We start from the raw sequence: 56,306 nt of genomic DNA on the forward strand, positions 1-56,306 counted from the left end.
CCGGCGCTGGTGGAGGCGCAGGTGCGCGCCCTGATCGAGAACGCGGTGCGCGGCCTGCCCGGCATCCGCCTCGAGATCCGGCGCCTGCTGCTGTCGCAGGCGCTGCGGCCCTTGCCGGGCGTGGCGCCGCTGGTCGAGCGCTTGCAGCGCCATGGGCGCGCCGTCATGGGCGAGGAGATTCCCGCGCATGGCACGCCGCTGTATGCGGATGCGCGGCTGTATGGTGAACATGGCATCCCGGCGGTGCTGTATGGCGCAGGGCCGCGCACGGTGGAGGAATCGAACGCCAAGAAGGCCGACGAACGTCTGCTGCTGGAAGATTTGCGCCGCGCGACCAAGGTCGTCGCGTTGACCCTGCTCGACTTCCTCGGGCCGCACCCGTAAACGACAGAAGGCGCCCGCAGGCGCCTTCCGGATTACCGGGGATTATTTCTGCTTGAGCGAGCGCTCGAACAGCTCATAAATCCGGCGATACTGGTCATACCACGCCTCCGGCTGCACGTAGCCGTGACGCTCCAGCGGATAGCTCGCCAGTTCCCACTTGTCCTTCTTCATCTCGATCAGGCGCTGCGCCATGCGCACCGAATCCTGGTAGAACACGTTATCGTCGATCATGCCGTGCGAGATCAAGAGGTGGCCCTTCAGGTTCTGCGCGTACTCGATCGGCGACGACTTCTTGTACGCCTCGGGATCGATGTCCGGGGTGTTCAGGATGTTGGCGGTGTACTCGTGGTTGTAGGTGGTCCAGTCGGTCACCGGGCGCAGCGCGGCGCCGGCCTTGAAGGTGTCCGGCGCGCGCATCAGGGCCATGAAGGTCATGAAGCCGCCGTAGCTGCCGCCATAGATGCCGACGTTGGCGGCGTCGCCCTGGTGCTGGTTCACCATGTACTTGACGCCGTCGACGTAGTCTTCCAGTTCCGGATGGCCCATCTGGCGGTAGATCGCGGTGCGCCACTTGCTGCCGTAGCCTTTCGAGGCGCGGAAGTCCATGTCCAGCACCACGTAGCCGTTCTGCACCAGCAGGTTATGGAACATCTGCTCGCGGAAGTAGTTCGGATAGCGCTTGCTCACGTTCTGCAGGTAGCCGGCGCCGTGCACGAACATCACGACCGGATACTTCTTGCCCGGCTCGAGCTGGGCCGGACGATACAGCTTGGCCCACACCGGATCGCCGCCGGCGCTGGAAGGCACGGCCACGTACTCTGGCTGGATCCACTCGCGCGCCTTGAAGTCCGGCGTGCGGGTGTCGGTGAGCTTGCTCGCTTCGCCGCCCGAGACCGGCACGGTCGCGATCTGGATCGGCGTGTAGCTGGACGACCAGTGCACCAGCAGCTTCTTCTCGTCCGGCGACAGGGCGAACTTCTCGACGCCATCGAGCTTCGTCACTTCGCGTACCTTGGTCGCACCATTCGCGCCGTTGGCGTCGACGGCGCAGACTTCGTAGTCGCCCGGGGTCTCGCGGTTGCACAGCATGTAGGCGGTGCTGCCGTCATAGGTCCAGCGCACGTCGCTGGCTTCCCATTTGCCCGTGGTCAGGGCGCGCGGGGCGGCGGCGGTGGCGCTGTCCTTGGTGTACAGGTGCGAGTAGCCGCTTTCCTCGGACAGGTACCACAGCGTGCGGTTGTCCGGCAGCCAGCCGAATTCGGCGTTGTCGTAGTTGACCCAGGCGCCGTCGGTCAGGCGGTGCAGTGGCTTCAGTTTCGCGGCGCCCAGGTCGACGCTGGCGATCCAGCGGTCCTTGTTGTCGACCGCGCGCAGCATGACGGCGACGTTGGCGCCGTTCGCGCTCCAGTCGATCGCGTTGCGTCCGCCCGAGACGACCACCGGACGGTTGCCCTTGAGCGGGTCCTTCTTGGCGGCGGCGCGCAGCTCGGCCAGCGGGTCGACGTTGACGCCCGGGAGCGCGTCGAAGGCGATGTCCTGCACCTTGTTGGTGCGCAGGTCGACCAGCTTCAGTGCATGCGGCACCGGCATATTGCGGCCGACGCGGGTGCGCACGTCTTCGGTTTCCTCGTAGCCCGACTCGTTCACGTAGCGCGGCATCTTGCCGGCGCGGCCCTTGTCGGCGCTTTTGGCGGCGGTGACCACCAGCAGCCAGCGGCCGTCGGGCGAGAGCGAGCTGCCTTCGATGGTGACCTTGTCGCCCAGGTAGACCGGGCTTGGCGCCATCGAGGCGTCGGCGCGGCGCAGTTCGTCGGCGCGCGCGCGCAGGGCGTCGCGGTCATCCTTCTGGCGCTTGAGGTGCTCGATCAGGCGCAGTTCGGTCGAACGGTAGGGATCGTCCTCGGGCGCGTTCGGGTCCTTGGCGGCGCGCGGCAGGGCGGCGGGGCCGGTGACACGGCTACCGCGGTCCCACACATACCAGTCGTTGCCGATGCGGTACTGGACCGCGCGTTCGTCCGCCGTGTACTGGGCGGCGGTGATGCGGCTGGCGCCGCGCGTGACCTGGACCAGCTGGCCCGACTTGAGGTCTCGCTCGAACAGGTCGTTGTTGCGCAGGACCAGCATGCGGCTGTTGTTGCGGTTGTAGACCACGTCGGCGCTGTCGATCTTCGGCAGTTCGGCATCGGCTACCAGCCGGGCCTTGCCGGCCGCGACCTGGAACACGTCGCGCACGGGCGAGCCGGTGCGCTTCTGCTTGTAGTACACCTGCTTGCCGTCCCAGCTGAACCAGGCGTCTTCCACCGGGGTGCCGATCCAGTCTGGATGGCTCATGGCCTGGTCGAGGGTGATGGGGGTGGATGCCGCCGCCGGCAGCGCGATCAGTGCGGCGAAAGAGGCCGCAAACAGGGTAAGTGCAGGTGTTCGCATGTGGAGTCTGATGAGTGAGAAATGGCTTGGTTGCCAAAGATGCTTGCCAGAAATGCGCATGCATTCTAGCGCAGGCACTCACCGCGACCGCGAAATATGACAGGTTTTTTTTGCTGTAAAGACAAGCGCCGGCGGTACGTCAGTACGGCCGGCGCGAGAGGCGGAGCGGGTATTGCGACGATGGTGCGCCGCAATCGCACATGAATTACATGGCCTTGAACGGACCCTTTGGCGGACGCGGCAGGAACATGGAAACGCGGGCTGCCACGGCCACGACGGCCAGGGCGATGGTGATATATTCGAGCGGGTGCATGATCAACCCCGCACTGCCGGAGCGTAGCCGCCGTGGGCGACGTAGAGTTCTTGCGAGAAGCTGCGGATGGCCGAGATGGCTGCCGCGAAGAAGCTGGTGCGTTGGATGGCTGCAGTCATGATAGTTCCCCTAAGATAAATACTTCGATGTTGCGTTGCAGTATAGGGGCGTCTCCGTCATAAACAAACTTTAGATTTGTGATTCCAGCGATGCGTCTGATGAATGGTTGCAAAGTTGCTCTCATGCAAGATATTCGTCATGCGAATATCTCGGCCAAGGGGTTTTGCATAAGAAGGGCATGGGCAATCGTCGATGCTCGCGCCTGGTGCGAATCTTGCATATCGTAAGCACATGAAATCGCGAGACAGTGCTTCACCACACCTGCGGATCGTCGTCGTGCTTTCCGCAACAGCACCCGGCATCGACCCGGATGCCGCCCAGGCCGCGCAGGCCCGGCGCAGCACGGCGCTGCGCATCGGCCTGCTCGAATCGGGCTACGACCTGATCGCCTCGCTCCCGGCCGACGTCTTCCTGCCCGAGCGCATCGCCCAGCTGCAGCCCGACCTGATCATCGCCGACAGCGAGTCCGACGCGCGCGACGTGCTCGAGCACATCGTGATCGCCACCCGCGACGCGCGGCGGCCGATCGTCCTGTTCACCGAAGACGATGCGCCGGCCAGCATGGACGCGGCGATGGACGCCGGCGTCTCGGCCTATATCGTGGCCGGCCTGCAGGCCGAACGCGTCAAGCCGGTGCTGGACGTGGCGCTGGCGCGCTTCCGGCGCGAGCAGAAGCTGCTCGACGAGCTGAGCGACACGCGCCAGAAGCTGGCGGAGCGCAAGACCGTCGATCGCGCCAAGGGCCTGCTCATGAACCGCTACAGCCTGACCGAGGAGCAGGCCTACCAGCGCCTGCGCACCCTGGCGATGAACAAGAACCTGAAGCTGGCCGAAGTCGCGCAGCGCCTGATCGACGTGGAAGACCTGCTGGGCTAGGCCACGCTTTACTATATACAAGGACAAGGAGACGTATGACATTGGCAGGCAAAGGCGCCTGGATCGCCGGCACCGACCGGCCCGAGATCGAGACCGTCCGCATCGGTTTCATGCCGCTCGCCGATTGCGCGCCGCTGGTGATGGCGTCGGTGCTCGGCTTCGACGAGCAGTATGGCGTGCGCTTCGAGCTTACCCGCGAGCTGTCCTGGACCGCCATGCGCGACCGCCTGATCGGCCAGCAGCTCGACGCGGCCCATGCGCTGTACGGGATGGTGTATGGCATCCAGAACGGCATCGGCACCCAGCAATGCGATATGGCGGTGTTGATGAACCTGCACCAGAACGGCCAGAGCATCACGCTGTCGCGCGCGCTCGCCAACGCCGCCCGCGATCCCCGCCTGCTGCGGCGCGAGGTGGACGACAAAGGGCGCAAGCTCACCCTGGCCCATACCTTCCCGACCGGGAACCACGCGATGTTCCTGTATTACTGGCTGGCCGCGCATGGCATCGATCCGCTCACCGACTGCCAGGCGGTGACGGTGCCGCCCGGGCAGATGGCGGCCAGCCTGGCGGCCGGGCATATGGATGGCTTCTGCGCGGGCGAGCCGTGGGGCCAGCGCGCGCAGCGCGACGGCGCCGGGGTGCAGGCCGCGTCCAGCGAACAGGTGTGGCCGAACCATCCGGGCAAGGCGCTCGGCACGCGCGCCGCCTTCGCGGCCAGCCACCCGAACACCTGCCGCGCCATGATCGCCGCGCTGTTGGAAGCGGCGCGCTGGCTCGACGCCTCGCGCACCAACCGCGAAGCCGCGGCCGAGGTGCTGGCCAGTCCCGCCTATGTCAACGCCAGCCGCGAGACGCTGCAGTTCTGCCTGGCCGGCAGCCACATCGACGAGCATCGCGGAGAGGGCTGCTGGCGCGGCCATAACGGCCTGCGCTTCCATGCCGACGGCGAGGCCAACTTCCCCTGGCTGTCGGACGGCATGTGGTTCATGACCCAGCACCGGCGCTGGGGCCTGCTGCGCGAAGCGCCCGCCTACCTGGCGCTGGCGGCCCAGGTCAACCGCATCGACCTGTATCGCGAGGCGGCCGAACGCACCGGCACGATGCTGCCCGCCTCCCCGATGCGCAGCTCGACCTTGCTCGGCGGACGGGTATGGGACGGCAGCGACCCGCAGGCCTGGGCCCGCGCACCAGCGCGATCTTGAACGCGGTGCATGCGGGCGCATCATCATGGTGAGCGATGCACCGCAATGCAGCATCCGGATGCGGTCCGTTGAGGTACGCCCCCTGAAGGCGCGGTGGCACGCCTCTTGCTCATACCTCTGACAGGATCAATGGCGATTCTCTTCACGATTTTCACTTAGCGCCGGCCCAACGCGGGGACGGCAACAGGACAACGGCGTCCGCAGCTACTGCCCATGGCAGCAAGCGCGGACGCCTTTTCGTTTTTCAAAGGAAGAACAATGGCCAGCAAAGCGGACAGCATCAAGCTCTTTTCCTTCCAGGGCGCGCCCATGCGCGCCTTCCACCTGACCTGGGTCGCCTTCTTCATCTGCTTCTTCGCCTGGTTCGCCTGCGCGCCGCTGATGCCGGTCATCAAGGGCGAATTCGGGCTCTCGATGGAGCAGATCGCCAACATCAATATCGCGGCGGTCGCGATCACCATCTTCGTGCGTCTGCTGGTCGGCCCGCTGTGCGACCGCTACGGCCCGCGCAAGACGTACACGGGTTTGCTCCTCCTGGGCGCGATTCCCGTGCTGGGCGTGGCGCTGGCGCAGAGCTACGAAGCCTTCCTGCTGGCGCGCCTGGGCATCGGCGCGGTCGGCGCCAGCTTCGTCATCACCCAGTACCACACTTCCGTCATGTTCGGCCCGAAGGTGGTCGGCACCGCCAACGCGGCGGCGGCCGGCTGGGGCAATGCCGGCGGCGGCGCGGCGCAAGCGGTCATGCCGCTGATGCTCACCGCGATCGTGATGCTGGGCGTGAGCCAGTCGCTGAGCTGGCGCCTGGCGCTGGTGGTGCCCGGCGTGATGATGATCGTGATGGCCTTCTTCTACTGGCGCTATACGCAGGATTGCCCGGCCGGCAATTACGACGACTTGCGCAAGACCGGCCGCATGCCAGAGGGCGGCGGCAAGGGCGGCTGGGCGAGCTTCGTCGCCGGCTGCCGCAACTACCGCGCCTGGCTGCTGTTCGTCACCTATGGCGCCTGCTTCGGCATCGAGATCTTCATCCACAACATCGCCGCCGTGTACTACGTCGAGCACTTCGACCTGTCGCTGGCCCAGGCCGGCATGGCCGCCGGCAGCTTCGGCCTGCTGGCGCTGTTCGCCCGCGCGCTGGGCGGCTGGCTGTCGGACAAGGCGGCTCTGTCGGGTGACCTGAACCGCCGCGTGACCGTGCTGTTCGTGCTGATGATCGGCGAAGGCCTTGGCCTCCTGTGGTTCGCCCAGGCCGAGGGCGTGGTGTTCGCCGTGGTCGCGATGCTGGTGTTCGGCCTGTTCACCCACATGGCGTGCGGCGCGACCTATGCGCTGGTGCCGTTCATCGCGCCGAAGGCGCTGGGCGGCGTGGCCGGCATCGTCGGCGCCGGCGGCAACGTCGGCGCGGTGGCGGCCGGCTTCCTGATGAAGGGCACGGGCGACATCAAGCAGACGCTCACGATCCTCAGCGGCCTGGTGCTGGTTGCCAGCGTCTGCGCCATCGCAGCCCGATTCACCGCGACCAGCGCCAACACGGCGCCGGCAGCCGCAGCAGCTTAATTAGGGAGCAGCAAATGCATATCGTCGTCATCGGCCACGGCATGGTGGGCCACAAATTCCTCGAAACCCTGGCCGCCAGCGGGCGGAAAGACCTGCGCGTGACGGTGCTGGGCGAAGAGCCGCGGCCGGCCTACGACCGCGTGCACCTGTCGGAATTCTTTGCCGGTAAAAGTGCGGACGACCTGTCGCTGGTCGCGCCCGGCTTCTTCGACCGGCAAGACATGGTGTTGCGCCTGAACGCGAAAGTGGTCGGGATCGATCGCGCGGCGCAGCAGGTGACCCTGGCCGACGGCTCCTCCGTCGCCTACGATCGCCTCGTGCTGGCCACCGGCTCGTATCCCTTCGTGCCGCCGGTGCCGGGCGCCGACCGCAAGGATTGCTTCGTCTATCGCACCATCGAAGACCTGGAGGCGATGCAGGAATGCGGCGCGCGGTCGAAGTCGGGCGTCGTGGTCGGCGGCGGCCTGCTGGGCCTTGAATGCGCCAAGGCGCTGCGCGACCTGGGCCTGAACGCGCACGTGGTCGAATTCGCGCCGCGCCTGATGGCGGTGCAGGTCGACGATCCAGGCGCGCGCGTGCTGCGCACCCGCATCGAGGAGCTGGGCGTCGGCGTCCATACCGGCAAGAACACGCTGGCCATCGTCGATGGCGAAGAAACCACCCACCGCATGCAGTTCGCGGACGGCACGCACCTGGACACCGACATGATCGTGTTCTCGGCCGGCATCCGCCCGCGCGACGAGCTGGCGCGCGCTTGCGGCCTCGAGATCGGCCCGCGCGGCGGCATCGTCATCGACGACCGTTGCCAGACCTCGGACCCGCACATCTATGCCATCGGCGAATGCGCCTTGTGGAACGGCCAACTGTTCGGCCTGGTCGCGCCGGGCTACGATATGGCGCGCACCGCGGCGCGGCACCTGGCAGGCACGGAATGCGGTTTCGCTGGCGCCGACATGAGCACCAAATTGAAACTGATGGGCGTGGACGTGGCCAGCATCGGCGACGCCCACGGCGCCACGCCGGGCAGCCGCAGCTATCAGTTCCTCGATGAACGTCGCCAGACTTACCGCAAGATCGTCGTCTCCAGCTGCGGCAAATACCTGCTGGGCGGCGTGCTGGTGGGCGAGGCGTCGGCTTACGGCGCGCTGCTGCAGACGATGCTGAACAGGATCGAGCTGCCGGAGGCGCCGGAATACCTGATCCTGCCCGACACCGGCGCGGCGCGTCCGGCGATCGGCGTCGACAAGCTGCCGGCCACGGCCCAGGTCTGCTCGTGCAACGACGTCAGCAAGGGCGCGCTGTGCGAAGCGGTGGCCGGCGGCGCCACCACCATCGGCGCCCTCAAGAGCTGCACCTCGGCCGGCACCGCCTGCGGCGGATGCGTGCCACTGGTGACGCAGGTCCTCAATGCCGAGCTGAAGAAACTGGGCGTGGCGGTCAACAACCACCTGTGCGAACACTTTCCGTACTCGCGCCAGGAGCTGTACCACCTGGTGCGTGTCGAAGGTATCAAGGACTTCGGCGAGCTGCTGGCGCGCCACGGCAAGGGACTCGGTTGCGATGTCTGCAAGCCGACTGCCGCCAACATCCTGGCCTCGGTGTGGAACGATTTCGTGTTGAAACCGAAGCACGCCAGCCTGCAGGATTCGAACGACTACTTCCTCGGCAACATCCAGAAGGACGGCACGTACTCCGTGGTGCCGCGCATGCCGGGCGGCGAAGTCACGGCCGACGGCCTGATCGCGGTGGGGATGGTGGCCAAGAAGTATGGCCTGTACACCAAGATCACCGGCGGCCAGCGGGTCGACCTGTTCGGCGCCCGCGTGGACCAGCTGCCGGCGATCTGGGAAGAGCTGATCGCGGCCGGATTCGAATCGGGCCACGCCTACGGCAAGTCGCTGCGCACGGTGAAATCCTGCGTCGGCTCGACCTGGTGCCGCTATGGCGTCGGCGACAGCGTCGGCTTCGCCATCGCGCTGGAGAACCGTTATAAAGGCTTGCGCGCGCCGCACAAAATCAAGTTCGGCGTCTCGGGCTGCACCCGCGAATGCGCCGAGGCCCAGGGCAAGGACGTCGGCCTGATCGCCACCGACAAGGGCTGGAACCTGTACGTGTGCGGCAATGGCGGCATGAAGCCGCGCCACGCCGAATTGATCGCCTCGAACCTCTCCGAAGAAGAGGTGGTGCGCCTGACCGACCGCTTCCTGATGTTCTACGTGCGCACGGCCGAGCGCCTGCAGCGCACCAGCACCTGGCGCGAGAACCTGGAAGGTGGTCTCGATTACCTGAAGGCGGTGGTGGTCGACGACAGCCTCGGCATCGCGCAGGAGCTGGAAGCGCAGATGCAGCACGTGGTCGACACCTATGCTTGCGAATGGAAGGAGGCCGTCACCGATCCGACCGTGCGCCGCCGCTTCCGCCACTTCGTCAACAGCGCGCAGGTCGACGAGAACGTCGTGTTCGTGCCCGAGCGCGGGCAGGTGCGTCCCGCCACTTTCGACGAACGCCGTCGCGTCATTCCCATCGCCAGCGCAGCATAAAGGAGAGCATCATGCACCGTGATCTTCAACTCGAACACTGGACCGCCGTCTGCCTACTTTCCGACATCGTGCCCGATACCGGCGTGTGCGCCTTGCTGAACGGCCGCCAGGTGGCCGTGTTCCGCGTCGGCGCCGATGAGCCGAGGGTGTTCGCCATCGATAACTACGATCCGAATTCGCAGGCCGCCGTGCTGTCGCGCGGACTGGTGGGCAGCATCGGCGAGCGCATCGTCGTTGCGTCCCCGATCTACAAGCAGCATTTCGACCTGCAGAGCGGCGAGTGCCTGGAAGCGCCGGCGCATTCGGTCGCCAGCTATCCGGCGCGGATCGACGGCGGACAGGTATGGGTCGCCGCATGAAACCGTCATTGGTCGTGGTCGGCAACGGCATGGCCGGCATGCGCACTGTCGAGGAGCTGCTGGCGCTGGCGCCCGATCTGTACGACATCACCGTGTTCGGCGCCGAGCCGCGCGTGAACTACAACCGCATCATGCTGTCGCCGGTCCTGGCCGGCGAAAAGACGGCGGACGAGATCGTGCTGCATCCGCGCAGCTGGTACGAGGAGCACGGCATCACCCTGCATGCGGGCGACCCGGTGGTGGCGATCGACCGCAAGCGGCGCGTCGTGCGCGCACGTTCGGGCAAGGACGTGCAGTACGACCGCCTTCTGCTGGCGACCGGTTCGCAACCGTTCATCGTCCCGGTGCCGGGCGCCGAGCTGCCCGGCGTGGTGGGCTTTCGCGACCTGGACGACGTCGACACCATGCTGCAGGCGGCGCGCGAGGGCCGGCATGCGGTCGTGATCGGCGGCGGCCTGCTCGGACTGGAAGCGGCCAACGGCCTGCTGCGGCAGGGCATGGACGTGACCGTGGTCCATCTCACCCAGAGCCTGCTGAACCAGCAGCTCGACGTCGATGCTTCGCTGCTGCTCAAGGGCGCGCTGGAGCGGCGCGGTCTGCGCATCCTGCTGGGCGCCGAGACCGAGGCCATCCTCGGCAATGGCAAGGTGGAGGGCGTGCGCTTCAAGGACGGCAGCGAGGCACCGGCCGACCTGGTGGTGATGGCGGCCGGCGTGCGTCCGAATGTGGCGCTGGCGCGCGCCGCGGGCCTGCACGTCGAGCGCGCCATCGTGGTCGACGACACCTTGCAGAGTTACGATCCACGCGTGTACGCGGTGGGCGAATGCGTCCAGCATCGCAAGGCGACTTTCGGCCTGGTGGCGCCGATCTGGGACCAGGCGCGCGTGTGCGCCGCCCACTTGGCCGGCCTGGGCCATCGCCGCTACGTGCAGCAGGCCACGGCCACCAAGCTGAAAGTCACCGGCATCGATTTGTATTCGGCCGGCGACATCGTCGGCGGGCCGGGCACGCAAGACTTGGTGCTGCGCGATCGCCGCGCCGGCATCTATAAACGCCTGGTGCTCGAGGGGAATCGCATCACGGGCGCCGTGCTGTATGGCGACGTGCTCGATGGCCCCTGGTATTTCGACCTGATCCAGCGTGGGGCCGACGTGTCGGCGCTGCGCGATCGATTGTTGTTCGGGCCTGCCATGTGTGAAGCGCAGGCCGCGTAGAAGAGAGTCATTTATGTCGCACATGCCGATCCCGCTGCAAGAAATCCGCACCACCTGTCCTTATTGCGGCGTCGGCTGCGGCGTGAAAGCCACGCCGCTGGGCGATGGCGGCGCGCTGATCGAGGGCGACGCCGATCATGCGGCCAGCCGCGGCCGCCTGTGCGTCAAGGGTTCGGCCCTGGGCGAGACGCTGGGTCTCGATGGCCGCCTGCTGACGCCAGCGGTCCGGCGCGATGGCGCCATGGCGCGCGCCGGCTGGGAGGAGGCGCTGGACACCGTAGCCGACGGCTTCAAACGCATCATCGCCGAACACGGGCCGGATGCGGTGGCGCTGTACGTCTCGGGCCAGATCCTCACCGAGGATTACTACGTCGCCAACAAGTTCATGAAGGGCTACGTCGGCAGCGCCAATATCGACACCAATTCGCGCCTGTGCATGTCGTCCGCCGTGGCCGGCCACAAGCGCGCCTTCGGCGAAGACGTGGTGCCGGGCTGCTATGAGGACTTCGAACTGGCCGACGCGATCGTGCTGGTCGGCTCGAACGCCGCCTGGTGCCATCCGACGCTGTTCCAGCGCATCGCCAAGGCGAAGGAAGCGCGGCCCGAACTGCAGATCGTCGTGCTCGACCCGCGCCGCACGGCCACCTGCGAACTGGCCGACTTGCACCTGCCGCTCAAGCCGGGCAGCGACGTGCGCCTGTTCAACGGCCTGCTGGCCCATCTGGCGCGCGAAGGCGCCGTCGACCACGCTTTCGTCGCGGCGCATACCAGCGGCCTGGAAGCGGCGCTGGACGAAGCCAGGCTTGGCGGTGGCGTGGAGGAGGTGGCGCGCGCCTGCGGCGTCGATCCGGCCCAGCTGCGCGCTTTCTATGAACTGTTCGCGCGCACCGAAAAAGTGGTGACGGCGTTCTCGATGGGCGTGAACCAGTCCTCGAGCGGCACCGACAAGGTCAACGGCATCATCAACTGCCACCTGGCGACGGGCCGCATCGGCCGTCCCGGCATGGGCCCGTTCTCGCTGACCGGCCAGCCGAACGCGATGGGCGGACGCGAAGTGGGCGGCCTGGCGAACATGCTGGCGGCCCACCTCGACCTGGACAACGCCGGCCACCGCGAGGCGGTGCGCGGCTTCTGGGGCGCGCCGCGCATCGCCGACAAGCCGGGCCTGAAGGCGGTGGACCTGTTCCGCGCGGTGGAGGCGGGCAAGGTCAAGGCGGTGTGGATCATGGCCACCAATCCGGTAGTCAGCATGCCGGACGCCGACCAGGTGCGGCGCGCGCTGGCCGCCTGCGAACTGGTGGTGGTGTCGGACGTGGTGGCGAACACCGACGTCGCGCCGTATGCGCACGTGCTGCTGCCGGCGCTGGCCTGGGGCGAGAAGGATGGCACGGTGACCAATTCCGAGCGCTGCATCTCGCGCCAGCGCGCCTTCCTGCCGGCGCCGGGAGAAGCGCGCGCCGACTGGCAGGCGCTGTGCGAGGTGGCCCGGCGCATGGGCTTTGCCGGCTTCGATTACGACGGCGCGCACGCGATTTTTGATGAGCACGCGCGCCTGTCCACCTGGAAGAATGACGAAGACGGCTACCGCCGCGCTTTCCGGCTCGATCCGCTGGTCGGCATGGACCGCGCGGCCTACGATGCGCTGCAACCGGTGCAATGGCCGCTGCGCGCGCCGACCGAGGGCACCGCGCGGCTGTTCGGCGATGGTCGTTTCTCTCACCCGGACGGCAAGGCGCGCTTCGTGGCGACCACACCGCGCGCGCCTGTGCACGCGCCGGGCGGCGAGTATCCGCTGGCGCTCAACACCGGGCGCCTGCGCGACCAATGGCATACGATGACGCGCACCGGCAAGTCGCCGCGCCTGGCCGGCCACACCGCGGAACCCTTCGTGGATTTGCATCCGCACGACGCGCTGCTGGCCGGCGTGCGCGAAGGAGAACTGGCCCGTGTGAGCTCGCAGTGGGGCGCGATGGTGGCGCGCGTGGCGCATGGCGGCGGCATCGCGCGCGGCGCGGTGTTCGTGCCGATCCACTGGAATGGGCACAACGCCTCCGATGCGCGCGTCGGCGCACTGGTCAATCCGGAGGTCGATCCGGTGTCGGGCGAGCCCGAGTTCAAGCACACGCCGGTGCGGGTGGAACCGTTCGGCGTGGCCTGGCATGGCTTCATCCTGAGCCGCACCGAACTGAACCTGGAACGGGTGGCGCACTGGACGCGCGTGCGCGGCAGCGGCTTCCTGCGCTATGAGCTGGGCGGTCGCGAGCCGGTATCGCCCGCGATGGCGCGCGCGCTGCTCGGGGCGGACGAGGACGCCGACTGGATCGAGTACGAGGACAAGTCGGAAGGCATGCTGCGGGCGGCGCTCGTGGTCGATGGTCGCCTGGAAGCCTGCCTGTTCGCGTCGCGCCGGCCCGACTTGCCGGCGCGCGCCTGGCTCGGCGGATTGTTCGCGCAAGCCGAACTGAGCGCACGCGAACGCGCGACCTTGCTGGCCGGCCGCGCGCCGACGCTGGGGCCGGACCCGGGACCGACCGTCTGCTCCTGCTTCGGCGTCGGCCGCAACACGATCTGCGCGGCGATCGCGAAGCAGGGCTTGACGACGCCGGCCGAGGTGACCGCCTGCCTGCGGGCCGGCGGCAACTGCGGGTCGTGCCTGCCCGAGATCAGGTCGCTGTTGCAGGAGGTGCGCTCAGCCGTGGTGTGACCGGATCACGATGCCCCGTCACGGCACTCCGGATGCAAGCCACGCGAGCGCACCACCGGCGCCTCGTTGCCGAATAGCGGCAGCTCGATGTACGGCCGCTCGGTGCCCGACACCGCCAGCACATAGGCCTGGCGCTCGAGCCGGTGCTGCAGCACGACCTGCGCCACGTAGGCCGGGGCCAGCACGCGCTGGGCCTTGCGCTTGCCCAGGTCGAGATAGCCGAAGCGCATCACGGCCGACTGCACGACGTCGCTCGGCAGCCGGTCCTTCGACTTGCCCAGCACGCTGGCCAGGCGTTCGGCCAGCTGGCGCGCCGCCAGTTCGGCCTCGATGACGGGCGCGCTGTCGAGCACTTCGGCATCGCTGTGGCGGATGTTCAGCGCGAGCGCGTCAACCGTGCCGTCGCCGGCCAGGCGCAGCGCCACCGAGGCGGCGCCCAGCACCGGGATTTCTCCCACCGCATGGCGCCAGGCGCCGGTGGCGCGCACCAGCAGCGTGTCCGACAGCTTCTGCTCGCGGTCGCTGCCGCGCGCCTTGGTCTGCCACAGGCGCTCGAAGGCGAGGCTGCCGCGCTCACCGACCCAGGCGCCGATGTCGATGCGCTGCGCGGCTTGCTCCAGCTGGCGCACGAGCACCGGCGTTTCTTCCAGGCGCTGGTAAGGCGCCTGGAACGGCGCCAGGCCGGACACGTACTGCAGCGCGCCCGAGGCGTGGTAGACCACGGCGCGCGCGCCATCGGCCAGGTACACCACGCTGCGCTCGCCGCGGTCGGCGAGGTTGGCGCGATCGTGGCGGCAGATGTCGGCTTCGTGCAGCGCGGTCAGGAAGCGGTTCATGTTGGCGCGCGCGTCGTCGCGGGTGAGCGGGGTGAGCGCGATCACGTCGGCGCGGCCGGGCACGGCATGCGCGCCGGTCTTCATCAGGGTATCGATCAGGGTTTGCTGGTTCATGGTTCAGCCCTCCGTCCACTTCCACAAGAGACATGCCTGCTGCGCCGGCGCCAGGTCGGGACTCACGCCGCCGTGGCCCCACAGGTGGTCGCGGTTCAGGGCGGACAGATCCCAGCGGATGGCGCCGCCATTCCAGGTGGCGGCGTCGCCCACGCAGACGGTGACCGGATGGTTGTCGACCCACCAGTCGGACACGCCGTCGTGCCAGGCGCTGGAGACGGTGTCGCCGTCGACCAGGTTGTCGGCCACGTCCTCGCCGCATTCGTCGGTGGTGATGCCGTCGTACATGTCGCCCCAGGCGCCGCAATAGATGTGCAGGCGCGCGAAGATGTTCCACAGACCGGCGACGGCGTCCAGGTTGACGGTGTGGCAGGAATAGGCCATCACCCATTCGCTGTTCCAGTCCTCGCCCAGTTGCCACCCGTCGGACCAGGTGCGCCATTCGCTGTGCGCGATGTCGTACAGCATGCGCGCCCGGCCATCGGCCTCGGAATTGCCGTGCGTCTCGATCCAGAACAGGTCGACGTCGTCGACCCAGTTGCGGTCGCTCCCGCCCTGGTCGACGTCGCGGATGTCGGTCTCCCAGACGTCGGTATTGGCCCAGTAGAAGGCGCGCGTGTGCCCGGCCGAGCGCAACTTGCTGTCGAACCCATTGCTTCTATTAAAGGTGTACGTGAGGTCTCCCGCCGTGCTCACGCCGGCGGCGCGCGCATGGTTGAAGTACCGGATTGCTTCTACGCCGAACCTCGCCATGAGATTCTCCTTTCGTGTCAAGACGCCATGCCGCCGCACCCTGATGGGCGCGGCGGGGTGGTCGAGATACAGTAGTCGGAGCGAACGCGGCGGCTCTGGCGAAGATCAGGCTTCGGGAGAGTTGGCGTTCCAGCGGGATAGAAGCGCCGCGCGGGCTTGCGCGGCGTCGACTCTCAGGCGGCCGGTGGCGGGGTCTTCTGCGGCTTGGTCGGCTTGGTCGTCAGCAGGCTCGCGACGACCGAGACGACCAGGATGGCGCCGACGACCCCGAGCGCGATACCGGTCGGAATCTTGTAGATATCGAGCAGCAGCATCTTGATTCCGATAAAGATCAGGATCCCGGCCAGGCCGTACTTGAGCAGGTGGAAGCGGTCGGCCATGTCGGCCAGCAGGAAGTACATCGCGCGCAGCCCCAGGATGGCGAACACGTTCGACGTGAACACGATGAACGGGTCGCTGGTGACGGCGAAGATCGCCGGGATTGAGTCGACCGCGAAGATGACGTCGGTGATCTCGACCATGATCAGCACGATGAACATCGGGGTGGCGTAGCGCAGGCCGTTCTGGATGACGAAGAAACGTTCGCCATGGTATTCGTTGGTGATGCGCATATGGCCGCGCAGCCATTTCAGCAGCTTGTTGTCGGCCAGGTCGGGTTCGCTGTCGGCCGACATCAGCATCTGGATGCCGGTGTACAGCAAGAACAGGCCGAATACGTAGAGGATCCAGTGGAACTGGGCCAGCAGCAGGGCGCCCAGGTAGATGAGGATGGCGCGCAGCACGATGGCGCCGAGCACGCCATACATCAGCACGCGTTTCTGGTACTGGGCCGGCACGCCGAAAAAGCTGAACAGGGTGATCCACACGAACACATTGTCGACCGCCAGGGATTTTTCGATCAGGTAGCCGGTGAGGTATTCCAGGGCCTTGTCGCGCGCGACGACGGGCCCGGCGATGCCGTCCAGGTACCAGTAGAACCAGCCGCCGAAGGCGAGGGCGACCGTGATCCACACGAGCGACCACAGGGCCGCTTCCCTGGTGCTGACCTTGTGGTCGCCGGCGGTCTTGAGCCCGAAGAAGTCGATGGCCAGCATGACCACCACGAAGGCGGAGAATGAGAGATAGAGCGTGGGCGTACCGACGGATTCGAGCATGGCTTCTCCAAGGCAAGGCGTGCCGGACGGTCTGGAGTCCAGCGGCGTTGGAATTAGAGCATGAGCCTTGGAGGAACGCCGCACGCATGGCGGCGTGCGGAAAAAAGCGGATCAGTGAAGGGAAGCGAAGTGGGAACGGCGCCTGCCGGCATGGCGCCGGCAGTCGATAGGGCTTGATGCAGGGCTCTTAGCGCAGGGTGCGGGCGAAGAACTCGTCGGTGCGGCTGTTGGCCAGCGTCGCATCGTCATGGTCGTAGTGGCTGCCGCCCGGACGGGCGAAGGCGTGGTCGCGGCCCGGGTACACATGCACTTCGGCATCGGCCTTGCCTTCCAGCGCGGCCTTGATCTGCGCCTGCGCTTCCGGTCCGATGTATTCGTCGGCGCCGGCCAGGTGGTAGAGCAGGGGAGCGCCGATATGCTTGGCCTCGTGCAGGTACTGGTCGGTGCCGCCGCCATAATAGGCCGCGAAGGCGTCGCCATCGGTGCGGGCCGCGGCCAGGTAAGTCATCAGGCCGCCCAGGCAATAGCCGGTGACGCCGACCTTGCCGGTGCTGCCTTCCATCGTGCGCGCGGCGCTGATGGTGGCGGCGATGTCCTGCACGCCGTGGTCGAAGTCATAGGCCTGGTACATCGAGAAGGCCTTGGCGACGTCGGCTTCATTCGCCTCCGAGAGCTGGATGCCTGGGTCGGTGCGCCAGAACAGGTCGGGGGCGACAGCGATATAGCCCTTGGCGGCGTAGTTGTCGGCGATGCTGCGGATGCCGGCGTTCACGCCGAAGATTTCCTGGATCACAATGATCACAGGGTAGGTGCCGACGACATCGGGACGCGCGACGTAGCAGTCGAAGCTGCGGTCGGCGGTGGTGACGGTGAGGGTTTCGGACATGGGATTCCTTTTGGTTGAAGGTTGGATGCCAGCCGGTGACGGCAATGACCGGCTTGCGATGCATATCATAAAACGGATGGCGGTATTGGAACAAACACTGGTGATTACCCGAGCCGATATGCCCTGGCCTGAACATCACGGTCCGACGCCGGAAGACCTGCAAGCAGTAAAAAAGCCAGACCGGCTCACCGTATCTGGCTTTTCCAATCCTGTCGCTGGGGCGAGGATATCCGGACCATGCGCATGCAGATCCGTGCCCCAGGCATCATCGCTCGGGTTGCCTGGATTGCCCGTTTTCGTCGCTCGACGTCGTGGAAGAGATTTGTGACGAACCCAGCATTTGCGTGTTGGAGTCGCCCGTGACGACTTCCGCACGCCGGTTTTCCAGACGCCCGATCCTGCTCTTGTTGCTGGCCGCCGGATTCTGTTCGCCGTGAGACCGGATGGCGATGCGGCCGGAGTTGATGCCACGCTGGAGCAGGGCGACACGTACCGCATCTGCCCGTCTCATGGCCAGGGCCTGGTTGTAACGGCGACCGCCGATATTGTCCGTATACCCTTCGATCACGACCTCGCGCTCGGGATTGCTTTTCAATGTGGCTGCCAACTCGTCAAGCGCGCGCTTGGCGCTGGCCGGGATGTTCGCTCGGCCGGGGGCGAAGCCTACCAGGTCTTTTTGCGCCAGTTCCGTGATTGCTTTCGGTTTGCCGCTTCTTGCTGCAAGCGACGAATACACCTGGTCCCGTTCCGCCGCCGCAACCGTCACTGCCTCGCCCGCCGCCCGCTCGCCTGCGAATTCCTGCGCCGTCGCGGCGCGTTGCTGTGCGATATAGGCGAAATGCGTCGTGGTCGTCAGGTCATGCTTGTCATTCCACGCCGTTTTCGCCTTCTGCAGCGACGCGCTTGCGCGTTCCAGTTCGCTTGCAGCGTATTTGGCGACGTGGGGATCGGCGGACGCCTGGTCGATCGCCTGCTGGGCGTTGCCGATAGCGGTATTGGCGGCAGCCACATTGGACGCAGGCGGGGTCGTCGAGCATCCCGCTGCGATGATGCCGGCAATGACCGCGCCCATGCTTGATCGAAGGATGTGGTTCATCTCTCACCTCTACTGGTTCGGGTATGCGCGGTTGATTGTCTCGCGCAATATCTGATTACTCTTGGCCATCTCGGCGGCCGCGAGCCTGGCCTGGGTCGATTCGCTCTTGGCACGCGCCAGATTGGCGTCGACCTTGGCCTGCTCGGCCAGGCGCATCGCGTCATGCTTGTGGTGGCCGGTGGCGGCGGCATTGGCCCGCCCCAGCTTGTCGACCGCGACACCGTAATTCGCGGGAGCGTTGACCTCCGCACCCGCCATCTGCGCTTGATCGACCGCCTCCCGACTGGCGGCAAGCTCGTGGTTCAACGCTTGATTGGAACAGGCGGACAAGGCAAGAAGACAGCATCCCGCCGCCACGCGGGCCGGATGAGAAAGTTTAGCGAGAATCATGAGGCGCCTCCCCGAGAAACCTGAGTTTGAGAATGTCATCCTACGGGAGAGATATTCATCGTTCAATCAGACCAAAGGACAATGGTCCAGAGTTCCCGGGCTTGAGCGTGCCGTACTTAGCCATGGGGCCACATCGGGAAGGAATGCCGGAGTCCACCACCTCGGTGTTCGCCCAGGACAGCATGGCGCTCGGCGAGCGCTGGATCGTCGCGGCCTCGGTAAGGTTCCAGCGCTACCGCCAGGAGGAGGGCGTTGGCCTCGAGTTCGTGGAGACGCAGAATATCTCCGGCTCGGAAGTGCTGCGGCGCTTCGGCGCGCTCTACAAGCTCGGCCCGCAACTGTCGCTGTACGCCAACTACGCCACGTCCTTCGTGCCGAACCTGGCCAGCAGCCCGACCCAGGGCGCTTATTACACGTCCGCCGACGGCGCCATGCGGGTGCTGGTGGGGACGCCGCGTCAGCTGGGCGTTCGGTTGCGCAGTACGTTTTGAGTGGAAGAGGTAGGTGAAATAAACACATGCCGCGGGCAGATTGGGCGGCGCTCGGCAAGAAACTGCGGGGTCGGGCATCATGGCGCATTATTCACTCACATAGAAGGAATTCTGCATGTCCAATGTCTTGCAAACCTTGCAGTGGCGTTACGCCACCAAAAAAATGGATCCAACCAAGAAGGTCGCCAAGGAGAAGATCGACCGCATTCTCGAAGCGGTGCGCCTGACGGCCAGTTCCAGTGGGCTGCAACAGTACGAGATGTTCGTGGTGACGAACGAGGCTCTGCGTGAACAGATCAGGGCGCATGCCTGGAACCAGGCGCAGGTGACGGAAGCCTCGCATCTGCTCGTGTTTGCCGCGTGGGATAACTATACGGCTGAGCGCATCAACGCGATGTTCGATCTGGTGAACGCCGAGCGCGGCTTCAGAAACGAAGGCTGGGAAGCCTACCGCCAGCAGTTGCTGTCGACGTATCCGCAACGCGATGCCCAGACCAATTTCGAACACGCCGCGCGCCAGGCTTATATCGGCCTCGGCAGTGCGCTGATTGCCGCAGCCGAGGAAAAGGTGGATGCCACGCCGATGGAAGGGTTCGATCCTGCCAAGGTGGATGAGATCCTGAAGCTGCGCGAACGGGGATTGCGTTCGGTGATCCTGTTGCCTATTGGCTACCGTGCGGATGAAGGAGACTGGCTGGTCGACCTGAAGAAAGTGCGTCGCCCGTTTTCGCAGTTCGTCACCGAACTGGCGTAGGCAACCAGACATCCTGGCGATGGCGTTCGATGCCCAGCAAAGAGCGCCGGTGGAGACCACGCCAGGCATGTAACAATGAAAAAAGCCAGACCGGCTGATGCCTGGTCTGGCTTTTTGAATTCTGTGGTCGGGGTGAGAGGATTCGAACTTCACCGAGCCGTTACAAATCAATGACTTACGTCGCGTGCAGTGTTACACGTGGAAAGCTGTAGTGTAGCAGACTGAATGACAAGTCGCCACCTTGGAGGACCGCTCGCATCCATAGGCACTGGAAGGCCTTAGCCCACTCCCTGAGTTGACGTTCGCTAACCTGTCCCAGAGCAAGGCAAGCAACAATGTCAGCTTCCCATCTGCTTGCCCGAGAGTCCATGCCAGCGCAAATCCGAATCCCGTACTACAGGCTCGACTTCGCCGGGTTCTTTGCGCTCCAGAAGGTCTGGAAGCTGGTCGACAAGACGGAAGGCTGTAAGCCGCTCAAGAACCCGCAGGCGGCAATCCTCATGGAGAGAAAGCCCCCGCCGTTGCCCGGCGAGAAGCCGCCTGAGCCGAAGAAAGCAGAGAAGCCGAAGCTTGATCCAAAAGCCGCTGCGCAAGAGCAAGAGGCAAAGAAAGCTGCCCCCTCGCCAGCGGTTGCTGCCGGAGCTATGAGCGAAAAGGCCGCGCAGGCGTCCAAGGTCTCAAACGCACAAGTCAAAAGCAAGGAACCCGTTGAGGAGTGCAAAGCCCCGCCACCATTCGACATGCTTGATCTACCGGAGGCGATGGAACACATGGGTTTCCCCGTCGCCGCTAAGCTGGCAAGGCGGTGGTTCAATGGTAGAAAACATGAGATTCAGAACGATTCGAAGTACGTCTACCCAGACGACATGGTAGATACCAAGATTGTGTCAATGGATTTCGTATTGAAGTATCCGAAAGTACGGGCTAAATACGAGCATCTAATCAGTAGTGGAATTTACAATGACAGGGCGATTAAGTTAATCAGGGAGAAAGTCGGGCACCTGTTAACACGGAAATTCATTGACAACGGCATCGCCTATTCAGGGGAACTCGATGCCTTTGCCCATTCAGGCCGTAACATCCAGAAGCTGCACAAAGAATTTCAATTCCAAAGGGAGGTCGTGAGCAACTTCGACACACTGGATTGGAGTTACGGCCTAACTGATCTTACAGCATCCTTGGCGAACTTCGCCTTATGCGCGGCGGTAGCTGAGGCCCGCGTCTACACAGAGAAGTATTACAAGTATCCTAAGGGGGCTGCCCCGGTCTATTGTTGCCAGTCTCATGTTGAGGTGACGCACATTTATGTCTATGCGCGGGACAGCTACTCATTCGCAGACAAGCCGGGCAAGAAAGCTTCTCAATACCTGGGCCATTGGAACCGGAACGGTGTAATACTTGTTCCGACTGCTGTTGCGTCGGATCTTGCGGCCAACTATGGCGAGGACATACAGTGGGGGAACGGCCCATACACGGAAGATGGTTTCGACAAGCCTGTTGACATCCTCAAGGGCATGTTCGGCGAGATGCGCACACAGGACGTGTACTATCCCGTTCGCAATAGCGATTATCACAAATGGCGAGAGAAATTTGGCCGAGGTGGCGATTTCGCAATCTACACGGAACCTAAGAAAGTCAAGCTGCCAAAGCCAATCAAACTAACTTTGGAAGAAGCATGTAAACCAAACGGCTGATGTTCGGGGGCAGTAATTCCAACCAATCAGCCGTATTCAAAGCGGACACGGTATGTTGACCATGCGGGAATACTTTTACAAGTCGCTAAAGAATTTGGCCTTAATTCTTGCTTCAATCATTGTTCTGATTTTAGTATGGATTGTCATTGACTGGTTTCTCCCGCGCCGATTCCACAACGGACTTGTTCTAGCCTCGCTGTACTTTGCCAAAGAGACAGGGCTTGCACTTGTCTTTGGTATCCTTGTCTTCTTTGGATACAAAGCTTTTAGGGTCTTTAAAACTGCTGAATCCCCAAGTCAAGAATTTATCAAGATGACCCCCATTGTCATTATTTGGCTTGTTGTTGTTTTCTCAGTAGGGACGTTGATTGGCGGTCATGGGGATGGAACTGACTGCCGTATTAACAACTACAACGAGAAATTAAATGGCGGGGTCAAAGTTTTTAATGGCAAGAAATACATCATCAACATTTGTGGAAGCGGAGTGGACAACAGTCCCTTCTTTGGGGATGGTATGGAAGCCGTTCAGCTGACTGTCCTTAATGAGCAAGGGGCGCTTCTTGCAAGGAGACGCTACAAGGTCTTTTGGGATGGAGAGCCGGGACATGAACCCATCGGTATTGAGACGGACAAATTAACTTACTACGACGATGAAGACCAAGACAGCCCGCGAAGCATCACCATGCCCCCGACTTGGCTCGACTGGATCAGGGCCAGACTTCCCTGAATCGCCACACAGAATCACTTCTTGATCGTCAAGGCCGCGCCTCATTCGTTCATTGAACGCGGCCAGAGCCTCATAACCCTGTGCAGCAGCAGCGTCCCGCCGGTGGGCCGAGCGTTCGCGATGCAACCTCATCCGCGTTGATCCGAATGGGCGAACCAGTGGCGCGGGCGGTGCAGGCGTGGGCTGAGTTGGAGCGGAAGCGGCAAGCGCGGCACGAACGCTCGCGAACTCCACATCGAACTTGACACCCTCGATACGGCAAAGCTGTTCAGCTTCGCGGCGGTCACTGGTGCCAAGTGCTTTGACTATTTGGGTGCGGCCGTAATGGCTCTGCAAGTCAACAGGGATTTTGCGGCGAATCGAATACCGGCTGCCGCGTTTGATTAGGTGGCTACACACAGCTTGCTCCTCAGCTGGTGTAACACTCACTCGCGACATTGGTACTGTAAGTCCTTGAGAACCAAGGAAAATCGTTGAGAATCAACGAGAAGAAATGGTCGGGGTGAGAGGATTCGAACCTCCGGCCTCTACGTCCCGAACGTAGCGCTCTACCGGGCTAAGCTACACCCCGACGGTTCGGGGTGTCTTTACAGGTCACCCCGGGAAGGCATTACTATAAAATCACTTAGTGGTTCCTGTCAACAGCGAAGCTGCTGAGCTGGAGGAGGCTGTTTTTGAAGACGCTGTCGGGCAAATCGGCGATCGCATTCGACGCGCGGCGGGCCGCTTCCTCGGCCTGCTTGCGGGTGTAATCCAGCGCGCCGCTGGACGTCACCGCCGCCAGCACCGCATCGAATTGCTGCTCGTCGCCCTGCTCGATGCAGTTGCGCACCAGCGCGCGCTGTTCCGGCGTGCCATGTTCCATCAGCCAGATCAGGGGCAGGGTAGGCTTGCCTTCGCGCAGGTCGTCGCCCAGGTTCTTGCCGATCTCGGCGGCGTCGCCCGCGTAGTCGAGCACGTCGTCGATCAGCTGGAAGGCCGTGCCCAGCGAGCGGCCGTATTCGCCGGCCGCGGCGATCTGCTCGTCGTTGGCGCCGGCCACCAGGGCGCCGAGCTCGGCCGCCGCTTCGAACAGCTTGGCGGTCTTGGAGCGGATCACCAAGAGGTAGGCGGCCTCGGTCACGTCCGGGTCGTGCATGTTCAGCAGCTGCAGCACTTCGCCTTCGGCGATCACGTTGGTGGCGTCGGACAGGATCTGCATCACGCGCATATTGTCCAGGCCGACCATCATCTGGAACGAGCGCGAGTACAGGAAGTCGCCCACCAGCACCGAGGCGGCATTGCCGAACAGGGCGTTGGCGGTCTGGCGGCCACGGCGCATTGAGGATTCGTCGACCACGTCGTCGTGCAGCAGGGTCGCGGTGTGGATGAACTCGACCACGGCGGCCAGTTCGTGGTGGGCCGTGCCGCGGTAGCCGTAGGCATTGGCCAGCAGCAGCACCAGCACTGGACGGATGCGCTTGCCGCCTGCGCTGATGATGTACTCGGCAATCTGGTTCACCAGGGTGACGTCGGAATGCAGCCGCTGGCGGATCACCGTGTTGACGGCCTCCATGTCTGGGGCGATCGACTGGACGATGGAGTTCTGTTGGGCGTGTTGAGTGGCGGCTGACAAGGCTGACCTGCGAAACGTGGGTTAACTATAAGAGTGCCGCGATTATACGGTATGCAAGGGATATCCGTCCCGCCGGCAGGGTAGAGCTCGCTCTTGAGCGGATCCTGGGCGTCGGTGCGGCGTTGGCGGCATGCCACGTACGGAAGAGATCGTCAGTCGCTTTTGACGCATCGCGGCGATTTATGTATAATCCCCTGTTCCCCGGCTTACGAACAGTCCAGCGCGCTTGCGCGGGGCTCTGTTGCTGGCGGATTCTTTTAACATTTGATGAGGTTTCAAATCATGTACGCGGTCATAAAAACCGGTGGCAAGCAATACAAAGTTGTCGCTGGTGAAAAACTTAAAGTAGAACAGATACCGGCTGACATTGGTTCCGAACTCACGATCGATCAGGTCCTCGCCGTTGGCGCGGGCGACAGCATCAAGTTTGGTGCTCCGCTGGTCGAAGGTGCAACGGTGCTGGTGAAAGTGGTTTCGCATGGTCGTCACGACAAGGTCCGTATCTTCAAGATGCGCCGTCGTAAGCACTACCAGAAGCGTCAGGGCCATCGCCAGAACTTCACCGAAATCCAGATCGTTTCGATCAACGGCTAATCGCCGTCCGGTTCCCAGCATTAGTCATCAAGGAGTAATACAATGGCACACAAAAAAGGCGGCGGTACTACCCGCAACGGCCGTGACTCAGAAAGCAAACGCCTTGGCGTGAAAGTCTACGGCGGCCAGGCAATCAACGCCGGCGGCATCATCATCCGTCAACGCGGCACCCCAGTGCGCGCTGGCGCCAACGTCGGCACCGGCAAGGATCACACCCTGTTCGCGCTGGTCGACGGTACCGTCAAGTTCGTCAAGCAAGGCGTGGGCTCGAAGCAGTTCGTGACCGTCGTTGCTAACGAAGCAGTCGCAGCGTAATAACGCATTTGCGCCGCATCAGCGGCGCTTCTTTGCAAGGCGCAAGCCTTCCATCGAAAGGCTCTGCCCACGGTAGGGCCTTTTTAGTTTTTTAGCGGTCACAATCATGAAGTTTATTGACGAAGCAAGAATTGAAGTCATCGCTGGCGACGGCGGCAACGGGTGCGCCTCGTTCCGTCGCGAGAAGTTCCGCCCATTCGGCGGTCCGGACGGCGGCGACGGCGGCAAGGGCAGCTCGATCTACGTGGTTGCCGACCGCAATGTGAATACCCTGGTCGACTTCCGTTACTCGAAAGTCCATACCGGCAAGAACGGCGAACCGGGCCGCGGCTCCGATTGCTATGGCAAGGGCGCCGAAGATATTACTATCCGCATGCCGGTCGGCACGCTGATCATCGACGACAATAATGGCGAGATCATCGCCGACCTGACCGAGCACGGCCAGACCGAATTGCTGGCCAAGGGCGGCGAGGGCGGCTGGGGCAATATCCACTTTAAAACCTCGACCAACCGCGCGCCGCGCCAGAAGACCGAGGGCAAGGATGGCGAGCGCCGCACCCTGCGCCTCGAGCTGAAGGTGCTGGCCGACGTGGGCCTCTTGGGCATGCCGAATGCCGGCAAGTCCACCTTCATCACGGCCGTGTCGAACGCCAAGCCGAAGATCGCCGACTATCCGTTCACCACCCTGCACCCGAACCTGGGCGTGGTGCGCGTGTCGCACGAAAAGAGCTTCGTGATCGCCGACATTCCGGGCCTGATCGAAGGCGCGTCCGAAGGCGCCGGCCTGGGTCACCAGTTCCTGCGCCACCTGGCGCGCACCGGCCTGCTGCTGCACATTGTCGACCTGTCGTCGTTTGACGAGAAGGTCGATCCGGTCAAGGAAGCCAAGGCCTTGATCAAGGAACTCGAAAAGTACGACGAAGAGCTGCTCAACAAGCCGCGCTGGCTGGTGCTGAACAAGCTCGACGTGCTCGACGACGCCGAGCGCAAGAAGCGCGTCAAGGACGTCATCAAGCGCCTGGCCTGGAAAGGCCCCGTGTTCGAGATTTCGGCCCTCAACCGCGAAGGCTGCCAGGACCTGATCAACGCGATCTACCTGCACCTCGAAGAAAAGCGCCATTCCGAGCAGCGCGCCGAAGAAACCTCGATGACCGAGGAAGCGCGCGGCATCTCGTCGATCGATCCTGACGATCCACGCTTCAAGATCATCGAAGACTGAACTTGAGCGCAAGCGTACTACCTGCCACCAAATGGACCCGCGCCTGGCTGCGCGGCCAGCTGTTGCAGCTGGTCGCGACCGCCAGTTCGCTGGCCGCGCTCGCGGCCATGCTCGATCCCGACCGCATCGCGGCCGCGATGGGCCTGTTTCTCGTCGGCGTGAACGGCTACAGCCAGTTCTACGCCATCTACGTCGGCATCCGCCTCGCTACCGCGGGGTTGGCGCTGTTGGCGGCCAGGCAGGGCGACCAGCCCATCCTCGGCGACCTTACTGCCCTGTTCCTCCTGGCCCAGCCGGCCGGCCGCCTCGTTGCGGCTTTCGCGATCGGCTTGCCCTCGGGGGTATTATTAGTCGTCTGCGCGGTTGAACTGCTGGCAGGACTTTCCCTGCTCGCGTTGCGACCGCGGGGGAAAATCCTGTCGCCATGAATTCCGTACTGCACCAAGCCTCCCGCATCATCGTCAAGGTCGGCTCCTCCCTCGTCACCGACGAGGGAAGGGGCCTCGACCATACCGCCATCGCCCGCTGGGCCTTTCAAATCGCCGCACTGCGCGCGCTCGGCAAGGACGTCGTCCTGGTCAGCTCGGGCGCCATCGCCGAGGGCATGCTGCGCCTCGGTTTTACCAAACGCCCGACCGACATCCATGAATTGCAGGCCTGCGCCGCCTGCGGCCAGATGGGCCTGGCCCAGATTTATGAATCCAGCTTCAGCGCCCACGGCGTGAAAACCGCGCAGGTGCTGCTGACCCACGCCGACCTGGCCGACCGCGAACGCTACCTGAATGCGCGCTCGACGCTGACCACCTTGCTGCGCCTGAACGTGGTTCCGATCATCAACGAGAACGACACCGTCGTCACCGACGAGATCAAGTTCGGCGACAACGACACGCTCGGCGCCCTTGTCGCCAACCTGATCGAGGCCGACGCCCTGGTCATCCTGACCGATCAGCCGGGACTGTACTCGGCCGACCCGCGCAAGAATCCTGACGCCCAGTTGATCGAGCAGGCCCAGGCCGGCGACGTGGCCCTGGAGGCGATGGCCGGCGGCGCCGGCAGCAGCATCGGCCGCGGCGGCATGCTGACCAAGGTGCTGGCCGCCAAGCGCGCGGCGCGCTCCGGCGCCCATACCGTGATCGCCTGGGGCCGCGAGCCGGACGTGCTCACGCGCCTGGCCGGCGGCGAAGCGATCGGCACCCAATTGCTGGCCGCCACCGGCCGCCTGACGGCGCGCCGCCAGTGGATGGTCGACCACCTGCACACCACGGGCGAAGTCGTGATCGACGCCGGCGCCGTGGCCAAGCTGACGAAAGAGGGCAAGTCGCTGCTGCCGATTGGCGTGCTGGCCGTGAACGGCGAGTTCGGCCGCGGCCAGGTGATCACCTGCGTCGACGAGGCCGGCAAGCCGCTGGCACGCGGGTTGACCAACTATGCCAGCAGCGAGGTGCGCCGCATCATGCGCCATTCCTCGACAGAGATCGAGCGCATCCTGGGCTTCGTCGAGGGGCCTGAGCTGGTTCACCGCGACAATATGGTGCTTTTGTAATCAGTAAGCGCTTGCTCCTGCCAGCGATGTGTCGCGCTGACAGGACGTAAGCGCTGTTCCGTATCACTTTCCGTCTGGAAAGATCTATTGGCGGTGATAAACCGCCCGCCAGCCTATACACTGTGCATATCCGCCCAGCCGGGCCGCATTCCCAGTTTTTCAGGATCACCACATGAAGCTAAGCCGCAAGCTCCCCCTGGGTTTTGCAGCCGTCACCCTGCTCGTCGCCTGCGCCGGTTTCTTCGGCATGAGCCAGCTGAACCGCTCCGTCGACACTTACCGCCAGGCGGTCGCCATGGAAGGGCAATCGACGCAGGTCGAGGCCATGCTGGCCCACTTCCGCAAGCAGCTCCAGGAATGGAAGAACACGCTCCTGCGCGGCAAGGATGATGGCGAGCGCGACAAGTACTGGGCCGCGTTCCAGCAGAACGAAGCCGAGGTGGCCGCCCAGGTCGCGGCCCTGCTGGCCAGCCTGCCCGAAGGAGAAGTGCGCACGCTGGTGGCGCGGTTCGGCGCCGCGCATGCGCAGATGGGCCTTGATTACCGGCGCGGTTACCAGGACTTCGTCGCGGCCGGCTTCGACCCCGCCGCCGGCGACGTGGCGGTCAAGGGCAAGGACCGGGCGCCGGCCGAACTGCTGGTGCAGGCGGAAAAGAAGATGTCGGCGCTCAGCGCCGCCAGCGTGCGGCAGGCCGACGCCGTCGGCGCGCGCGCGACCACGCTCAGCTACAGCCTGATGCTGCTCGGCGCGCTGGCGGCGGTGGCGGCCGGCGTGCTGGTGTCGCGCTCGATCACCCGGCCGCTCGACGCGGCGGTGGAAGCGGCGCGCAGCGTGGCCGCCGGCGACCTGCGCACCGCGATCACGGTTCGTAGCGACGACGAGACCGGCCAGCTGCTGCTGGCCCTGAAGGAGATGTCGGCCAGCCTGCAGCGCATCGTGCTGCAGGTGCGCGGCGGCGCGCAGAGCATCGCCGTGGCTTCGCACGAGATCGCGCAGGGCAACCTCGACCTCTCCGCGCGCACCGAGCGCCAGGCCGGCGCGCTCGAGGAAACCGCCTCGTCCATGGAAGAGCTGACCTCGACCGTGCGCCAGAACGCCGACAATGCGCGCCAGGCCAGCCAGCTGGCGGTATCGGCCTGCGACGTGGCGGCCAAGGGCGGCAAGGTGGTCGAGCAAGTGGTGGGCACCATGGCCTCGATCAGCGCCTCGTCGCGCCGGATCACCGACATCATCGGCGTCATCGATGGCATCGCCTTCCAGACCAATATCCTGGCGCTCAACGCCGCGGTCGAAGCGGCGCGCGCGGGCGAGCAGGGTCGTGGCTTCGCGGTCGTCGCCGGCGAGGTGCGGACGCTGGCCCAGCGTTCGGCTGTCGCGGCGAAGGAGATCAAGGAACTGATCGCCGCATCGGCCACCTGCGTCGAGGATGGCAACCGCCTGGTCGGCGAGGCCGGGGCGACGATGGGCGAGATCGTCGCCAGCGTGCGCCAGGTGATGGACATCATCGGCGAGATCAGCGCCGCCAGCAGCGAACAGAGCCAGGGCATCGCCCAGGTCAACGAGGCGGTGACGGAAATGGACAGCGCGACCCAGCAGAACGCGGCCCTGGTCGAGGAAGCCGCCGCCGCGGCGCAGTCGCTGCGCGACCAGACCGTGGCCCTGAACGAGGTAGTCAGCGTGTTCAAGGTCGAACAGCAGCCGCAAGCGGCGCCGGCCGCGCCATGGCGCAAGGCGCTCGCTTAACGGCGCACGCCAGACAGCGTAAGATGCGCACGCGCCCGTGTTGCCCGGATCGTCCGGACAAGCGGCGGCGCGCTTCCTTACCGATCGAATGCCAATGACGCCAACTTCCCCTCTCGCCGTGGTCCAGGCCCAACTGGACGCCTACAACGCCAAGGACCTCGACGCCCTGATGGCCACCTATGCGCCCAACGCGCAGCAATTCGCCCTGCACGGCGCGCTGCTGGCCGAAGGCCACGACCAGATCCGTCCGCGCTACGAAGCGCGCTTTGTCGAACCCGACCTGCAGGCGCGCCTGCTGTCGCGCACGGTGCTCGGCAACTTCGTCACTGACCTCGAGATCGTCACCCGCAACTTCCCCGAAGGGAAGGGCACGGTCGAGATGCTGTGCGTGTACGAGGTGGTCGACGGACGCATCGTGCGCGCGTCGTTCGCCAGCGGCGAAACCCGGGTTTAAGTTGCGACGCTAAGTTGCGACGCTAAGTCGCCGCGTTGGCCGCGGCCAACGCCGGATCGAGCACGCCGGCCGGCGCCGGCGTCTTGTCCCTGAACTCGCACAGGTCCGCGATCAGGCAGTTCCAGCACTTTGGCTTGCGCGCCACGCAGGTGTAGCGGCCGTGCAGGATCAGCCAGTGGTGGGCGTCGTGCAAGAAGTCCTTGGGCACGAATTTCAGCAGCTTCTGTTCGACGATGTCGACGTTCTTGCCGGGCGCGATCTTGGTCCGGTTCGAGACGCGGAAGATGTGGGTGTCGACCGCCATGGTCGGCTCGCCGAAAGCCGTATTGAGCACCACGTTGGCGGTCTTGCGGCCGACCCCCGGGAGAGATTCCAGCGCTTCGCGCACGGGCGGCACTTCGCCGCCGTATTGCTCGACCAGGATCTGGCAGGTCGCCATCACGTTCTTGGCCTTGGTGTTGTACAGGCCGATGGTCGAGATATAGGTCTTGAGCTCGTCGATGCCGAGGTCGAGGATCGCCTGCGGCGTGTTCGCCACCGGGAACAGGCGGCGCATGGCCTTGTTGACGCCGACGTCGGTCGACTGGGCCGACAGCAAAACCGCGATCAGCAGTTCGAACGGCGTCGTGAACTCGAGTTCGGTGGTCGGCTTGGGATTGGCGGCGCGAAAGCGGGTAAAGATTTCCAGGCGTTTGGCGGGATTCATCTGGTTCAGTTCTTGTCCTGGTTGCCGGCCGCCTTCAGGCGGGCGCGTTCCATGGCGGCGGCGATGATGGCGCGCTTGCGCTCCTTCTCGGCCAGTTCTTCCGGGGTGTTCGTCACTTCGGCGGTCACCGCGCGCATTTTTTCGACGGCCTTGGCGGCCAGGCGGGCATCGTTTTCCTCGCGCTCGCGGCGCAGGCGCGCGGTGCGGAAATCGTGGCGCTCGCGCGCCGCGTCGGCGTCCTGCTGGCTCCAGGCGTCCCAGCCGGTGCGTTCGCCGGTGACGGGGATCATCGCGATGCAGTCGACCGGGCAGGGCGCGACGCACAGGTCGCAGCCGGTGCACAGGCTCGGCAGGATGGTGTGCATCTGCTTGGCCGCGCCCAGGATCGCATCGACCGGGCAGGCCTGGATGCACAGCGTACAGCCGATACACAGCGACTCGTCGATGAAGGCGACCGGGCGCGCTCGCTCGACCCCGTTGGCAGGATTGATCGGAATAACCGCGCGTCCGGTCGCGGCGGCCAGGCGGCGCACGCCTTCCATGCCGCCCGGCGGACACTGGTTGATCTCGGCTTCGCCGCGCGCCATGGCCTCGGCATACGGGCGGCAGGCGGGATAGCCGCATTTGGTGCACTGGGTCTGCGGCAGCAGGTCTTCGAGCTGGTCGGCGAGGGGGCTGGTCACGGGGGGGAGGATCTGCGGGCGATTCAATCTGGTCAAGCCGACATTATCCGCCAAAACGGGGCTGGATGCGACCGGACGGCCTTTTGGCGGACCCGGCTGCGCTCATCCATTCGCTACGTGGGAGAGCTAACAGACGACTTGTCACAATCCTGCTGTACTGTCGGCTCACGCTGGATCACCGGGGATGGGACATGAACGAGTTGATTGGGCCGCTGCTGTTCGCCGCCATCTTTTCGGCAGGCGATGGCTTGCTGCAGCGGGACGCCAAGGCGGATGAAGACGCGCAGGCCGGACGTGCGCAGGTCGCGCATTTGAGTCCGACGCGCTACCGCAGCGTGGAAGCGACCGGGGAAGTGCGGCGCGGCGAGCGCCTGCCGGCACGCTACCAGGCGCACCAGCACGTGGTCGAAGACTGGCGCGCATTGCGGCTGACCAAGCCGCCGCGCGGGCACCAGTGGGTCGATGCCGGCGAAAGTTATGCCTTGGTCGCGATCGCGACCGGGCGCGTGGCGCAGGTGGTCATGGGGCGCTGAAGCCGGGACGCTGAAGCCGAGCGAGCAAGAAAAAAAGCCGTGGCATGCCACGGCTTTTGCGTTGTTCGTCCCCGGTTCAGCCGTTCGCGCGGATGAACTCGGTAATCTTCGGACACACGATCTCGCGCCAGCGGCGGCCCGAAAAGATGCCGTAGTGGCCGGCTTTCTCGACCACGAAGTCGTGCTTTTTTTCCTTCGGGATGCCGCTGCACAGGGTCAGCGCGGCGCTGGTCTGGCCCAGGCCCGAGATATCGTCAAGCTCGCCTTCGACGGTCAGCAGGGCGACCGACTCGATGTCTTGCGGACGCACCAGCTGGCCGCCGACTTTCCAGGTGCCCTTCGGCAGGCTGTAGTCCTGGAACACGGTCTTGATGGTATCGAGATAGTACTCGGCCGGCATGTCGAGCACGGCGTTGTACTCGTCGTAGAACTTGCGGTGCGCCTCGGCCGAGTCATCGTCACCGCGCACCAGGTGCTGGTAGAACTCGCGGTGGCTCTGGGCGTGGCGGCCCGGGTTCATCGCGATGAAGCCGGCGTGCTGCAGGAAGCCCGGATAGACCTTGCGGCCGAAGCCCGGGTAATTGCCCGGCACCGAATAGATCACGGTGTTCTCGAACCACGAATACGGCTTTTCGATGGCCAGGTCGTTGACCGCGGTGGGCGACTTGCGCGGGTCGATCGGGCCGCCCATCATGGTCATCGTCCGGGGCAGCTTGGGGTCCTTGTTGCTTGCCATCAGGGCGATCGCGGCCAGCACCGGCACCGTCGGCTGGCACACCGAGATCACGTGCACGTCCGGGCCCAGGTGGCGGATGAAGTCCTGGACGTAGAACACGTAGTCGTCCAGGTGGAACGGGCCGTCGGACAGCGGCACCATACGGGCGTCGGTCCAGTCGGTGATGTAGACGTCGTGCTCGACCAGCAGGGCTTTCACGGTGTCGCGCAGCAGTGTCGCGTGGTGGCCGGACAATGGCGCCACGACCAGCACCGACGGCTGATCGAGGGCGGCGAAGGCGGCGTCGCCCATGTCTTTCTTGAAGTGCAGCAGCTTGCAGAACGGCTTGTCGACGACGATGCGCTCGACAATGCCGACTTCTTCACCGTTGATGGTGGTGGTCTTGAGGCCAAAGGCCGGTTTTTCGTATTCCTTGCCGAGACGGTACATCAGCTCGTAGCCGGCGGCGATACGTTGGGAAAATGGGGTGTGCGCAAACGGCGACACGGGATTGGAGAACAGTTTCGAGGACGCATCGGCCCACTGCATCAGCGGGGTCAGGAAGGAGCGTTGCATCTCGTGCAGTTGATAAAGCATAAAGTATTCCTTCGTATTGACACTGCGCTAATATCGCCCGCGCATAAGCTTCATCCGATTATAGGGGATTTGCGTTGGCCGGTGGAAACAAGGGCTTGCGCCATCCCTTATGCATGGTGCACTTGTAGCATATTTACCCGGACCCGCTCCGTTGGTCGGCCCACATAAAGCAAAACGCCCCGCAAGGCGGGGCGCTTCAGGGGACTCTGTCGCCGCCAAGTTACTGAACGCTGGTTGAACGCGGTAACCGTGGCGGCAAGGCCTTCTTTAATCGAACACCGGGGTTTCGACGCCCAGGATCTTGTGCAGCTTCGGCGAGGTCGTCGTGTACTGCATGTGGATCTTCTTGTCCGGGAAGATGTACGGCGCGGCGCCGAAGGCGGCCAGCGCGGCTTCGTGGAAGCCCGACAGGATCAGCTTCTTCTTGCCCGGATAGGTGTTGATGTCGCCCACGGCGAAGATGCCCGGGACGTTGGTCTCGAATTTCTCGGTGTCCATCACCTTGAGCTGCTTGCGCTCGATGTCCAGGCCCCAGTCGGCGATTGGACCCAGCTTCGGCGACAGGCCGAAGAACACCAGCAGCATGTCCAGCGGCACGCGGCGGGTGACGCCGTCGGCGCCGGTGACCTTCACTTCGGTCAGCTGGCCGTCTTTTTCGTCGAAACCGGTCACCTGGCCGGTGATCAGCTGCATTTCGTATTCGTCGCACAGGGCCTTCATCTTGGCGACCGAGGCCGGGGCGGCGCGGAAGTCATCGCGGCGGTGCACCAGCACGACCGACTCGGCCTTGCCGACGAAGTTCAGGGCCCAGTCCAGCGCGGAGTCGCCGCCGCCGCAGATGACCAGGTTCTTGCCTTCGAAGCGTGCCGGATCCTTGACGCGGTAGAACAGCTGCTCGCCTTCGTACTTGTCGATGCCGTCGACCTTGATCGTGCGCGCCTGGAACGAACCGACGCCGGCCGCGATGAAGATGGTCTTGGTGATGAACCGGGTGCCGGTCGAGGTCTCGACGTTGAAGCGCTGGTCTTCGCGGCGCTGGACGGTCGTCACTTCCTGGCCCAGGTGGAAGGTCGGCTCGAACGGCTCGATCTGCTTGAGCAGGTTGTCGGTCAGTTCCTGGCCGGTGCACACCGGGACGGCAGGGATGTCATAGATCGGCTTGTCCGGATACAGTTCCACGCACTGGCCGCCGACGGCCGGCAGCGAATCGATGACGTGGGCCTTGATTTCGAGCAGGCCGAGTTCGAACACCTGGAACAGGCCGACCGGGCCCGCGCCGATGATCACGGCATCCGCTTCGATGGCGCCGGCGAAGGAACTGTTGGGAGCGATGCTGCCCGCTTCGTGGGTGGCACTGATAGTCATGCGCTTACTTCCTGTGATTTTTGATTGGTGAGGCGATGGCAGCCAGCACTGCCATGCAGAACGACCCCGGGCCGGCGCCGAACGGGCGGCGCAGCGGCGGTATTAGCGGGCCAGTTGGTCGAGTTTGTCCTTGACGTCTTTCCACTCTTCCGCGTCTGGCAGGGCCGGCTTCGTCTTGGTGATCGAAGGCCAGAAGCGCGCGAGATCGGCGTTCAGCTTGATGAACTGCTGCTGGTCGCCAGGCACGTCTTCTTCGGCATAGATCGCGTTCACCGGGCACTCGGCGACACAGACGGCGCAGTCGATGCACTCGTCAGGATCGATGGCGAGGAAATTCGGGCCTTCCCGGAAACAATCTACCGGGCATACATCGACGCAGTCGGTGTAACGACAACGGATGCACGATTCGGTGACAACGTGGGTCATAACAGTCCTATCAATTGGTGGGATGTCGCGTCGCCGAGCGCAAGAAAGAGAATAGGCTGGCCGGACAGAGCAAAGCACTGTATTTTAGGGCAATTCGGCTTTTCTCACAAATTCGCCTATATACACAATCTACATAAGCAAATGAACGAGAAATCCGCACGGGCGTGCGGATTTTGGCTTGTCAAGCCACCGTGCAGTGGATATTGACCGCGATTAAGGTCGCTGCGGAGGGAAGCCGTCAAGGCCCCGCTCAGCCGGCCTGTCGCAGGTAGTCGAGCAGGTGTTGCCACTGGCCGCCGCTGCCGTCTTCGCGCAGGAACACGGTGTGGCACAGCGGGCCGTCCTCGACCGTGATTTCCCAGCGCGGCAGGTCGGCGCCAACCGGGCAGGCGGGGGCGACGCCGAAGAAGTCGAGACGCCGCAGCAGCGTCTCGAGGGCCGGCCCGTCGGCCAGGCGGGCGGTATCCAGCTCGTAGGATTCGGCCAATCCGGCGAAGCCGCCGCAGGCGCGGGCGCTGATCTTCATGCCAGCATCGACGGTTCGGCCGACGATCCGGCCGGCGTTATGGCGGCCGGCGCTCCGGCGGCCGGCGCTCCGGCGGCCGGCGCCGCGGCGGCGGGCAGGCCGGGCAGCGCCGGCCCGTGGCGGCCGTGTTCGGCACACCAGCGCGCCAGCAGGCGTGCCTCGCCGGCCAGCACGCGCTCGGCGCAATCGTATTCGGCCAGCTGCATGGTGCCGCAGCAAGCGCGCCGGTCTTGCCGCGCGCCGGGGGCGTCGCAGACCCGCGCCGCCAGCGGCAGGCCGGGGACGAACGAGGCCGTGCCATCCGCACCGCCGCCATGGCCGGCCTCCACGACTTCGCGCCGGCTGAACTGGAGGCGGATGGCGTCGGCGTAGGCCGCCGGCTTGCCGTCGCTTGTCACGGCCTGGAGCATGGCGTTGACCACGTCGGCATAGGTGGCGGCTGCGTCGGGCGCGGCGATCAGGGCGCGCATCAGCACGCCGCTCAGGTAGCCGGCCACCCGGTGCAGGACGGCGGCGCAGTCTTCGCGCTCGGGATCGCGTTCATGCGCGAACAGGTCGGCCAGCACGTCGTAGACAGCGCCGGTGAACACCTGCGAGATGGCGTGCACCTGGGTGCCGGCCTCGCTCAGCTTGAGGTCGTTGTCGGCGTTGCGCAGGCCGGTGCTGTTGCCGAGCGCCAGCCCGAACTGCTCGGCGATGTCGGTCAGGAAGGATTTGTCGTGCAGGTCGGCCTTGGTCTGGGCGATCACGGCTTCGCACTGGTCGAGCTGGGACAGCGCCAGGAAGATCGCGGTGAGATCGCCGAAGGCTTCGTGCAGGCCGCCGGTCTGGGGCGGGGCGTCGGCCTGCAGCCAGAGCGGCTTGATGCCGTCGAGCACCGCGTGGGCGGTCTCGTGCGACACGATGTCGAACGAGCGGCAGGTGAAGACCCGCTCGGTCGCGCCGTTGGGAACGAAGTCGCCGAACTTGAGGGCGGCCTGGCTGCGGCTGTAGAAGGCGTTCATGACGTTCGGCAGGCCATGCGGGAAGACCAGCAGCGGCCGCGTATCGGTGCTGCTGTTCCATTGCCAGGGCAGCGGCATGGCGCCGCCGGCGGCGGCCAGGGCGCGCTGGTACATGGTGAGCGTCTGGCGCACCACGACGAAGGTATGGACGGCGTCGAACTGCGGCGTGTCGGGCTGGGTGACGAAGTCGCCGAAGGCGTTCGGTTCGACCGCGGCGATGCCCGGCTCGCCGGGGGCGATGCGGGCGTCGCGCGGACCGGCCAGCACCACGCCGGGCAGGAAGGCCTTGCGGGTGCCGATTTCGCTGACCGAAGGATCTTGCTTCCACATGAGGACGCGGGCGCCGATGGCGTGCGGTGGCGGCTCGGTGGCCGGGGGCGCGCCCGGATCGGGGACGTCGGGTTCTTCGAGCAGGCGCGCGGCGCGGTGCTGCTGGCGGTAGGGCGCGCTCGGGGTGGGCACGAAGCGCACCGGGGGCTGCGCGGCCTGCGGCGCATCGGGGTCGCTGGGCAACAGGCGGTTCGGCTGGACGACGGGGGTTTCCATATCGACTCCTCGCGTAATGACGGGCTTGCGCCTTCATCCTCGCGCTCCCTGCTGGGCACGCTTTGATACTCATCAATTGAGGGTGCGCGAGCGCTGTCTGTTGTAGCGAGCTCTGGCATAGCCCGGCCGCAACTGGCATCATGGCGGATTGTTTGCAATCGATTCAGGAAGGATCAGTCAGATGGCGGAAATCAGCATCGTCCAGCAGCACAGCCTGAGCCCGGACGCGGCGCGTTCGGCAGCCGAGCAGGTGGCGCAGCGTATCGCGGCCGAATACGGGCTGGAATGCAGGTGGGACGGCGATGTGCTGCGCTTCGAGCGCAGCGGCGTGGAGGGCATGTTGACCCTCGAAGACCAGCGCGCCGCGATGCGCATCCGCCTGGGCTTCTTCATGGGCGCGTTCGCGCCGGCCATCGAGGCCAAGGTGGCGGAAAAGATGCGCAAGACCTTCGCCGCAGCGGCGTAAACACGGGTTTGGCTCATGGGTGGACGGCTTGCCGTCCACCCATGAGACGCCCAGGAGGGACGATCAGCCCTTGAGCTCTTCGATCAGGTCGACGTACTGCTGCTGGGCTTCCTCTTGCGAGGTGCCCTTGAGGCCGGCCCAGGCGTCGTACTTGGCGCGCGCCACGAAATCGGTCATGCCCGGACGCTCGCCGGTCACGTCGCCGCTCGAGCCCTGCTTGAACAGCGCGTAAATCTTCAGCAAGGTCATGTTGTCGGGACGCTCCGACAGGTTCTTCGAATCGGCCTGGGCCTGGTTGAACTGTTCCTGCAAGCTCATGGAAACTCCTGTGATGGTTGAGTGCGGTATTGTCGCTTGGACAATTCGGCAGGCATCTTAGCGCAGGAGGAGGGCGGGCACGGGAATTCGGGCCGCATTTTAGAAGGGAAGTTCAAAAGCTGCCGTCAAGACGGCGGCACCATGCGCCGCCGCAGGACGGCGCACGGTAAAACGCGCTTAGACGGCCAGCAGGTCGACGTCGAAGATCAGGGTCGCGTTCGGCGGGATCACGCCGCCGGCGCCGCGCGCGCCGTAGCCCAGGCTGGCCGGGATGGTCAGGCGGCGCGAACCGCCGACCTTCATGCCCTGCACGCCTTCGTCCCAGCCACGGATCACGTGGCCGGCGCCGAGCGCGAACTCGAACGGGTCGTTGCGGTCCTTGCTCGAATCGAACTTGGCGCCCAGGCTGCCGTCGTCGTTGCGCAGCCAGCCGGTGTAGTGCACGGTGACGTGCTGGCCGGCCTTGGCCTCGGCGCCTTCGCCGGTGACGAGGTCTTCGTATTGCAGGCCGGAATCGGTGGTGATGGTGGACATGGTCTTCCTTGTTGTTCAGATTGAACGGCGATTGTAGTCCATGGGTCTCGAAAGTGCCATCCCGTAGAATGGCGGCATTGATCCTCGTCCCGACCTGCCATCAGGAGAAACCATGCTGCAAAGGAAAGCCCCATGAACGCCGTACTGACCGCTTGCCGGCGCGCCTTGGGCGCCCAGTTCAGCGGCCGCATGCTGCTGCTGTCGCTTGCGCCCCTGTTGCTGGCGCTCGTCCTGTGGGGTGTGGCGATGTGGCTGGGCCTGCAGCCGCTGCTCGACTGGCTGCACGGCATGTTCGCCGACTACGGCGGCTTCGAGACCAGCGGCAGCATGCTGGAAATGGTCGGCCTGGGCATGCTCAAGGTGATGGTGGTGCCGCTGATGGCGATCGTGCTGCTGCTGCCGCTCATGATCGGCTCGGCCCTGCTGTTCGTGGGCGTGGTGGCGATGCCGGCTATCGAAACCCATGTCGGCAAGCGCCAGTTTCCCCAGCTCGCTAAAAAAGAGGGCGGCTCGTTCTTCGGCAGCGTGGCGATCAACCTGGGCAGCACCGCCGTGTTCGCCCTGCTGTGGCTGTTCACCCTGCCGCTGTACGCGGTGCCGCCGCTGGCCTGGCTGGTGCAGGCCAGCCTGTGGGCCTGGGTGACCTCGCGCGTGATGAGCTACGACGCGCTGGCCGCCCACGCCAGCCAGGCCGAACGCCTGGCCCTGATGCGTCGTCGCCGCTCGGCCCTGCTCGCCATCGGCTTCGTCACCGGGCTGGCCGGCGCGCTGCCGGGCATCGTCTGGATGGGAGGCGCCGTGCTGTCGATCGTGCTGTTCCCGATCCTGGCCCTGGTGTCGCTGTGGCTGTACGTCATGATTTTCCTGTTCGCCGGGCTGTGGTTCCAGTATTACTGCCTGCAAGGGTTGGAAGAGCTGCGCGCGGAAGAGGCGACGCAGCCGGCGTGATCCGTCTTTCGATATGGATCAAACCTGGCTGTGCACCAAAGGCATTTCCAGCGCGTTAAATATTGGTAGCTAAAACGGCCCGGGTGCTTGCCTGAATTGCACGCGGTAATAGCACTCAGCCAAGACCTCGTTGTTTTTTTGCGAAAATATTCCAAGCGCAGCAAATTTGTTAAACGGCGTCTCGCGTGGGACGTATTGATGTGGTGGAATATTGCCTACGGACGGTGCGATCTGGAGTGGGATTGCACCATCAGCGTGCGAACTAACAAAGACCACGACCACTCGAACGGACCAGCAGCACCACGGATGGCGAGCAGGTTGGCGGGGATTGCTAGCGTTTTGATTCAGACCGGTTAAGCCATCATGGAAAGTATTCGCCGTCTCGGACGGCCAAGCAATGTGTCCGGCAAACGTGCCGCCAACGAGCGCAGTGAGCCGACCTTCGAGCCGAGCTTCGGCGACGCGGTCGCGACCTCCGCGGCGCCAGCGAGCGCCAGCGCCGCGGGCGCCGCCGTGGAGAGCGCTCCTGCGCTCGCGGCCGGCGGCAACGACGTCCCCCTGTACGAAGCCTTCCCGCACCTGGCGGGCAATGGCGGCATTCCCGCCGGCCCGGCGGGCGAGCCCGGCGACGACGAGCCGGCCCCGCGCAAGCGCCGCTGGAAACTGTGGCTGCTGCTCGGCCTGCTGTTGCTGGTTGCCGTGTTGGCGGCCTGGGCGGTGCTGGAGACGCGCAGCTCGCGCCTGCAGGCGAAGATCTTCGCCGACATGGCCAGCGAACTCACGTTCCGCATGGAAAACGGTCCCAGCGATGCGATCCGCTTCCCGGCCGCCAGTCCGTACGACACCCGGCTGGGCTACGCCGGCCTGCCGCGCTACCTCGAGCGGCTGCAGACGCGCGACTATGCGATCGCAGCCCAGGCGCGCATCTCGCCGCAGATGGTCAAGATGGCCGACCTGGGCCTGTACGCGACTTACCACGAGAAAACCAAGGTCGGCCTCGAGATCCTCGATTGCCGCTCGCAGCCGATCTATACCTCGCGCTTCCCCGAGCGCTTCTACCACGAGTTCAGCGCCGCGCCGCCCCTGCTGGTGCAAAGCCTGCTGTTCATCGAAAACCGCGAACTGCTCGACGCCAGCCATCCGCGCCGCAACCCGGCGGTCGAATGGGACCGCTTCTCGAAGGCCGTGTTCGACAAGACCCTGTCCAGCGTCGGCCTGGGCGGCGGCGGCCGCGTGGCCGGCGGCAGCACGCTGGCGACCCAGATCGAGAAATACCGCCATTCGCCCGAAGGCCGCACCAGCTCGACCACCGACAAGATCATCCAGATGGCCTCGGCCACCCTGCGCGCCTACCAGGACGGCGAAGACACCACCGGTTCGCGCCGCCAGATCGTGCTCGACTACCTGAACACGGTGCCGCTGTCGGCCAAGTCCGGCTATGGCGAAGTGAACGGCATCGGCGACGGCCTGTGGGTCTGGTATGGCCGCGACTTCGACAAGGTGAACGCCATGCTCAAGGGCCCGATGACGAGCCCGGACGCCGTGCTGGCCTACAAGGAAGCGCTGTCCCTGATGATCGCCCAGCGCCGTCCGGCCTATTACCTGGGCGCGGGCGAGCCCGACCTCGAAGTGCTGACCGACAGCCACCTGCGCGTGCTGGCCCAGGCCGGCGTGATCTCGCCGCAGCTGCGCGACGCCGCCCTGAGCGTCAAGCTGCAGCCGGCGCTGCACAGCGGCGTGGCGCCGCCGCCGGCCGACGCCTTCGTGTCGCGCAAGGCGGCCAACGCGGTGCGCAACCACCTCGGCTACCTGATCGGCGACACGCGCCTGTACAACGTCGACCGCCTCGACCTGTCGGTGGTCTCGACCCTGGACGGCAATGCCCAGCAGGCGGTGACGGCGGCCCTGCGCCAGCTGTCCGACGCCGAGCACGCCAAAGCGGCCGGCCTGACCGGCAAGGGCCTGCTCGGCAACGGCGACCCGGCCCAGGTGGTGTACAGCTTCACCCTGATGGAGCGGGGCGAGCACGTCAACTACCTGCGGGTCCAGACCGACAACTACGACCAGCCGCTCGACATCAACGAGGGCGCCAAGCTCGACCTCGGTTCGACCGCCAAGCTGCGCACGCTGGTGACCTATCTCGACATCGTCGACCAGTTGCACAAGCGCTTCGAGCCGCTCGACAAGATCGGCTTGCATGGCGTCGAGATCGATCCGAAGGACCGCCTGTCGCAATGGGCGCTGGAATACTTCCAGACCCTGCCGGAAGGCGCCGACCGCGGCCTGAAGCCCATGCTCGACGCCGCCATGGCGCGCCGCTATTCGGCCAGCCCCCACGAGCGCTTCATGACCGGCGGCGGCCTGCACACCTTCGGCAACTTCAGCAAGCTCGACGACAGCAAGATCATGGACGTGCACCAGGCCCTGCGCCAGTCCACGAACCTGGTGTTCGTGCGCATGATGCGCGACGTGGTGCGCTTCTACATGTTCCAGCTGCCGGGTTCGTCGGCCCAGCTGCTGGCCGACGCCAACGATCCGCGCCGCGCCGCCTACCTGGCGCGCTTCGCCGACAACGAAGGCAAGGACTTCCTGGCCAAGTTCTGGAATAAATACAAGGGCAAGACCCCGGCGGAGATCGAAGCGCTGCTGTTCTCCGGCGTGCGTCCGCTGGCCTCGAAGCTGGCCGCGGCCCACCGCACGGTGGCGCCGAACGCCACGCTGGACCAGTTCGGCGCCTTCATCAATGCGACCCTGCCATCCGCCAACGAGGTCGATCCGGAACGCATCCCGAAGATGTACGAGATGTACGATCCGCGCAATATGTCGCTGGCCGACCGCGGCTACGTGGCCTCGGTGCACCCGCTCGAACTGTGGCTGGTGAGCTATCTGCGCACCCATCCCAAGGCCACCTGGTCCGAGGTCACTGCGGCCAGTGTCAAGGAGCGCCAGGAAGTCTACCAGTGGCTGTTCAAGACCAGCCGCAAGAACGCCCAGGACAAGCGCATCGCCGGCCTGCTCGAGGTCGAGGCCTTCCTCAAGATCCATGCCCAGTGGAAGAAGATGGGCTATCCCTTCGATTCGCTGGTGCCGTCGTACGCGACCACGCTGGGCGCCTCGGCCGACCGTCCGGCCTCGCTGGCCGAGCTGATGGGCATCATCGTCAACGGCGGCGTGCGCAAACCCACCGAGCGCATCGATTCGCTGCACTTCGCCAAGGACACGCCGTACGAGACCCTGGTCAAGCGCAACAAGGGCGGCGGCAAGGAACAGGTGCTGGCGCCGGAAGTCGCGCGCACCGTGGCCGACGCCATCCAGGGCGTGGTCTCGGACGGCACCGCCAAGCGCGTCAAGACCGCCTTCGTGCAGGCCGACGGCAGCGTGATTGCGCTGGGTGGCAAGACCGGCACCGGCGACCAGCGCTTCGACGTGTATGCGCGCGGCGGCCGCCTGATCGAATCGCGCTACGTGAACCGTTCGGCGACCTTCGTCTTCAACATCGGCGAACGTTTCTACGGCAGCATGACGGCCTATGTGCACGGCCCGCAGTCGGAACACTACGACTTCACCAGCGCGCTGCCGGTGCAGCTGCTGGTGACGCTGGCGCCGAGCCTGATGCCGATGATCGAGCCTTCGGCCGCGCCCGCGGCTCCTGGCGCGACCCCTGCGGCGGCGGCCCAGCGCCAGTGCGTGCGTTGAAGCCAGGCCAGGGCGCAACCGGCGGCGCGCAGGTGAAAGGCCTGCGCGCGCGCCTGCAGAATTTCAGCATCGTCTCGCTGCGCGATCTGGTCGTGGCCTCCGGCCCGACCATCCTGCTGGTCGGCGCGGCGCTGCTGCTGGCCTACTGGTGGGTCGACCCGGCGCCGCCGCGCAGCCTGCGCCTGGCCACCGGCCAGGAAAACTCCGCCTACGAAACCTTCGGCAAGCAGTATGCCGCGGTGCTCGCGCGCGACGAGATCAAGGTGACGCTGGCGCCGACGCTCGGCTCGCGCGACAACCTGCAGCGCCTGCTGGCGGGCGAGGCCGACGTCGCCTTCGTGCAGAGCGGCTCGACCGACGGCGACACGATGAACGCCGATGCCGAGGGCAGCGCCGAGCGCCGCGACCTGGTGTCGCTGGGCAGCCTGTTCACCGAGCCGGTGTGGCTGTTCCTGCGCGCGGAAGCCAATATCACGAAGCTGACCGACCTGCGCGGCAAGCGCATCAACCTGGGGCCGGAGGGCACCGGCGTGCCGCGCCTGCTGCGCCAGGTGCTCGACGCCAACGGCATCGCGCCGCAAGACCTGCGCATCGGCGACCTGGCCGATACGCCAGCCACGGTGGAGCTGCTGGCCGGCCGCATCGACGGCCTGGTGTTTTCCTCGGCGCCGGAAGCGCCGCTGATCCAGATGCTGCTGCAGACGCCCGGCATCAAGTTGTTCGACTTCGCCCAGGCCGAGGCGTATACGCGGCGCCTGCCGTTCCTGACCCATGTGGTGCTGCCGCGCGGGATCGTCGACCTGGGCCGCAACATCCCGGCCCAGGATTACCACCTGATCGCGCCGACCGCGACCCTGGTGGCGCGCGAGGAAATCCATCCGGCCCTGGTGGGCCTGCTGGTCAAGGCCGCCACCGAGATCCACGGCGGGGCCGGCTGGTTCCAGCAGCAGGGCCAGTTCCCGTCGCCGAAGTACACCGAGATCCCGGTGGCGGCGGAAGCCGCGCGCTACTACCGCGACGGTCCGCCCTTCATGCAGCGCTACCTGAGCTTCTGGCTGGCCAACCTGGCCGAACGCCTGTGGGTGGTGGTGGTGGCGCTGACCGCGCTCCTGATCCCGCTGTCGAAGATCGTGCCGCCGATCTACGTGTGGCGCGTGCGCTCGCGCGTCTATCGCTGGTACGGCGAACTGCGCGCGATCGAGCAGGCGTTCGAGGACAGCGGCGCGGCGCCGGACGACAAGGTGCGCAACGACTTGCAACGGCGCCTGGACAGCCTCGAGGACCGCGTCAACCACATCTCGGTGCCGCTGGCCTATGCGGACGAGCTGTACCGGCTGCGCAGCCATATCCACCTGGTGCGCGAGCGCGTGCGCGGCTGGCAGCAGGAGGGCGCGGCCAGCGACGCGAGCCACGATGCGACGCCGGGCCATCCGGTGCGCGGCAGCGCCTGATTTTTCCTTTTTCGATTGCGATCCCATGTGCGATTCCATGTGCGATTCCGCCCAACCCGCGATCGACCGCCTGGACCGCCTGCGCAAGCCGCTGGTGGTGCGCTCGGTCGTCCTGATCGTCAGCGTCTGCCTGCTGCTGGTGGGCCTGCATGCGTGGAGCCTGCTGGCGGCGCGCCAGGCCGAGATCGACAATACGGGCGCCAGCACCGCCAACATGGCGCGCGCGCTGGCCTCGCACGCGGAGCGCACGATCGACCTGGGCGACGCGATCCTGGACGAGATGACGGCGCGCGCCGGGGCCGGCGCGACGGTGGCCGCCGAGGATGCCGGGCTGCATGCGCGGCTGGCCCATATCGGCTCCGTCACGCCGCAGATCCAGGAGTGGAACTCCAGCTCCATCACCGGTGTCTGATGCGCCGTCGACGACGGGCCCGCCCTGGCATGGGTCGAAGCGACCGACGCCCTGCTGTACCAGGCCAAGGCGCAAGGCCGCGACCGCGTGGTCGCGTGCGAGTTGCGGCAGCCGGCCAGGAACTTGTCGGCATAGCCACGCCCGGGGCAAACGGATTACACTGGCGGCCCCGTGTACCGTCCCGAAGGAAGCCATGATCCGCCGTTCGTTCTCCGCCCTCGTCCTGGGTTGCCTGCTGGCCTGGCCGGCCGCCTCGCCCGTCCTTGCGGCCGGCATGGATGCCGCGCCGTCCGCGAGGGAGCGACCGGCGCGCGAAGCCTATACCAAGTATGAGTACCGGATACCGATGCGCGACGGCGTGCGCCTGTTCACGGCCGTGTACGTGCCGAAGGACGCTTCGCGCTCCTATCCCTTCCTGATGCAGCGCACGCCCTACAGCGCCGGCGTGCGCGCCGAAGGAGCGTTGCGCTACGGCGTGGACTGGATGCCGGAAACGCTCGGCCCCTCGCGCGAGTTCGAAGAGGCCGGCTACATCTTCGTGGTCCAGGACGTGCGCGGCCGCCACATGTCCGAGGGCGTGTGGCAGGAGATGACGCCGCACGGCAAGACGCAGCGCGCGAAAGGCGAGGGCGTCGAAGCCGAGGACATGCACGACACCGTCGCCTGGCTGTTGAAGAACGTCCCGAACAACAACGGCAAGGTCGGCATCTGGGGCATCAGCTATCCCGGCTTCTACGCCGCCGCCAGCGTGATCGATTCGCATCCGGCGATCAAGGCCGCCTCGCCGCAGGCGCCGATCGCCGACCTGTACATGGGCGACGATTCCTATCATGGCGGCGCGTTCAAGCTGGCCGCCAACTTCGACTTCTATTCGTCGTTCGTCGCGGCGCCGAATCCATCGCCCAAGCCGGCGTCGGGCGGCGGCTTCGACTACGACGAGGCCGACGGCTACGATTTCTTCCTCAAGCACCTGACCCTGGGGGCGATCGCGGGCACGATGAGCGAGCGCCAGCGCGCGCTGTTCATGCCGAACATCGAGCACGACACCTATGACGAATTCTGGCAGTCGCGCGCCATCGGCCCGCACATGAAGAACGTGAAGGCGGCGATGCTGACCGTGGGCGGCTGGTTCGATGCGGAGGATTTCCAGGGTCCGTTCACGATCCACGACGCGGTCAAGCGCCACAGTCCGGCCGCGGCGAACAAGCTGGTGGTGGGCCCATGGGTGCATGGCGGCTGGATGCGCGGCATTGGTGCGCGCCTCGGGCACGTGCGCTTCGACGCCAATACGAGCGACTACTTCCGGCGCCATATCCAGTTCCCGTTCTTCGAGCAGCACCTGAAAGGCGTCAAGCCGGCCACGGAGCTGGCGCCGTTCACCATGTTCGAGACCGGCACCAATGTCTGGCGCAATTACGACGCCTGGCCGCCGAAGCCGGCCCGGGCGCGCACCCTGTATTTCAACGCCAACGGCAGCCTGACCTGGCAGCAGCCGGTCGCCGGCGGCGCCGGCTACGATGAATACGTGGCCGATCCGAAGCGCCCGGTGCCCTACATCGGCTATCCGGCGCAGGGCGTGCCGCGTGAATACATGGTGTCCGACCAGCGCTTCGCCGCGACCCGTCCCGACGTGCTGGTGTACCAGAGCGAGGTGCTGGAACAAGACGTCACGGTGGCCGGCTCCGTCGTCCCGAAGCTGTTCGTCTCGACCACCGGCACCGACGCCGACTGGGTGGTCAAGCTGATCGACGTCTACCCGAGCGACTATCCGACGCCGGCGGCGCCGCGCGCGGGCAACGACGTCGCACCGCCGGCCGTGAAGCTGGGCGGCTACCAGCAGCTGGTGCGCGGCAATCCGCTGCGCGGCAAGTTCCGCAACAGCGTCGAGAAGCCGCAGCCCTTCGTGCCCGGCGAGGTGACGGCGATCGACTACGAGCTGGGGCAGGTGAACCACACTTTCCGCCGCGGCCACCGCATCATGGTGCAGGTGCAGAGCTCGTGGTTCCCGCTGATCGACCTGAATCCGCAGATCTTCATGCGCATTCCCGACGCCAGGCCGGAGGACTTCAGGAAGGCGAGCCAGCGTGTGTATCGCACGCCGGGCAGCGCCTCTGGCCTCCAGCTGATGGTGATGCCTAACTGAACCGTTCGTTGCGACGGCGCGGCACGCCGCGCTCGTACCACGCCGGCGCGCCGGGAACGAGCGAGGCGCGCACCTCGCGGCGCAGGGTGGTGGCGGGAATCGCGTCGGCCGCCAGCTGGCGCAGGCGTCGCACGTCGGCGTGCCGGCCGCGCGCCGCCAGCACGTCCAGGATGGCGTTCACGTCCTGCACATAGTTGTGGATCTCGGCCGGGATGCTGGGCGCGGCGGTGAAACGCTTGCGGCGTTCGCGGAATGCGTCCATCAGGTAGTCGGCATGCTGGCGGATGTTCTCTTCGGGATTCGGCATCAGGCGTTCGGCCAGCTCGGCGTCGCCGGCGGCGATCACCTGCGGCAGCACGACCCGGATGCAGGAAGCGGCCAGCGCCGGCGCCACCTTTTCCAATTGCAGGAACAAGTCGCGCGTGCGCACCGGCTGGTCGCGCGCATGGTCGATCGAAAGGACGTCGAGCAGCTGGTCGCGGGTGCCGTTGCCGTTCAGCAGGGCAGTGGTATTGCGCTCGCGCACCGCTTCGAGCGCTGCGGCCGCGGGCGGATGGGCCTCGGCCAGCACCGCCCAGTCGGCCAGCGCGTAGGAGCGCCGCACGCCATGCAACGAGGGATCCTGTTCCAGGGCGTGCTCGTGGAACCAGGCCAGCTCTTGCAGCGCTGCGTCATACTGCCCCTGGTCGGCCAGCTCGCGCGCCCTGACCAGGCGCTCCATGGCGTCGCTCATGCGCCCACCCACGGCAATCCCGCCTTGCACCAGCCGCCGATCGTCTTGCGATGGCCTTCGCCATCCTTGTCGCCTTCGAAGCCTTCGAGGATGTCGAAGGCGTTGGCGTAACCGAGTTCGGTCGCCACGCGGGCGCTGTGGCGCGAGCGCACGCCCGAGCGGCACAGGAACAGCAGGGTGTCGTCCTTGCTCGCGACTTTTTCGAGCTGGGCGCCGAAGTCCGGGTTCGGCACGCCGCCCGGGTAGGTGGCCCATTGCACCGCCGCGTGCTGGGCATCGGGGATGGCGACCCGGCCCACCCAGTCGCGTTCGGCATTGGTGCGCACATCCACCAGCTTGACTTTCGGGCTGCTCTTGAGCAGCTCGAACGCCTCTTGGGGCGTCACCGCACCGGCATAGGGCTGGCCTGCGCCGCGCTGGCGCGCTGCCTCGAGAATGTTTTCTTTAGTCATAATGTTCGTTCCGTTTTTGGGCATTCGCTCGCGCTGCACCACCATGGATCAGTGTATCCTGCTCTGAAATGGTGCATCTGGCTACGATCGCACTCCATTGGTGCATTCGGCCGGCACTGTAAATCTTTCGACAAGCTTGCCGATCGACGCGATTTTATGGGTAAACTGGCCCGCCCCCCAAGAACGATTTGTGCATGCCCTCATGCAAACGAGATGGCGCGTGGGGTGTCACCAAGTTGGCATGCTTCGTGCTTCAACATGATGCAAGTTGTCGGTTCTCATGACTCGACTTCCTTTTTTCAATTAGGAGATTCCGAATGGCAAAGTCCGCCGCAGATGTAATGCAACTGGTCAAGGACAACGAAGTCAAATTCGTTGATTTACGCTTCGCCGATACCCGCGGCAAGGAACAACACGTCACGGTCCCGGTGTCGCACTTCGACCTGGACAAATTCGAATCCGGCCACGCCTTCGATGGCTCGTCGATCGCCGGCTGGAAAGGTATTGAAGCCTCGGACATGCTCCTGCTGCCGGACCCGAACACCGCCAACCTCGACCCGTTCATGGAAGAGACCACGCTGTTCATGCAGTGCGACGTCATCGAACCGTCGGACGGCAAGGGCTACGACCGCGATCCGCGCTCGATCGCCAAGCGCGCCGAGGCCTACCTGAAATCGTCGGGCATCGGCGACACCGCCTACTTCGGCCCGGAACCTGAATTCTTCATCTTCGACTCGATCCGCTGGAAGATCGACATGTCGGGCTGTTTCGTCAAGATCGATTCGGACGAATCATCGTGGGCGACCGACAAGGAAATCGAAGGCGGCAACAGCGGCCACCGTCCGACCGTCAAGGGCGGCTACTTCCCGGTCCCGCCGGTCGATTCGTTCCAGGACATGCGCTCGGAAATGTCGCTGATCCTCGAATCGATGGGCATCCCGGTCGAAGTGCACCACCATGAAGTGGCCGGCGCCGGCCAGAATGAAATCGGCACCAAGTTCTCGACCCTGGTCGAGCGCGCCGACTGGACCCAGAACATGAAATACGTGATCTGGAACGTGGCCCACAGCTACGGCAAGACCGCGACCTTCATGCCGAAGCCGATCAACGGCGACAACGGCTCGGGCATGCACGTGCACCAGTCGATCTGGAAAGACGGCAAGAACCTGTTCGCAGGCGACGGCTATGCCGGCCTGTCGGAAACCGCGCTGTTCTACATCGGCGGCATCATCAAGCACGCACGCGCGCTGAACGCGATCACCAACCCGGGCACCAACTCGTACAAGCGCCTGGTGCCTGGCTACGAAGCCCCGGTCAAGCTGGCCTACTCGGCCCGCAACCGTTCGGCCTCGATCCGCATCCCGCACGTGGCGAACCCGAAAGGCCGCCGTATCGAGACCCGCTTCCCGGATCCGCTGGCCAACGTCTACCTGTGCTTCGCCGCGCTGCTGATGGCGGGCCTGGACGGTATCCAGAACAAGATCCACCCGGGCGAAGCCGCGACCAAGGACCTGTACCACCTGCCGCCGGAAGAAGACAAGCTGATCCCGACCGTGTGCGCCTCGCTGGAAGAAGCGCTGGAAGCCCTGGACAAGGACCGCGAGTTCCTGACCCGCGGCGGCGTGTTCAGCGACAGCATGATCGATGCCTACATCGAGCTGAAGATGAACGAAGTGCAGCGTCTGCGCATGACCCCGCACCCGGCCGAATTCGACATGTACTACTCGTCGTAATCGGTTAGCAATACTGTTGTGCCTGCGCATCGCCATGCTCCACGGCGATGCCATGAAACGCGGGGAAAGCGATGGCTTTCCCCGCGTTTTTTGTTGCTTCGGGTATAGTCGGGCGCGACTACAATGCATCTTCCCGCCGATGCAAGCTACCGAGTGATAGGAATGACAAACATCGTTTTTCACGGCGCCGTGGCCATGTTCGCCCTGCTGTTCTGCGCCTCGGCCCAAGCCCAGATCTACCGCTGTCTCGATGCCAACGGCCGCCCGCTGTACACCGACACCAAGGTCGGCAAGTGCCAGCTGATCGACACCGGCTACAGTTCGCCGCCGGCCGCGTCGAAGCCGATCCCGGCCCCGCGCTCATCGAGCGCCTCGGGCGGATCGGGTTCGGCAAGCGCGCCGAGCCCGGCCGCCGCCAACACCCCGTCGGGCTTCCCGCGCGTGGACAACGTGGTGCAGCGCGCGCGCGACGACGAGCGGCGCGAGATCCTGGGCGAGGAGCTGCGCATCGAGGAACGCAAGCTGGCGGACCTCAAGAAGGAATTCAATAACGGCGAGCCCGAGCGCCAGGGTAACGAGCGTAATTACGCCAAGTACCAGGAGCGGGTGGCGTCGATGCGCGACGAGATCAACCGGACCGAACGCAATATCGAGGCGCTGCGGCGCGAGATCGGCAATATCAGATGACCCTGCCACCTTTGAAGGACACTCCCGCTTTTGACGCGGGCGATCCGGCGCGCTACGCCGGCCTCGACCTGCTGGCCTCGGCCGTGCTGCTGACCGGCGCCGATGGCGAGGTGCTGTATGCGAACGCCGCCGCCGAGAACCTGATGGAGCTGTCGCTCAAGTCGCTGCAGCGCCATCGCCTGCCCGAGCTGTTCCAGAACGGCGCCGAGCTGGCGGCCCTGATCGGCCAGGCGCTGGCCCACCAGTACGCCGACCTGCGCCAGGACCTGACCCTGCAGCGCAACAACCGCGAGCCGCTGCACGTGAACAGCATCGTCAGCGCGCTGGGCGACGGCACCCTCCTGATCGAGCTGCGCGAGAACGTGCAGCAGCTGAAGCTCGACCGCGAGGAGCGCATCCTCGACCAGAGCCAGGCCAACAAGGAACTCATCCGCAACCTGGCGCACGAGATCAAGAACCCGCTGGGCGGCATCCGCGGCGCGGCCCAGCTGCTGGAGCTCGAGCTGCCGCCGCACCACCTGCTCGAACTGCAGGAATACACGCAGGTGATCATCAAGGAAGCCGACCGCCTGCAGACCCTGGTCGACCGCCTGCTGGCGCCGCACCGCAAACCCCACATCGTCGGCGACGTGAATATCCACGAAGTGTGCGAGCGGGTGCGCAGCCTGATCCTGGCCGAATTCCCGCAAGGCTTGAGCATCAAGCGCGACTACGACGCCTCGATTCCGGAATTTCGCGGCGATTTCGAGCAGCTGATCCAGGTGGTGCTGAACATCGCCCACAACGCCGCCCAGGCCCTGGCGAGCCGTATCGCGCAGGGCGATGCCGAGATCGTTTTGCGCACCCGCGTGGCGCGCCAGGTCACCCTGGCCAAGGTCCGTTACGGGCTGGCATTAGACTTGCATATCATCGACAATGGACCGGGCATCGCGCCCGATATCCGCGACCGCATTTTCTATCCGCTCGTATCCGGGCGCGACGGCGGGAGCGGCCTCGGGCTGACGCTGGCGCAAACCTTCGTGCAGCAGCACCTGGGGGTGATCGAGTGCGAAAGCCGGCCTGGACTGACGGATTTCCGTATCCTGCTGCCCCTGCCATAAGCGCGGGCAGCGAGAAGCGCCGACCAGTCCTTTATTGAATCCATGTTGCGGGAAGCACGAATACATGAAACCAATCTGGATTGTCGACGACGACGCATCGATTCGCTGGGTGCTCGAAAAAGCCCTGGCGCGCGAAAGCCTGGAGACCCGCAGCTTCGCCAACGCGCGCGAGGCCCTGACCGCCTTTGAAACCGATACCCCGCAGGTGCTGGTATCGGACATCCGCATGCCGGGGGAATCCGGCATCGACCTGCTGCAGGCCGTCAAGGCCCGCCATCCCGGCCTGCCGGTCATCATCATCACCGCCTTTTCGGACCTCGATTCGGCGGTGTCCTCGTTCCAGGGCGGCGCCTTCGACTACCTGGCCAAGCCGTTCGACATCGACAAGGCGGTGGCGCTGATTCGGCGCGCGCTGGAAGAAAGCCTGCGCGAAGCCAGCGTCGAGGCGCTGCCCGCCGAGACGCCCGAGATCCTGGGCCATGCTCCGGCGATGCAGGAGGTGTTCCGCGCCATCGGCCGCCTGTCGCAATCGAACGTGACGGTGCTGATCACGGGCGAATCGGGCACCGGCAAGGAGCTCGTGGCGCGCGCGCTGCACAAGCACAGCCCGCGCGCGCAACAGCCCTTCATCGCCCTGAACACCGCGGCGATCCCGAAGGACTTGCTGGAATCGGAATTGTTCGGCCACGAGCGCGGCGCCTTCACCGGCGCCCAGGCCATGCGGCGCGGCCGCTTCGAGCAGGCCGAGGACGGCACCTTGTTCCTGGACGAGATCGGCGACATGCCGTTCGACCTGCAGACGCGCCTTTTGCGCGTGCTGTCGGACGGCCACTTCTACCGCGTCGGCGGCCACCAGCCGGTGAAGGCCAACGTGCGCGTGATCGCCGCCACCCACCAGAACCTCGAGCAGCGCGTGCGCGACGGGTTGTTCCGCGAAGACTTGTACCACCGCCTGAACGTGATCCGCCTGCGCCTGCCGTCCCTGCGCGAGCGCAGCGACGACATTCCGATCCTCACGCGCCACTTCCTGGTGCAGAGCGCACACCAATTGGGCGTCGAACCGAAGCGCATGAGCGAGCAGGCGATGCGCTTCCTGACCGGCCTCGAATTGCCGGGCAATGTGCGCCAGCTGGAAAACCTGTGCAACTGGATCACCGTGATGGCGCCCGGCCAGACGGTCGAGATCAAGGACTTGCCGCGCGACCTGACCCAGGGCCAGGCGGGCGCCGGCGCCAACCCGGTGCCGCTGGCCGACGGCGTGGTGGGGGCGGGCGCGCTGCCCGTGGCCGGCGCCGGCGGCATCGTCATGCAGGTCGCGGCGCAGGCGCCGGCCTCGCCCGACGGCTGGATCGACCTGCTCGAACTGCAGGCCGCCGGCATGCTCAGCGCGGGGCAGATGGACGTGATGGACATCCTGGGACGCCAGTTCGAATCGGCCCTGATCCGGACCGCCCTCAAGCATACGCACGGCCGCAAGAACGACGCCGCGATGCGGCTCGGGATCGGGCGCAACACCATCACGCGCAAGATCGTGGAACTGGGGATCGACGGCGCGCGCGAAGAGTAGCCTCGTAGTAAAGCCTCGCAGTAGAGCCTGATAGTGAAAAGTGTGGCGGGTGGTGTAAGCTCCTGCATCGCCCGCTCTACCTTTTCACTCCATGCTGATCAACTGCGTCGCCTACCAGGAAGGCAAGAAACTGTGCGATATCCCGGTCGAGGATATCAGCGAATACCTGAAACAGGACGACACCTTCGTCTGGGTCGCCCTGCGCGACCCGGCCCCCGCCGACATCACCCTGATGCAGGAAGAATTCGGCCTGCACGAACTGGCGGTCGAAGACGCCCTGCGCGGCCACCAGCGGCCCAAGCTCGAGGAATACGGCGACTCGCTGTTCGTCGTGGTCCAGATCGTGGAGCTGACCGGGGACGAACTGAACGTCGGCCAGCTGGCCGTGTTCGCCGGCGAGAACTACGTGCTGTCGGTGCGGCGCGACGCCAGCCAGGGCTTCCTGGGCGTGCGCGCCCGCGCCGAGCGCGAGCCGCATCAATTGAAAAAGGGCGCCGGCTTCGTGCTGTACGCGCTGGTCGACGCCGTGGTCGACCGCTACTTCCCGGTGGTCGACATGCTCGAATCCGAGCTCGAATCGATCGAGGATCACATCTTCGGCATGCAGGGCAAGCAGCGCGCCAACGTCGAGCGCCTGTATGAGCTCAAGCGCAAGGCGCAGACCCTGCGCCATGCCGTGGTGCCGCTGATGGACGCCGTCGGCCGCCTGTACGGCGGCCGGGTGCCGGGCGTGGTGCTCGAGACCCAGGATTACTTCCGCGACGTGCACGACCACCTGTACCGCATCGCCGGCCGCCTGGACGCGGTGCGCGACACGATCAACACCGCGATCCAGGTGACCTTGTCGATGGTGGCGATCGAAGAGAACGAAGTGAGCAAGAAGCTGGCCTCGTACGCCGCGATCTTCGCCGTGTTCACGGCCTTCGCCGGGGTGTGGGGCATGAACTTCGAGTTCATGCCGGAGCTGAAGTGGAAGTGGGGTTATCCACTGGCCCTCTTGACCATGGTGGGCGTGTGCTCCTACCTGTACCGGCGTTTCAAGAAGGCCGGCTGGTTGTAGGCGGTCAGCGCCGGTCGGCCGTTGCCGCCGCGCCGCCGCAGGCCAGCGTCACCAGCCCGATCGCCAGCCATTGCAGGGTCGTCAGACGCTCGCCCAGCAACAGGAAACCCGCCAGCGCCGCCACTGCCGGCCCGGCGCTGACCAGGATCCCGAACACCCGCTGCGGCAGGCGCTTGAGCGCCTTCATCTCGAGCGTGTAGGGCAGGGCCGACGACAGGATGGCCACCGCCAGGCCGCCGCCCAGTACCGCCGGCGCCAGCAGGCCGGCACCGGCTTGCGCCACGCCGAACGGCACCACGAACACGCAGGCCGCCAGCAGCCCCCAGGACACGGCCTGGCCGCCGTCCAGCGTCGACACCCGCTTGCCGAACACGATGTACATCGCCCAGCAGAACGCCGCCGCCAGCGCATAGGCGACGCCGACCGGGTCCAGCGCGGCGCTGTTGGCCGCCGTCGGCAGCAGCAGCCACAAGCCGGCGCCGGCGAGGATCACCCAGAGGAAGTCGCGCGCATGGCGCGAGGACAGGATCACCACCGCCAGCGGCCCGGTGACTTCGATCGCGACCGCGATCCCGAGCGGGATGCGTTCGAACGAGCGGTAGATGAACAGGTTCATCGCCCCCAGCATCACGCCGTAGATGACGAGATTGGGCAGGTCGGCGCGGCGCAGCGGGAAGCGCCACGGCCGCACGATGGCGAGCAGGATCAGGGCCGACAGGCCGACCCGCAGCGCCACCACGCCGGCGCTGCCGACCGCCGGGAACAGGCCCTTGGCCCATGCAGCCCCGGCATTGACCGACACCAGCGAACCCAGGATGGCCAGCGCGGGCGCGGCGACGCCCTGGGCAGCGGCGGCGCGGGCGTTCACCTGATCATTCACTTGGCGGCCATCGCCTTGGCCACCGCCTCGGCCACGCGGATGCCGTCCACCGCGGCCGACATGATGCCGCCGGCGTAGCCGGCGCCTTCGCCGGCCGGGAACAGGCCGCGCGTGTTCAGGCTTTGCAGGTCGTCGTTGTTGCGCTTGATGCGGATCGGCGACGAGGTGCGGGTCTCGACGCCGGTGAGCACCGCGTCTTCCTTATAGTAGCCCTTGATCTGCTTGTCGAAGGCGACGAAGGCTTCGCGCAGCGCCGTGATCGCGTAGTCCGGCAGCGAGGTCGCCAGGTCGGTCAGGTGCACGGCCGGGCGGAACGACGGCGTCACCGAGCCGAATTCGGTCGATGGCCTGCCTTTCACGAAGTCGCCCATCAGCTGGCCCGGCGCGTCATAGGTGCCGCCGCCGAGCACGAAGGCGCGCGATTCGAGCTCGCGCTGGAAATCGATCCCGGCCAGCGGGTGGCCGGGATAGTCGTCGGGCGTGATGCCGACCACGATCGCGCTGTTGGCGTTGCGCTCGGCGCGCGAATACTGGCTCATGCCGTTGGTGACGACGCGGCCTTCCTCGCTCGATGCGGCGACCACGGTGCCGCCCGGGCACATGCAGAAGCTGTAGACCGAGCGGCCGTTCGAGGCGTGGTGCACGATCTTGTAGTCGGCCGCGCCGAGCAGCTTGTTGCCGGCGTTGGGGCCGAAGCGGCAGACGTCGATCAGCGACTGCGGGTGCTCGACCCGGAAGCCGATCGAGAACGGCTTGGCTTCGATGTACACGCCGCGGTCGTACAGCATCTGGAAGGTGTCGCGCGCGCTGTGGCCGATCGCCATCGTCAGGTGGCGGGTCGCGATCTCTTCGCCATTGGCCAGGCGCACGCCGACCACCTGGCGCACGCCGCCGGTCTCTTCGATCAGCACGTCGTCCACACGGGTCTCGAAACGGATCTCGCCGCC

At 65.5% G+C, this 56,306-nt stretch carries 53 protein-coding genes and 1 tRNA gene (2 of these 54 cut by a window edge); 31 read left to right on the top strand and 23 right to left on the bottom strand.

The features are described 5' to 3' along the window. On the top strand, positions 1 to 384 hold the 3' portion of the coding sequence (locus KY496_RS24145) for a M20/M25/M40 family metallo-hydrolase (RefSeq protein ID WP_184235228.1). Its footprint begins 858 nt before the window's first position; only the last 384 of its 1,242 coding nucleotides appear in the window; its start codon lies beyond the left edge, outside the window; its stop codon occupies positions 382 to 384. 42 nt (positions 385 to 426) lie between these two features. Here KY496_RS24145 and KY496_RS24150 read toward each other — a convergent pair whose 3' ends face one another. After that, positions 427 to 2,811, bottom strand: a complete 2,385-nt coding sequence (locus KY496_RS24150) for a S9 family peptidase (protein WP_219862784.1) — start codon at positions 2,809 to 2,811, stop codon at positions 427 to 429. Positions 2,812 to 3,475: 664 nt separating this feature from the next. Between KY496_RS24150 and KY496_RS24155 the strand changes: the two genes are divergently transcribed. The 7 genes from KY496_RS24155 (at position 3,476) to KY496_RS24185 (ending at position 13,699) form a co-directional block, all read left to right on the top strand. Then, the gene (locus KY496_RS24155; RefSeq protein ID WP_040776989.1) at positions 3,476 to 4,120 is read left to right on the top strand and encodes an ANTAR domain-containing response regulator; all 645 of its coding nucleotides are present in this window, start codon (positions 3,476 to 3,478) and stop codon (positions 4,118 to 4,120) included. A gap of 35 nt (positions 4,121 to 4,155) precedes the next feature. After that, on the top strand, positions 4,156 to 5,325 hold the full coding sequence (locus KY496_RS24160) for a CmpA/NrtA family ABC transporter substrate-binding protein (protein ID WP_219862786.1): 1,170 nt from the start codon (positions 4,156 to 4,158) through the stop codon (positions 5,323 to 5,325). Between the two features lie 258 nt (positions 5,326 to 5,583). Next, complete coding sequence (locus KY496_RS24165; protein WP_219862788.1) at positions 5,584 to 6,882, top strand: MFS transporter; 1,299 nt, start codon at positions 5,584 to 5,586, stop codon at positions 6,880 to 6,882. A 14-nt stretch (positions 6,883 to 6,896) separates the two neighbouring features. Next, the gene (gene nirB, locus KY496_RS24170) at positions 6,897 to 9,422 is read left to right on the top strand and encodes a nitrite reductase large subunit NirB (RefSeq protein WP_219862789.1); all 2,526 of its coding nucleotides are present in this window, start codon (positions 6,897 to 6,899) and stop codon (positions 9,420 to 9,422) included. An 11-nt stretch (positions 9,423 to 9,433) separates the two neighbouring features. Beyond that, complete coding sequence (nirD, locus tag KY496_RS24175) at positions 9,434 to 9,781, top strand: nitrite reductase small subunit NirD (RefSeq protein ID WP_005668412.1); 348 nt, start codon at positions 9,434 to 9,436, stop codon at positions 9,779 to 9,781. Further along, positions 9,778 to 10,995, top strand: coding sequence for an NAD(P)/FAD-dependent oxidoreductase (locus KY496_RS24180; RefSeq protein ID WP_370662482.1), 1,218 nt, complete (start codon positions 9,778 to 9,780; stop codon positions 10,993 to 10,995). The genes nirD and KY496_RS24180 overlap by 4 nt, the downstream gene beginning before the upstream one ends. Positions 10,996 to 11,008: 13 nt before the next feature. Beyond that, the gene (locus KY496_RS24185) at positions 11,009 to 13,699 is read left to right on the top strand and encodes a nitrate reductase (protein WP_219862793.1); all 2,691 of its coding nucleotides are present in this window, start codon (positions 11,009 to 11,011) and stop codon (positions 13,697 to 13,699) included. A gap of 5 nt (positions 13,700 to 13,704) precedes the next feature. Here KY496_RS24185 and KY496_RS24190 read toward each other — a convergent pair whose 3' ends face one another. The 6 genes from KY496_RS24190 to KY496_RS24215 all read right to left on the bottom strand — a co-directional run bounded on the left by KY496_RS24190 (position 13,705) and on the right by KY496_RS24215 (position 18,928). Further along, entirely contained in the window at positions 13,705 to 14,649 is a 945-nt protein-coding gene (locus KY496_RS24190; protein WP_219862795.1) for a hypothetical protein, read from the bottom strand. Positions 14,650 to 14,652: 3 nt separating this feature from the next. Beyond that, positions 14,653 to 15,402: a DUF6345 domain-containing protein gene (locus KY496_RS24195; protein ID WP_184235204.1), complete on the bottom strand. Its 750-nt coding sequence runs from the start codon at positions 15,400 to 15,402 to the stop codon at positions 14,653 to 14,655. 173 nt (positions 15,403 to 15,575) lie between these two features. Further along, positions 15,576 to 16,556: a TerC family protein gene (locus tag KY496_RS24200; RefSeq protein ID WP_005668422.1), complete on the bottom strand. Its 981-nt coding sequence runs from the start codon at positions 16,554 to 16,556 to the stop codon at positions 15,576 to 15,578. Positions 16,557 to 16,743: 187 nt separating this feature from the next. Then, positions 16,744 to 17,442, bottom strand: coding sequence for a dienelactone hydrolase family protein (locus KY496_RS24205; RefSeq protein WP_005668424.1), 699 nt, complete (start codon positions 17,440 to 17,442; stop codon positions 16,744 to 16,746). A 265-nt stretch (positions 17,443 to 17,707) separates the two neighbouring features. Continuing rightward, positions 17,708 to 18,538, bottom strand: a complete 831-nt coding sequence (locus KY496_RS24210) for an OmpA family protein (RefSeq protein WP_219862796.1) — start codon at positions 18,536 to 18,538, stop codon at positions 17,708 to 17,710. A 9-nt stretch (positions 18,539 to 18,547) separates the two neighbouring features. Then, positions 18,548 to 18,928, bottom strand: a complete 381-nt coding sequence (locus KY496_RS24215) for a DUF4398 domain-containing protein (protein WP_005668427.1) — start codon at positions 18,926 to 18,928, stop codon at positions 18,548 to 18,550. Positions 18,929 to 19,071: 143 nt separating this feature from the next. Between KY496_RS24215 and KY496_RS24220 the strand changes: the two genes are divergently transcribed. The 4 genes from KY496_RS24220 (at position 19,072) to KY496_RS24235 (ending at position 22,594) form a co-directional block, all read left to right on the top strand. Next, positions 19,072 to 19,419, top strand: a complete 348-nt coding sequence (locus KY496_RS24220; RefSeq protein ID WP_005668428.1) for a TonB-dependent receptor domain-containing protein — start codon at positions 19,072 to 19,074, stop codon at positions 19,417 to 19,419. A gap of 115 nt (positions 19,420 to 19,534) precedes the next feature. Further along, entirely contained in the window at positions 19,535 to 20,173 is a 639-nt protein-coding gene (locus KY496_RS24225; RefSeq protein ID WP_005668429.1) for an NAD(P)H-dependent oxidoreductase, read from the top strand. Between the two features lie 368 nt (positions 20,174 to 20,541). After that, the gene (locus KY496_RS24230) at positions 20,542 to 21,867 is read left to right on the top strand and encodes a DUF6402 family protein (RefSeq protein ID WP_184235198.1); all 1,326 of its coding nucleotides are present in this window, start codon (positions 20,542 to 20,544) and stop codon (positions 21,865 to 21,867) included. A gap of 52 nt (positions 21,868 to 21,919) precedes the next feature. Further along, positions 21,920 to 22,594, top strand: a complete 675-nt coding sequence (locus tag KY496_RS24235) for a hypothetical protein (RefSeq protein WP_005668433.1) — start codon at positions 21,920 to 21,922, stop codon at positions 22,592 to 22,594. Here the strand turns inward: KY496_RS24235 and KY496_RS27505 are convergent. The 3 genes from KY496_RS27505 to ispB form a co-directional block, all read right to left on the bottom strand. Further along, positions 22,502 to 23,032: a DUF6538 domain-containing protein gene (locus KY496_RS27505; protein ID WP_370660080.1), complete on the bottom strand. Its 531-nt coding sequence runs from the start codon at positions 23,030 to 23,032 to the stop codon at positions 22,502 to 22,504. The two genes, KY496_RS24235 and KY496_RS27505, sit on opposite strands and share 93 nt — an antisense overlap. A gap of 56 nt (positions 23,033 to 23,088) precedes the next feature. Then, positions 23,089 to 23,165 (bottom strand) — tRNA-Pro (locus KY496_RS24240). Positions 23,166 to 23,219: 54 nt separating this feature from the next. Continuing rightward, positions 23,220 to 24,209, bottom strand: coding sequence for an octaprenyl diphosphate synthase (gene ispB / locus KY496_RS24245; protein ID WP_184235192.1), 990 nt, complete (start codon positions 24,207 to 24,209; stop codon positions 23,220 to 23,222). 282 nt (positions 24,210 to 24,491) lie between these two features. Here ispB and rplU point away from each other — a divergent pair, with 282 nt between their 5' ends. From rplU to KY496_RS24280, 7 genes are all read left to right on the top strand, one after another. Continuing rightward, positions 24,492 to 24,803: a 50S ribosomal protein L21 gene (rplU, locus tag KY496_RS24250; protein WP_005668436.1), complete on the top strand. Its 312-nt coding sequence runs from the start codon at positions 24,492 to 24,494 to the stop codon at positions 24,801 to 24,803. A gap of 42 nt (positions 24,804 to 24,845) precedes the next feature. Beyond that, entirely contained in the window at positions 24,846 to 25,118 is a 273-nt protein-coding gene (gene rpmA / locus KY496_RS24255) for a 50S ribosomal protein L27 (protein ID WP_005668438.1), read from the top strand. 106 nt (positions 25,119 to 25,224) lie between these two features. Then, positions 25,225 to 26,337, top strand: a complete 1,113-nt coding sequence (gene cgtA / locus KY496_RS24260; RefSeq protein ID WP_005668439.1) for an Obg family GTPase CgtA — start codon at positions 25,225 to 25,227, stop codon at positions 26,335 to 26,337. Between the two features lie 2 nt (positions 26,338 to 26,339). Then, on the top strand, positions 26,340 to 26,765 hold the full coding sequence (locus KY496_RS24265) for a hypothetical protein (protein WP_005668441.1): 426 nt from the start codon (positions 26,340 to 26,342) through the stop codon (positions 26,763 to 26,765). After that, on the top strand, positions 26,762 to 27,880 hold the full coding sequence (gene proB, locus KY496_RS24270) for a glutamate 5-kinase (RefSeq protein ID WP_184235189.1): 1,119 nt from the start codon (positions 26,762 to 26,764) through the stop codon (positions 27,878 to 27,880). The genes KY496_RS24265 and proB overlap by 4 nt, the downstream gene beginning before the upstream one ends. A gap of 172 nt (positions 27,881 to 28,052) precedes the next feature. Continuing rightward, entirely contained in the window at positions 28,053 to 29,624 is a 1,572-nt protein-coding gene (locus KY496_RS24275; RefSeq protein WP_219862798.1) for a methyl-accepting chemotaxis protein, read from the top strand. Between the two features lie 94 nt (positions 29,625 to 29,718). Beyond that, positions 29,719 to 30,078 carry a nuclear transport factor 2 family protein gene (locus KY496_RS24280; protein WP_005668447.1) on the top strand — a complete coding sequence of 120 codons (360 nt, stop codon included), beginning with the start codon at positions 29,719 to 29,721 and terminating at the stop codon, positions 30,076 to 30,078. Positions 30,079 to 30,100: 22 nt separating this feature from the next. Here the strand turns inward: KY496_RS24280 and nth are convergent, their stop codons facing one another. Further along, a complete protein-coding gene (nth, locus tag KY496_RS24285; RefSeq protein WP_219862800.1) occupies positions 30,101 to 30,784 on the bottom strand; it encodes an endonuclease III in 684 nt (227 codons plus the stop codon). 5 nt (positions 30,785 to 30,789) lie between these two features. Continuing rightward, positions 30,790 to 31,467 carry an electron transport complex subunit RsxB gene (gene rsxB, locus KY496_RS24290; RefSeq protein WP_051205134.1) on the bottom strand — a complete coding sequence of 226 codons (678 nt, stop codon included), beginning with the start codon at positions 31,465 to 31,467 and terminating at the stop codon, positions 30,790 to 30,792. Between the two features lie 191 nt (positions 31,468 to 31,658). Between rsxB and KY496_RS24295 the strand changes: the two genes are divergently transcribed. Beyond that, positions 31,659 to 32,000 carry an RcnB family protein gene (locus tag KY496_RS24295; RefSeq protein WP_005668452.1) on the top strand — a complete coding sequence of 114 codons (342 nt, stop codon included), beginning with the start codon at positions 31,659 to 31,661 and terminating at the stop codon, positions 31,998 to 32,000. Positions 32,001 to 32,076: 76 nt separating this feature from the next. On the opposite strand, the gene KY496_RS24300 is transcribed toward KY496_RS24295, so the two are convergent. The 5 genes from KY496_RS24300 to KY496_RS24320 all read right to left on the bottom strand — a co-directional run bounded on the left by KY496_RS24300 (position 32,077) and on the right by KY496_RS24320 (position 37,179). After that, positions 32,077 to 33,312 (bottom strand): polyhydroxyalkanoate depolymerase, encoded by a 1,236-nt coding sequence (locus tag KY496_RS24300; protein WP_005668454.1) that lies wholly within the window; start codon positions 33,310 to 33,312, stop codon positions 32,077 to 32,079. A gap of 267 nt (positions 33,313 to 33,579) precedes the next feature. Further along, positions 33,580 to 34,677, bottom strand: coding sequence for an NAD(P)/FAD-dependent oxidoreductase (locus KY496_RS24305; protein ID WP_005668455.1), 1,098 nt, complete (start codon positions 34,675 to 34,677; stop codon positions 33,580 to 33,582). A gap of 102 nt (positions 34,678 to 34,779) precedes the next feature. Beyond that, positions 34,780 to 35,103 (bottom strand): ferredoxin FdxA, encoded by a 324-nt coding sequence (gene fdxA / locus KY496_RS24310; protein WP_005668458.1) that lies wholly within the window; start codon positions 35,101 to 35,103, stop codon positions 34,780 to 34,782. Positions 35,104 to 35,353: 250 nt separating this feature from the next. Further along, complete coding sequence (locus tag KY496_RS24315) at positions 35,354 to 35,629, bottom strand: protealysin inhibitor emfourin (RefSeq protein ID WP_005668460.1); 276 nt, start codon at positions 35,627 to 35,629, stop codon at positions 35,354 to 35,356. Next, positions 35,626 to 37,179 (bottom strand): hypothetical protein, encoded by a 1,554-nt coding sequence (locus KY496_RS24320; protein ID WP_219862802.1) that lies wholly within the window; start codon positions 37,177 to 37,179, stop codon positions 35,626 to 35,628. Before KY496_RS24320 ends, KY496_RS24315 begins: the two co-directional genes overlap by 4 nt. Before the next feature lie 181 nt (positions 37,180 to 37,360). On the opposite strand from KY496_RS24320, the gene KY496_RS24325 reads away from it, so the two are divergent. Then, positions 37,361 to 37,645: a polyhydroxyalkanoic acid system family protein gene (locus KY496_RS24325; protein ID WP_005668465.1), complete on the top strand. Its 285-nt coding sequence runs from the start codon at positions 37,361 to 37,363 to the stop codon at positions 37,643 to 37,645. A gap of 63 nt (positions 37,646 to 37,708) precedes the next feature. Here the strand turns inward: KY496_RS24325 and KY496_RS24330 are convergent, their stop codons facing one another. Next, complete coding sequence (locus KY496_RS24330; protein ID WP_005668466.1) at positions 37,709 to 37,963, bottom strand: acyl-CoA-binding protein; 255 nt, start codon at positions 37,961 to 37,963, stop codon at positions 37,709 to 37,711. Positions 37,964 to 38,140: 177 nt separating this feature from the next. Next, positions 38,141 to 38,497, bottom strand: a complete 357-nt coding sequence (locus KY496_RS24335; protein ID WP_005668468.1) for an FKBP-type peptidyl-prolyl cis-trans isomerase — start codon at positions 38,495 to 38,497, stop codon at positions 38,141 to 38,143. A 132-nt stretch (positions 38,498 to 38,629) separates the two neighbouring features. On the opposite strand from KY496_RS24335, the gene KY496_RS24340 reads away from it, so the two are divergent. From KY496_RS24340 to KY496_RS24360, 5 genes are all read left to right on the top strand, one after another. Then, positions 38,630 to 39,445 (top strand): EI24 domain-containing protein, encoded by an 816-nt coding sequence (locus KY496_RS24340; protein WP_219862804.1) that lies wholly within the window; start codon positions 38,630 to 38,632, stop codon positions 39,443 to 39,445. 363 nt (positions 39,446 to 39,808) lie between these two features. Then, positions 39,809 to 43,141: a transglycosylase domain-containing protein gene (locus KY496_RS24345; protein WP_219862805.1), complete on the top strand. Its 3,333-nt coding sequence runs from the start codon at positions 39,809 to 39,811 to the stop codon at positions 43,139 to 43,141. Continuing rightward, complete coding sequence (locus KY496_RS24350) at positions 43,138 to 44,592, top strand: TAXI family TRAP transporter solute-binding subunit (RefSeq protein ID WP_229520352.1); 1,455 nt, start codon at positions 43,138 to 43,140, stop codon at positions 44,590 to 44,592. Before KY496_RS24345 ends, KY496_RS24350 begins: the two co-directional genes overlap by 4 nt. A 37-nt stretch (positions 44,593 to 44,629) precedes the next feature. Continuing rightward, positions 44,630 to 45,004 (top strand): hypothetical protein, encoded by a 375-nt coding sequence (locus KY496_RS24355; protein WP_219862807.1) that lies wholly within the window; start codon positions 44,630 to 44,632, stop codon positions 45,002 to 45,004. 193 nt (positions 45,005 to 45,197) lie between these two features. Continuing rightward, a complete protein-coding gene (locus KY496_RS24360) occupies positions 45,198 to 47,147 on the top strand; it encodes a CocE/NonD family hydrolase (protein ID WP_219862809.1) in 1,950 nt (649 codons plus the stop codon). Here the strand turns inward: KY496_RS24360 and KY496_RS24365 are convergent. Together KY496_RS24365 and KY496_RS24370 are read right to left on the bottom strand one after the other, a co-directional pair. Then, a complete protein-coding gene (locus tag KY496_RS24365; protein ID WP_219862811.1) occupies positions 47,140 to 47,880 on the bottom strand; it encodes a hypothetical protein in 741 nt (246 codons plus the stop codon). The two genes, KY496_RS24360 and KY496_RS24365, sit on opposite strands and share 8 nt — an antisense overlap. Further along, positions 47,877 to 48,332 (bottom strand): rhodanese-like domain-containing protein, encoded by a 456-nt coding sequence (locus KY496_RS24370; RefSeq protein ID WP_184235159.1) that lies wholly within the window; start codon positions 48,330 to 48,332, stop codon positions 47,877 to 47,879. The genes KY496_RS24365 and KY496_RS24370 overlap by 4 nt, the downstream gene beginning before the upstream one ends. Positions 48,333 to 48,649: 317 nt before the next feature. Here KY496_RS24370 and glnA point away from each other — a divergent pair, with 317 nt between their 5' ends. From glnA to corA, 5 genes are all read left to right on the top strand, one after another. After that, positions 48,650 to 50,065 carry a type I glutamate--ammonia ligase gene (gene glnA / locus KY496_RS24375; RefSeq protein WP_219862813.1) on the top strand — a complete coding sequence of 472 codons (1,416 nt, stop codon included), beginning with the start codon at positions 48,650 to 48,652 and terminating at the stop codon, positions 50,063 to 50,065. 162 nt (positions 50,066 to 50,227) lie between these two features. Beyond that, on the top strand, positions 50,228 to 50,752 hold the full coding sequence (locus KY496_RS24380) for a DUF4124 domain-containing protein (protein ID WP_219862815.1): 525 nt from the start codon (positions 50,228 to 50,230) through the stop codon (positions 50,750 to 50,752). Beyond that, positions 50,749 to 51,852, top strand: coding sequence for a nitrogen regulation protein NR(II) (glnL, locus tag KY496_RS24385; protein WP_229520353.1), 1,104 nt, complete (start codon positions 50,749 to 50,751; stop codon positions 51,850 to 51,852). The genes KY496_RS24380 and glnL overlap by 4 nt, the downstream gene beginning before the upstream one ends. A gap of 64 nt (positions 51,853 to 51,916) precedes the next feature. Further along, positions 51,917 to 53,419: a nitrogen regulation protein NR(I) gene (gene ntrC / locus KY496_RS24390; protein WP_005668495.1), complete on the top strand. Its 1,503-nt coding sequence runs from the start codon at positions 51,917 to 51,919 to the stop codon at positions 53,417 to 53,419. Positions 53,420 to 53,510: 91 nt separating this feature from the next. Then, a complete protein-coding gene (corA, locus tag KY496_RS24395) occupies positions 53,511 to 54,479 on the top strand; it encodes a magnesium/cobalt transporter CorA (RefSeq protein WP_219862817.1) in 969 nt (322 codons plus the stop codon). Between the two features lie 4 nt (positions 54,480 to 54,483). Here the strand turns inward: corA and KY496_RS24400 are convergent, their stop codons facing one another. Together KY496_RS24400 and KY496_RS24405 are read right to left on the bottom strand one after the other, a co-directional pair. Beyond that, positions 54,484 to 55,359, bottom strand: a complete 876-nt coding sequence (locus KY496_RS24400; protein WP_219862819.1) for an EamA family transporter — start codon at positions 55,357 to 55,359, stop codon at positions 54,484 to 54,486. Beyond that, positions 55,356 to 56,306 carry the 3' portion of an NAD(P)/FAD-dependent oxidoreductase gene (locus KY496_RS24405; RefSeq protein ID WP_219862820.1) on the bottom strand. It continues 669 nt past the right edge of the window, so 951 of the gene's 1,620 nt are visible here — the last part of the coding sequence; the start codon falls outside the window, past its right edge; the stop codon is at positions 55,356 to 55,358. The genes KY496_RS24400 and KY496_RS24405 overlap by 4 nt, the downstream gene beginning before the upstream one ends.

The organism is Massilia sp. NP310 (assembly GCF_019443485.1).
GTDB classification, from domain to species: domain Bacteria; phylum Pseudomonadota; class Gammaproteobacteria; order Burkholderiales; family Burkholderiaceae_D; genus Telluria; species Telluria timonae.

Coding starts and splice junctions, on each gene's coding strand:
- KY496_RS24150 (WP_219862784.1), bottom strand. CDS start 2,811: ATGCGAACACCTGCACTTACCCTGTTTGCGGCCTCTTTCGCCGCACTG.
- KY496_RS24155 (WP_040776989.1), top strand. CDS start 3,476: ATGAAATCGCGAGACAGTGCTTCACCACACCTGCGGATCGTCGTCGTG.
- KY496_RS24160 (WP_219862786.1), top strand. CDS start 4,156: ATGACATTGGCAGGCAAAGGCGCCTGGATCGCCGGCACCGACCGGCCC.
- KY496_RS24165 (WP_219862788.1), top strand. CDS start 5,584: ATGGCCAGCAAAGCGGACAGCATCAAGCTCTTTTCCTTCCAGGGCGCG.
- nirB (WP_219862789.1), top strand. CDS start 6,897: ATGCATATCGTCGTCATCGGCCACGGCATGGTGGGCCACAAATTCCTC.
- nirD (WP_005668412.1), top strand. CDS start 9,434: ATGCACCGTGATCTTCAACTCGAACACTGGACCGCCGTCTGCCTACTT.
- KY496_RS24180 (WP_370662482.1), top strand. CDS start 9,778: ATGAAACCGTCATTGGTCGTGGTCGGCAACGGCATGGCCGGCATGCGC.
- KY496_RS24185 (WP_219862793.1), top strand. CDS start 11,009: ATGTCGCACATGCCGATCCCGCTGCAAGAAATCCGCACCACCTGTCCT.
- KY496_RS24190 (WP_219862795.1), bottom strand. CDS start 14,649: ATGAACCAGCAAACCCTGATCGATACCCTGATGAAGACCGGCGCGCAT.
- KY496_RS24195 (WP_184235204.1), bottom strand. CDS start 15,402: ATGGCGAGGTTCGGCGTAGAAGCAATCCGGTACTTCAACCATGCGCGC.
- KY496_RS24200 (WP_005668422.1), bottom strand. CDS start 16,556: ATGCTCGAATCCGTCGGTACGCCCACGCTCTATCTCTCATTCTCCGCC.
- KY496_RS24205 (WP_005668424.1), bottom strand. CDS start 17,442: ATGTCCGAAACCCTCACCGTCACCACCGCCGACCGCAGCTTCGACTGC.
- KY496_RS24210 (WP_219862796.1), bottom strand. CDS start 18,538: ATGAACCACATCCTTCGATCAAGCATGGGCGCGGTCATTGCCGGCATC.
- KY496_RS24215 (WP_005668427.1), bottom strand. CDS start 18,928: ATGATTCTCGCTAAACTTTCTCATCCGGCCCGCGTGGCGGCGGGATGC.
- KY496_RS24220 (WP_005668428.1), top strand. CDS start 19,072: ATGCCGGAGTCCACCACCTCGGTGTTCGCCCAGGACAGCATGGCGCTC.
- KY496_RS24225 (WP_005668429.1), top strand. CDS start 19,535: ATGTCCAATGTCTTGCAAACCTTGCAGTGGCGTTACGCCACCAAAAAA.
- KY496_RS24230 (WP_184235198.1), top strand. CDS start 20,542: ATGCCAGCGCAAATCCGAATCCCGTACTACAGGCTCGACTTCGCCGGG.
- KY496_RS24235 (WP_005668433.1), top strand. CDS start 21,920: ATGTTGACCATGCGGGAATACTTTTACAAGTCGCTAAAGAATTTGGCC.
- KY496_RS27505 (WP_370660080.1), bottom strand. CDS start 23,032: ATGTCGCGAGTGAGTGTTACACCAGCTGAGGAGCAAGCTGTGTGTAGC.
- rplU (WP_005668436.1), top strand. CDS start 24,492: ATGTACGCGGTCATAAAAACCGGTGGCAAGCAATACAAAGTTGTCGCT.
- rpmA (WP_005668438.1), top strand. CDS start 24,846: ATGGCACACAAAAAAGGCGGCGGTACTACCCGCAACGGCCGTGACTCA.
- cgtA (WP_005668439.1), top strand. CDS start 25,225: ATGAAGTTTATTGACGAAGCAAGAATTGAAGTCATCGCTGGCGACGGC.
- proB (WP_184235189.1), top strand. CDS start 26,762: ATGAATTCCGTACTGCACCAAGCCTCCCGCATCATCGTCAAGGTCGGC.
- KY496_RS24275 (WP_219862798.1), top strand. CDS start 28,053: ATGAAGCTAAGCCGCAAGCTCCCCCTGGGTTTTGCAGCCGTCACCCTG.
- KY496_RS24280 (WP_005668447.1), top strand. CDS start 29,719: ATGACGCCAACTTCCCCTCTCGCCGTGGTCCAGGCCCAACTGGACGCC.
- nth (WP_219862800.1), bottom strand. CDS start 30,784: ATGAATCCCGCCAAACGCCTGGAAATCTTTACCCGCTTTCGCGCCGCC.
- KY496_RS24295 (WP_005668452.1), top strand. CDS start 31,659: ATGAACGAGTTGATTGGGCCGCTGCTGTTCGCCGCCATCTTTTCGGCA.
- KY496_RS24300 (WP_005668454.1), bottom strand. CDS start 33,312: ATGCTTTATCAACTGCACGAGATGCAACGCTCCTTCCTGACCCCGCTG.
- KY496_RS24305 (WP_005668455.1), bottom strand. CDS start 34,677: ATGACTATCAGTGCCACCCACGAAGCGGGCAGCATCGCTCCCAACAGT.
- fdxA (WP_005668458.1), bottom strand. CDS start 35,103: ATGACCCACGTTGTCACCGAATCGTGCATCCGTTGTCGTTACACCGAC.
- KY496_RS24315 (WP_005668460.1), bottom strand. CDS start 35,629: ATGAAGATCAGCGCCCGCGCCTGCGGCGGCTTCGCCGGATTGGCCGAA.
- KY496_RS24320 (WP_219862802.1), bottom strand. CDS start 37,179: ATGGAAACCCCCGTCGTCCAGCCGAACCGCCTGTTGCCCAGCGACCCC.
- KY496_RS24325 (WP_005668465.1), top strand. CDS start 37,361: ATGGCGGAAATCAGCATCGTCCAGCAGCACAGCCTGAGCCCGGACGCG.
- KY496_RS24330 (WP_005668466.1), bottom strand. CDS start 37,963: ATGAGCTTGCAGGAACAGTTCAACCAGGCCCAGGCCGATTCGAAGAAC.
- KY496_RS24335 (WP_005668468.1), bottom strand. CDS start 38,497: ATGTCCACCATCACCACCGATTCCGGCCTGCAATACGAAGACCTCGTC.
- KY496_RS24340 (WP_219862804.1), top strand. CDS start 38,630: ATGAACGCCGTACTGACCGCTTGCCGGCGCGCCTTGGGCGCCCAGTTC.
- KY496_RS24345 (WP_219862805.1), top strand. CDS start 39,809: ATGGAAAGTATTCGCCGTCTCGGACGGCCAAGCAATGTGTCCGGCAAA.
- KY496_RS24355 (WP_219862807.1), top strand. CDS start 44,630: ATGTGCGATTCCGCCCAACCCGCGATCGACCGCCTGGACCGCCTGCGC.
- KY496_RS24360 (WP_219862809.1), top strand. CDS start 45,198: ATGATCCGCCGTTCGTTCTCCGCCCTCGTCCTGGGTTGCCTGCTGGCC.
- KY496_RS24365 (WP_219862811.1), bottom strand. CDS start 47,880: ATGAGCGACGCCATGGAGCGCCTGGTCAGGGCGCGCGAGCTGGCCGAC.
- KY496_RS24370 (WP_184235159.1), bottom strand. CDS start 48,332: ATGACTAAAGAAAACATTCTCGAGGCAGCGCGCCAGCGCGGCGCAGGC.
- glnA (WP_219862813.1), top strand. CDS start 48,650: ATGGCAAAGTCCGCCGCAGATGTAATGCAACTGGTCAAGGACAACGAA.
- KY496_RS24380 (WP_219862815.1), top strand. CDS start 50,228: ATGACAAACATCGTTTTTCACGGCGCCGTGGCCATGTTCGCCCTGCTG.
- glnL (WP_229520353.1), top strand. CDS start 50,749: ATGACCCTGCCACCTTTGAAGGACACTCCCGCTTTTGACGCGGGCGAT.
- ntrC (WP_005668495.1), top strand. CDS start 51,917: ATGAAACCAATCTGGATTGTCGACGACGACGCATCGATTCGCTGGGTG.
- corA (WP_219862817.1), top strand. CDS start 53,511: ATGCTGATCAACTGCGTCGCCTACCAGGAAGGCAAGAAACTGTGCGAT.